Source organism: Erwinia endophytica, from assembly GCF_009295515.1.
GTDB classification, from domain to species: Bacteria; Pseudomonadota; Gammaproteobacteria; order Enterobacterales; family Enterobacteriaceae; genus Erwinia; species Erwinia endophytica.
Map to the genome: position 1 here is coordinate 1 of NZ_RQVV01000011.1, position 57,671 is coordinate 57,671.

A 57,671-nucleotide genomic window follows, 5' to 3' on the forward strand; every position below is an offset into this window, starting at 1 on the left:
TGTTGCATAAGTCCCTCTGCTTGCTATGAATATTGATTCTATGAGTATTTTACAAGCAGTACACGCAAGAGCAATAGGGGTTTAAAGCCCAATGGAACGGAAACGTACGTTAAGAATGTAACCATATGATTTTACTTCTATAAAATCGTGGCGTTGTCGGTCAGGTTTACATTGATTTGATTACCGGGTTTATTAACACTGGAAACGCCGAAAACCGCATGCTACTGGCATCAACAGAAAAAATAAACAAAACCCTCGTTTTCTTTACTCGCTAAATCTGCTCAAAAAATGCACTTAGCGTACGATCTCGTACGGTTGGGCTTCAAACCCCTCCCAGTGCATCCCCCACTGAATGCGGAACCAGGTTGTTTTTTGAGTAAGCCGCGTTCCGTTCCACAGATCGATATGATCGCCGCTGCGATTCCCAAATGATTCGCCGGGCCTGCGCCAGTAGTCTTTAAAGAAAATAATGCCGGTTTCATTCCTGAGCGTTTTTTCAAAATTATCAGTGGTCACCCTTATCATTACAGCCATGCCTTCAAACGGGGCTATACGCAGTGCGTTGGCTAGTTCTTCCGCCCGCAATATGTGGCCCTCTTTTTTAGGATGTTGCCAGCAGAACGTCGCTTTCAGTCGGGTGACGTCACAACCGCAGCGCGCCAGCGCAGTGCCAACACTGATAGCGCACTGGTCATCAAATGCTTTTAAACCATTGGATAATCGGCAGGGGGCGTTTTCGCCCTTCACGGTAGGGTGGGCATTCCATAAAGATTCAAACGATAAAGCCATAACGCAACTCCTGTAACGTTAGTGTCAGAATCGTTTTAGTAGCATAAAGTGGCGAGAAAAGAAAAGCCTCCCTGTGAGAGAGGCTTGTTTTAGGTGGATGTAAAGTAGATGAGATTGCAATTAAATCCTTTTAATTCAATCTTTTATTTCGTTATCAAAGCCCGCTATTGCGGGCTTTTTTACTTATTGGCTGGGGTGCAGGGATTCGAACCCCGGAATGCTGGTATCAGAAACCAGAGCCTTACCGCTTGGCGACACCCCAATAATCAATGTTGCGATTTGTAAAAAATCGTCTTTTGTCTGTATGGCTGGGGTGCAGGGATTCGAACCCCGGAATGCTGGTATCAGAAACCAGAGCCTTACCACTTGGCGACACCCCAATAAATTGGTGGCTACTACGGGAATCGAACCTGTGACCCCAGCATTATGAGTGCTGTGCTCTAACCGGCTGAGCTAAGTAGCCTGACTTCACTGGACGTACTTTACTACATTTCTCCCGGAGAAGAAAAATGGCTGGGGTACCTGGATTCGAACCAGGGAATGCCGGTATCAAAAACCGGTGCCTTACCGCTTGGCGATACCCCATCCGGACAAGCCGTTCATGGAAATGGTGCGGGAGGCGAGACTTGAACTCGCACACCTTGCGGCGCCAGAACCTAAATCTGGTGCGTCTACCAATTTCGCCACTCCCGCAAAAAAGATGGTGGCTACGACGGGAATCGAACCTGTGACCCCAGCATTATGAGTGCTGTGCTCTAACCAGCTGAGCTACGTAGCCATCTTTTTTCGCGTTACCTTCATCGGCGTTGCGGGGCGCATTATGCTGAGTTGACCTAAAAGCGTCAACAAATTTTTTCCCGTTTTTTACCAGAATTGATTTGTTTGACTGGCTTATAACCAGCCTGGCGATTAAATCAACAAATATTGAAGGTGAACCGCATATTACTGCGAAAAACGAGCCTGCCATGGCTCGTTATCGCTGATAAGCCACAGATTATTTGTAGGCATCCTGATGGACACCGACTGCACGACCGGAAGGATCGTCCATGGCTTTGAACGTTTCGTCCCATTCAATGGCCTTCGCTGATGAACAGGCAACGGATGGACCGCCAGGCACGCACTCTGCTGCGCTGGGCAGTGGGAACAGTTCTTCAAAGATTTCGCGGTACAGGTAGCCTTCTTTCGAGGTTGGCGTGTTGTACGGGAAGCGGAAATGCGCGGTCTGCAACTGCTGATCGCTCACTTGCTTAGCCGCGACTTCTTTCAGGGTATCGATCCAACTGTAGCCGACGCCATCAGAGAACTGCTCTTTCTGACGCCAGGCGACGCTTTCCGGCAGGTAAGAGGAGAAGCACTCACGCAGGATGTGTTTTTCCATTTTGCCGTTAGAACCACACATTTTGTCTGTCGGATTGATGCGCATCGCCACATCGAGAAATTTCTTGTCCAGGAATGGTACGCGCGCTTCCACGCCCCAGGCGGACATCGCCTTGTTGGCCCGGGCACAGTCAAACATATGCAGTGCCAACAGTTTACGCACGTTCTCCTCGTGGAACTCTTTGGCATTTGGCGCTTTATGGAAGTACAGGTAGCCTCCGAACACTTCATCAGCCCCTTCGCCGGAGAGGACCATTTTGATGCCCATTGCTTTGATTTTACGCGACATCAGGTACATTGGTGTGGAGGCGCGGATGGTGGTCACATCATAAGTTTCAATGTGATAGATAACATCGCGGATCGCATCCAGACCTTCCTGTACGGTGAAGTGGATCTCATGATGCACGGTGCCAAGATGATCGGCGACGGATTTGGCGGCTTTCAGGTCCGGAGATCCCTCCAACCCAACGGCGAAGGAGTGCAGCTGTGGCCACCAGGCTTCGCTTTGACCATGATCTTCAATACGTTTGGCGGCAAACTTTTTAGTTATCGCCGAAATAATCGAAGAATCCAGTCCGCCGGAGAGCAGTACGCCGTATGGTACGTCTGACATCAGATGACTTTTTACTGACTCTTCCAGCGCGTCTTTCAGCGCATCCGCGTCAGTTTTATTGTGCTTAACCGCCTCATAACTGAACCAGTCACGCTGCCAGTAACGACGAATCTCACCATCGGTGCTGGACAAGTAGCTGCCTGGTGGGAATTCTTTCAGCGTTTTACACACTGGCACCAGCGCTTTCATTTCTGACGCGACAAACAGGTTGCCGTGCTCATCGTTGCCGATATACAGCGGGATAATACCAATGTGGTCACGACCAATCAGGTAAGTGTTTTTCACGCTGTCATAGAGAATAAAGGCAAACATGCCCTGAAGATCGTCGAGGAAGTCGACACCTTTTTCCTGGTACAGCGCCAGGATGACTTCACAGTCGGATTCGGTCTGAAATTGATAGCGATCGCTCAATTCGGCACGCAGCGCCTGATGGTTGTAGATTTCACCGTTCACTGCCAGAACATGGGTATGCGCTGCGTTGTACAGCGGCTGAGCACCGTTGTTCACGTCAACGATAGACAGACGCTCGTGAGCCAGAACGGCGTGGTTATCGGCATAAATACCGGACCAGTCCGGGCCACGGTGGCGCATCAGACGCGAAAGCTCAAGGGCTTTCTTACGCAGTTCGGCAGGATCGCTCTTGAGATCCAATACTCCAAAGATAGAACACATAACTTACTCCCTAACGACATCTCTTAACGGTGATAATGGTGATAACGTCAATGTGGTTGGCAACCCGCTTGCCGGATAGATAAGAAAATGCGCTATCTCGCTATGTTGATGCAAGTAATTTAGCGTTTTTTTGAAAAATAGTCTGTTGGCGTGGCGTTAAAATTATTCATTCATCAATAAATGGCCGATAAAATTGATTAAACCACAATTTTTTTGTTGAATGGTTCATAAAATGAACAGCGGGAGGGTAAAAAAAGCCCGGCGGGTTGGCCAGGCTGATGATTAAAGGATATCGATGTCGGCAACAGAGGGGAAAACCCAACTGGGACGAAAAGGCATGGCATCGACATCGCTCAGTGTTGAAACGCCTGACAGCACCAGGATCGTTTCCAGACCGGCCTGGAAACCAGCCAGAATATCCGTACGCAAATTATCGCCCACAATGACTGTCTCTTCCGAGTGAGCCTGCATTTTATTCAATGCTGCACGGATGATCCACGGGCTGGGTTTACCCACGTAGAAAGGTTGGCGACCAGAGATTTTTTCGATCCCGGCACAAAGCGCCCCACAGCCCGGTACAAAGCCGCGAGCATGGGTATCGGGATTGGTGGCAATAAAACGCGCGCCATTGGCAACAAAAAAGGCCGCTTTATGCATCATTTCCCAGTTATAGGAGCGGGTTTCGCCGACAATCACAAAATCCGGATTGATATCAGTGATGGTGAATCCCGCTTTATACAGTTCGTGGATTAGTGCGCCTTCACCGACGACGTAGGCTTTCTTGCCTTCCTGACGACGCAGAAAATCAGCTGTCGCCATGGCGGAGGTATAAAAGATGCTGTCTGGCAACTCGATACCGGCAGAAGCAAAACGATTGGAAAGATCGAGAGCGGTCTGTGAAGGGTAGTTGGTCAGCACGACCAACGGCATCCCTTTTTCCAGAATACGTTGCAGGAACTCATTTGCACCCGGCACCGCAGTATTGTCATGCATCAGCACGCCGTCGATATCACAAATCACGTTTTTGATGGTCATTTTTTCACTGTCTTTCAGAGTCAGGGCGCTCATTAACCTTCCAGTAAATGTTGTAATAAAATGCCGTTAAGCATGGCACGTTTCGCCAGAGCAAAGGCACCAATTGCTGAACGATGATCGATTTCTGAACGCACCACCGGCAGATTTTTGCGGAAGGCTTTCAGGACCTGAGTGTTGATACAGCCTTCAATGGCTGGCAGTAGAACGTTATCTGCTTCAGTTATTTCTCCGGCAATCACCACTTTCTGCGGATTAAACAGGTTGATGGCGATGGCGATGGCTTTGCCCAGATAGCGGCCCACGTGTTCAATCACTTCTGTCGCCAGCGTATCGCCACGGTTGGCTGCTTTGCAAATTTGCGGTATTTGGCAGTCTTCCAGAGTCAGTGAACTGGGATAGCCCCGCGTCAGCAAATGACGCACACGATTTTCAATAGCCGTGTTAGCGGCAATCGTCTCCAGACAACCAAAGTTGCCGCAGTGGCAGCGTTCACCCAGCGGATCGACCTGGATGTGACCGATCTCACCCACGTTACCATTGCTGCCGAGGAAGATATGACCATTAGCAATGATACCGGCTCCGGTACCGCGGTGTACACGCACCAGGATAGAGTCGGCGCAATCGCGGGATGCACCAAAATAGTGCTCTGCCAGCGCCAGACTGCGGATATCATGCCCCACAAAACTGGTAACATTAAAGCGCTGCTGTAGATTGGCAACCAGCGGCCAGTGATGCACGTTGATATGCGGCATATAGCGGATCACGCCGTTATTCGGGTCAACCAGGCCGGGCAGGATCACCGAAATGGCAATCAACTCGCGCAGCTTGCGCTGATATTGTGTACAGAAGTCTGTAATAGCGTTGAAAAGGGCGCTTTCGAGGGTTTCCTGCGTTCGCTCTGGCAATGAATAGTCTTCCTGTACCAGAGACTTACCACTGAGATCGAACAGGGTGAGGGTCGCATCGTTGCGACCAAGACGGACGCCAATCGTATTGAAGCCGCGGGTTTCAGTAACAATGGAGATCGCGCGTCGGCCTCCGGTGGAGGCCTGCTGATCCACTTCTTTGATCAGCCCGCGTTCAATCAACTGACGAGTAATTTTGGTCACACTGGCGGGGGCGAGCTGGCTGTGCTCGGCAATCTGAATACGTGAAATCGGCCCCTGCTGGTCGATTAGCCGGTAAACGGCTGCGCTGTTGAGCTGCTTAACTAAATCTACATTTCCTATTTGAGTCTGGCCGCCAGTGGTCATGCAATATCTACTCGCTTTAGACCTCGTCACCATTAACGATGGTCTGGATTATTTTATAGTCACGGGTGAAAACCGTCAGGTTTGCGACTTTTCCTGCTTCGACAGAACCTAATTTGTCCTCGATACCCATCGCACGGGCTGGATACAGCGTTGCCATGCGCAGTGTTTCATCCAGGGAAATCCCCACATGTTCGACGCAATTCGCTACTGCTTCAATCATGGTTAAGGCAGAACCACTGAGAGTACCGTTTTCATCGACGCAGAGTCCGTTACGGTAGTATATTGTTTTTCCTGCAAAAATGAACTGGTCAATCGCGGCACCTGTTGGCGCGGTCGCATCAGTGACCAGAACCAGCTTATCGCCTTTGATGCGTTTGGCATTGCGGATATTCGCGTAGTGAACGTGTAAACCGTCGGCGATAATACCGCACCAGACGTCAGGTGAGTCAAACAGGGCGCCGATCAGGCCGGGTTCACGCCCGGTGATGGTCGGCATCGCGTTATATAGATGTGTGGCGAAGCTGACGCCTGCAGAAATGCCGCGACGCGCTTCTTCATTAGTGGCATGTGAGTGTCCGGCAGAAATGATAATTCCGGCGGCGCTCAACTGGCGGATAATCGTACTGTCGACCTGCTCAGGCGCCAGGGTGATTTTGCTTATCACGTCGGCATTTTCACAGAGGAAATCGACTAACTCTTTGGTCGGCTTACGAATTAGCTCTGGATTATGCGTTCCCGGTTTACGTGGGCTTAGCCACGGGCCTTCCAGATGCAGGCCGAGAGCTTTGTTGGCATTTTGCGCCAGATAAGCCCGCATGACTTCAACCGCACGCGTCATCATCTCGTCGGTGCTGGTGATAAGTGTCGGCAGGAAACTGGTACAGCCAGATTGCTCATTGGTTTTTTGCATGATGTTCAGGGTGTCAACACTGATTGCCTGCAAATCATCATTGAACTGTACCCCGCCACAGCCATTGAGCTGTAAATCGATAAAGCCGGGAGCAATCAGTGCGCCATTAACATTGCGCGTTGCTACCTCGGCAGGAAGTTCATCCTTAGCACATACGCGCTCAATCAGGCCGTTAGCAATCACCACAGCATGATTATCAAGTATTTCGTGGCCGGTATAGATGCGGCCATTTGTCAATGCGTACATAAATTTTCTCCCGACATTTTCCAGCCAGTCAGGCTGGTTAACGGTATGCTGATAACTTACAGATCTTTGATATTTTCCGCTTCCATCTCGCGGAAATACTGCACAGTTTTAACTTTTAGTTCCATGGTGGCGGGTTCGTCACAAACTACCACCGATTTTGCATGCAATTGCAGGCAACTGATGGTCCACATATGGTTCACGTTGCCTTCAACGGCAGCTTGCAGCGCCTGGGCTTTCATATATCCGGTGACCAGAATCATGACTTCCTCAGCATCCAGTAATGTGCCAACGCCCACGGTTAACGCATACTTCGGTACCAGGTCTACATTGCCATCGAAGAAGCGAGAGTTAACGATGCGGGTATCGTGAGTCAAGGTCTTGATGCGGGTACGGGATGCTAGCGATGAGGCCGGTTCGTTAAACGCGATATGACCATCGTTGCCCACGCCGCCCATGAACAGATGAATTTTGCCGTAGGAGCGGATTTTTTCTTCATACTGGCGACATTCTGCGTCAATATCCGGAGCATTACCATTAAGAAGGTTGATATTTTCGCTTTTAATATCAACGTGATTGAAAAAATTACGGTACATAAAGCTGTGATAGCTTTCCGGATGCTCCTTAGGCAGGCCAACATATTCATCCATGTTGAATGTTACTACATGTTCAAAGCTGACCTGGCCTGCTTTATGCATATCAATTAAATGTTTGTAGGCTTCCAGTGGAGTGCCGCCGGTTGGCAGACCCAGAACGAAAGGACGTTCAGCCGTGGGGTTGAACGCGTTGATGCGGTTCACAATATGGCGGGCAGCCCATTTACCGACCTGGGTCGGGGTTGCCAAAGGAATCAGTCTCATGTATCACCTCATTATCAGCAGAATTTGAAAGGAGTTCGACGGAGCCATGTTGCTGCTCGTTAGCGTAACGCGTCATGACTGCTATCCGCGAGGGATAAATCCGTCTTAATTTTTTTCATCATAAAATAAGTTGGCTCGGTTAGCCATGATAAGACGATAAAAAGAGGCTGTTTTGGTGATATAAATCACGTAAACAGGGGTTTTAATTTGTGTAGCGAATTAATTTTTTTTACACTCCATCACGAGGCTTTGTCGGTGATTCCAAAATCAACCAGCGTGATAAGAATATAAAACAGTTACAGATGCCTTAATGGGGCTCATAGGGGGAAGGGAAAGATGCTGAGTTATTTGCAGAAAGTAGGTCGGGCGCTAATGGTGCCGGTAGCTACGCTACCCGCGGCCGCCATCCTGATGGGGGTAGGCTATTGGATCGATCCTGAGGCCTGGGGCGCTGGCAATGCTTTCGCCGCGTTGCTTATCAAGTCCGGCTCGGCCATTATTGACAATATGTCTGTACTGTTTGCTATTGGCGTGGCATATGGGATGTCGAAAGACAAAGACGGTGCGGCGGCGCTGACCGGCTATGTTGGCTTCCTGGTGGTCACCACGCTCTGTTCCCCTGCGGCAGTCGCCATGATTCAGAAAATACCTGTCGCGCAGGTGCCTGCGGCTTTCGGTAAAATCGAAAACCAGTTTGTGGGTATTATGGTGGGGATTGTCTCTGCGGAGATGTATAACCGCTTCAGTCACGTTGAATTGCCTAAAGCGCTCTCGTTTTTTAGCGGACGTCGTCTGGTGCCGATTCTGGTCTCCTTTCTGATGATCCTGATAGCTTTTATCCTGATGTATGTCTGGCCAGCCATTTTTGGCGCACTGGTCAGCTTTGGCGAACATATTCAGAAACTGGGTTCTGTTGGCGCAGGCATTTACGCTTTCTTTAACCGCTTACTGATCCCAGTTGGTCTGCATCATGCGTTGAATTCCGTATTTTGGTTTGATGTTGCGGGTATTAATGATATTCCTAATTTCCTGGGCGGCGCACAGTCGTTGGAAAACGGTAAGGCAGTGCTCGGTATTACTGGCCGTTATCAGGCTGGCTTCTTCCCCATCATGATGTTTGGCCTGCCGGGGGCCGCCCTGGCGATTTATCAGTGCTCACGTCCGGAAAACCGCGCTAAAGTTGGCGGGATTATGCTGGCTGCGGCGTTTGCCGCCTTCTTTACCGGCATCACCGAGCCACTGGAGTTCTCATTTATGTTCGTGGCGCCGGTACTGTATTTTATCCATGCGGTGCTGACCGGTATTTCTGTCTTTATTGCTGCGAGCATGCACTGGATCGCGGGTTTTGGCTTCAGCGCAGGGTTAGTGGATATGGTATTGTCATCCCGTAACCCGCTGGCAACGCACTGGTATATGCTGATCCCGCAAGGGCTGGTATTTTTTGTTATCTACTATGTGGTCTTCCGCTTTACCATCACAAAATTCAACCTGCTAACACCGGGCCGCGAGCTGGCTGTTGAGGGGGATGAAAGTGATGGTTACGACGTTAGCGTCGACAGCACGGGTAGCAAAGAGTCTGAAACGGAGTCCCTGGCGCGCCACTACATTGCTGCGGTCGGTGGCTCGGACAACCTGACGGCTATCGACGCCTGTATTACTCGCCTGCGCCTGAATGTGAAGGACAGCAGCGAAGTTAACGACGCGGTGGCTAAACGTCTGGGAGCCTCTGGCATCATCCGTCTGAACAAAGAAAGTGTACAAATCATTGTTGGTTCCCGGGCGGAAACCATCGCCTCAGCGATGAAAATCGTTCTGAGTCGCGGTCCGGTTAGCATGGCAATGCCGGGGGGTGTGCCAGCTGTTCCTCAGGCTATCCCTAATGCGGCCAAAGGGATTATTGCGACCCTGGTTGCGCCGGTAAGCGGTGACGTCGTCGCGCTGGAAATGGTTCCGGATGAAGCGTTTGCCAGTAAAGCTGTGGGGGAAGGGCTGGCGATTAAACCTACCAGTAGCACTGTCGTGGCGCCGGCGAATGGCACCATTGTGAAAATCTTTAATACTAATCACGCTTTTTGTCTGGAAACGGATAAAGGCATCGAAGTCGTGGTGCACATGGGACTGGATACCGTGACGTTGGAAGGTAAAGGTTTTGAGCGTTTGGTGGAAGAAGGAGCCCAGGTCACGGTTGGTCAACCGGTGTTGGAGATGGACCTGGACTTCCTGAATGCTCACGCCCGTTCGATGATTAGCCCGGTAGTGGTCAGCAATATTGATGATTTTAGCGGTATCACGCTGCTGGCAGGTAAGAAGGTCATCGCTGGCGAAAGTCGGTTATATGAAATTAACGGCTAGCAGCAGGGAATGATGAACATGAAGGGTGGGAAGCAATTCCCGCCCTTTTTTACTGGATTACGCTAACAAACGGTTGTTTCCCTTCTCCGCTTTGTGGATCATACTCCGTTATTTCATGCACTATATACCCTAACTAATTCAAGTTGCAGGGAGGCGGCAAGGGCAGGGATCCCGCTGAACTTACGCAGGTAAACGCCAACCAACGCACTTGCGACTTGAAGTATGGCTGGGATATTTACGCTAAGTATTACTGAGGAACTTAAGATGAGTGAGGCTGAAGCCCGCCCAACTAACTTTATTCGTCAGATCATTGAAGAAGATCTGGCGACAGGCAAGCATGACCACGTGCATACTCGTTTTCCACCGGAACCGAATGGTTATCTGCACATTGGCCATGCCAAGTCTATCTGCCTCAACTTTGGTATCGCGCAAGATTATCAAGGGCTGTGTAACCTGCGTTTTGATGACACCAACCCAGTGAAAGAAGACCTGGAATATGTTGAGTCAATCAAGCATGACGTACAGTGGCTGGGATTCGAATGGGCAGGCAATGTTCGTTATTCCTCTGACTATTTCGACCAGCTGTACCATTACGCCATTGAATTAATCAACAAGGGACTGGCCTACGTTGATCAACTGACCCCGGAACAAATCCGTGAATATCGCGGCACGCTGACGTCCCCAGGTAAACCCAGCCCTTACCGGGATCGTAGTGTGGCGGAGAACCTTGCGCTGTTTGAGAAAATGCGTAATGGCGAGTTCGCTGAAGGGGCGGCCTGCCTGCGTGCCAAAATCGACATGGCGTCCAACTTTATTGTGATGCGTGATCCGATACTGTACCGCATCAAATTTGCTGAGCATCACCAGACGGGCAACAAGTGGTGTATCTATCCGATGTACGATTTTACCCACTGTATTTCCGATGCGCTGGAAGGGATAACCCATTCACTTTGCACGCTGGAGTTCCAGGATAATCGCCGACTGTATGACTGGGTGCTGGACAATATCACGATCCCGAATCACCCGCGTCAGTATGAGTTCTCACGACTCAATCTTGAATACGCCGTCATGTCCAAGCGTAAGTTGAATCAGTTGGTGACGGAGAAGATAGTGGAAGGTTGGGATGACCCGCGTATGCTTACTGTTTCCGGGCTGCGTCGTCGGGGCTATTCAGCGGCGTCAATTCGGGAGTTTTGTCGCCGTATTGGCGTGACCAGGCAAGACAACATTGTAGAGATGGCGTCTCTGGAAGCCTGTATTCGTGATGACCTGAATGAAAACGCGCCGCGGGCGATGGCGGTTCTTGATCCGGTTAAACTGGTGATAGAAAACTTGCCTGCGGATCATCAGGCAATAATCACTATGCCAAAACATCCAAACAAACCAGAGATGGGAACGCGTCAGGTACCGTTTAGCCGTGAGATCTATATTGACCGTGCTGATTTTCGTGAAGAAGCCAACAAGCAGTATAAGCGTCTGGTATTGGGTAAAGAGGTTCGTCTGCGTAATGCCTATGTCATTAAAGCCGAGCGTGTGGAGAAGGATGACGCAGGGAATATTACCTGCCTGTTTTGCACTTGCGATGTCGACACGTTAGGCAAAGATCCTGCTGATGGGCGTAAAGTGAAGGGCGTCATCCATTGGGTATCCGCTAAACATGCGCTACCCGCGGAATTCCGCCTGTATGATCGCCTGTTCAGTGTACCAAATCCAGGTGCGGCGGAGGATTTCCTGTCGACGATTAATCCCGAGTCACTGGTTATCCGCCAGGGCTTTGTTGAGCCGGGATTACAGCAGGCTGAAGCGTCAAGTCCGTATCAGTTTGAACGTGAAGGTTATTTCTGCACTGACAGCCATTATTCTACGCCAGACAAGCTGGTATTTAACCGCACAGTGGGCCTGCGTGATAGCTGGGCAAAGGCTGGAGAATAAGGCTTTACACGCGTTGAGTTCGTTATCAATCTGACGCAGCTTTCGGGCTGCGTTTTTTTTTGCCTTTTACCTGGTCATCACGACGTCTTAATTTTATTTTCAATCGCAGGTATGTCGCTGCCTTATTCTGTCAGGTGCTGCGCGAGTGTGGTTCAAAAATACTTTTAGCATTTTATCGTGCAACTCGAATTATTTCGAGTAGATCAATGATTACCTTTAGCGTTATTTGTCTTGTTGTTAATTTTTTTCTTTACGCTGTAATATAGGGTTTCAAATTACCGAGGTGTCCTTAACATTTTAATTACACATTCTTATTTATGTGGCGAGAGTCAAGATTTTGCAGCATAAAATGCATAATAGATTGATAATTCGCGCCGCGAAAAATATCATTATCTACAGATAAAAATAACTGTATTGTTGATGATGCTCTGGGTGCTGATTTTTATTCAGTATATTATTATAAGTTGGGGATATATGGATGCCTCCTTTTCTATTTAAAGCAAAAACGATCACTATTGCAGCTACGTGTTTTTCTACTCTCAGTGGTGTATTTTATTTACCCCAAGTGATCGCTGCTGGTTTTTTTGACGATGCGTCATTGACTGGTGGCCTTTATTACTGGCAACGTCATCGTGAAAGAAAAGATCTTGACCCCGATAGCGATAAATACGGTCAATATCAACAAAATCTTCATCACTCCACGTTTAATGGCAACCTCGATTTTTCATCAGGCTACGCGGCAGATTTCATCGGTCTGGACCTGGCGGCGTTTGCTGCCGTTGAACTGTCCAGCAAAGGCCCGGCAGCGCCTAACGAAATCGGTTTTAGTGAGGCAAAAACACGTTGGGATGAACAATGGGCTGGCGACAAAAACGGTACGAGTATTTATAAAGCCGCAGTGAAAATTAAGCAACAGAATTACTGGTTTTATGGTGGTTATTTACAACCAAAGGGACAAACGTTATTAGCGCCGCACTGGAGTTTCTTACCGGGAACTTATCGAGGGATAGAAGCGGGAACTGTTTATGATTTTTCTGAGGCAGGGGAATTATCATTTTCCTGGATGTGGGCGGATAAATATAAAGCGCCATGGTACCGGAACATGTATCACTTCCGTAAAGCGGATGGTGTCACTGGGATCAACTATTTGCATTCGTTTGGCGCGAAATACGACTTTAAAAATAATCTCGTACTGGAAGGGGCTTTTGGTCAGGCCGCTGGCTATATGGATCAGTACTTTAGTAAAGTTTCTTATGCCGTTCCTGTTGACGGAAATAATTTAAAAACCAGTTGGCAGTTCTACGGGGCAAAAGATAAAGAAAGCGGTGGCGCTGCCAATATCAACAATGTCTATGATGGACTCGCCTGGTTGCAGGCTATCACGCTGGGTTACAGTGCGGGTCCGTTCGATCTGCGTCTGGAAGGGACCTGGGTTAAAGCTGAAGGGAATCAAGGTTTCTTTTTGCAACGTATGACACCGGGCTATGCCACTTCTAATGGTCGGCTGGATGTCTGGTGGGATTCTCGTTCAGACTTTAACGCCAACGGTGAAAAGTCGCTGTTTGCGGGGGTGATGTATGACCTGAAAAACTGGCAGTTGCCGGGGTGGGCGGTTGGAACCTCGTATGCCTATGGATGGGATGCCAAACCCTCGACTAACCCGATTTATGACCAGACCCGCCGCCTGAAAGAGTCGGCATGGAACCTGGATCTGCTCTACACCGTGCAGCAGGGACCCGTAAAAGGAACCTTATTCAAGTTGCACTACACCCGCTACCACAATCACTCCGATATCCCAAGTTGGAGCGGTGGCTACGGCAATATTTTCCAGGATGAGAAAGATGTGAAGTTTATCGTAATGGCGCCTTTCACTATTTTTTCATCAGGTAAATAAGCCCACAGGCCGGAAAGAGGAGAACGGGAAATGAACGCTATTTTGGCGGTTATCACTATGCTGCTGCTCAGTGGTTGTACCACACAAAGCACCGGACTATCGCAGGAACCGATCCCCAGTCGGGATTACCAGCGCTGTCTGGACGCCGAAAAAATGGGGGCCAGCGAAGGTATAGAGGCCCGCTGTGGCAAGCTTCAGCAGGAAATTGAATAATTATACAAGGAATACGGATGAACAAGTTCAGAGCCAGTCTTGTTGCAGTTGCGTTGATGTCAGCATTGGGCAGCGGTGTCGCCAGCGCGGATCAGAAAATCGTAGATCAGATTAGCCAGTTCGGTGTGAAGTACAAGGTTATCGATAACCATGCCGCGCAGAATGGGGTTGACTGTGCGGCGCTGGGGGCTGACGGGGCCTCCTGTAACCGGGCAACCATTACCTTAACCAATCCTGGCCCGGCAATCGACAGCAAAGACTGGGCGATTTATATGTCCAACGTCCATGAAACGCTGAAGGTTGAAAGCGATCAGTTTCGCATGGTACATATCGTCGGTGATTTAACCCGGCTGGAACCCACAGAGAAGTTCAAAGGTTTCGGCGCTGGCGAGACGATAGAAATCTCAATCATTAATGAATACTGGCAGTTGTTTATCACTGATGTGATGCCGCGCTGGTATGTGACTTCAGGCGATGCTAAGCCAAAAATCATCACCAGTACTGATTCGGAAGATCTGACGACGTTTGTTGAACCTTTCGGTGAACACTGGAAGCGGATCCCGGATGATAAAAATGTGCTGATGGTCGCTGGCAGCCGTTTTGATAAGAACAGTGATGTGGCTCAGTTGCCGTCTTCAGCACTGAGAGGGCAGATTGTCCCCACGCCGATGCAGGTTGATATCCGGGCTGAGGATGCTGATCTGTCAAAAGGCGTGAAGCTGGATCTTGCCAGCCTGTCGGCGGATAAAGCGCAGGCGGTGAAGCAGCGTTTTCAGTTACTGGGGCTGAAAGAGCAACCTGCTGGCTATGAAATTTCCACGCGTGTTGACGGCAAGGCACTGAATAAAGAGCAGGCTGTTGCCGGGGGTTATCAACTGGTCATCGGCAAAGAGAAAGCCGAAGTGGTTGGTTACGATCAGAGCGGTGTGTTCTATGGCCTGCAGTCGATCCTTTCCCTGCTGCCTGCCGATGGTAGCGCGAAAATCGCCACCCTCAGCGCCAGTGATGCGCCACGCTTCGCCTATCGCGGCGTCTTTCTTGACGTGGCCCGTAATTTCCACAGCAAAGCGGCGGTGATGCGGATGCTGGATCAGTTGGGTGCCTGGAAAATCAATGTCTTCCACTTCCATCTCAGCGATGATGAAGGCTGGAGAATTGAGATCCCGGGTCTGCCGGAGTTAACGGATGTGGGCGCTAAACGCTGCCACGATCTTAGCGAGCAGCGCTGTCTGCTGCCGCAGCTGGGCTCGGGACCCGAAAGTGACAACAATGGGAGCGGCCATTTCAGCCGCCAGGACTATATCGAGATTGTGAAATATGCCGCAGCTCGCGGGATTGAAGTGATTCCTGAGATTGATATGCCGGCTCATGCCCGTGCTGCCGTGATCTCGATGGAAGCTCGTTACAATCGCCTGATGAAAGAGGGCAAAACGGCGGAAGCCTCAGAATACCGTCTGGTCGATCCTACGGATGATTCTAATACCACTTCGGTGCAGCTCTATGACCGTACCAGCTATCTGAATCCCTGCCTGCCGTCTTCCCTGCGCTTCACCGATAAAATCATCAGTGAAATTCAGGCCATGCATCGCGAGGCCGGCCAGCCGATTAAGACCTGGCACTTTGGCGGCGACGAGGCCAAAAATATTCGTCTCGGCTCGGGATATTCCGATATCAACCAGCCGGTTGCCGGCACCGGCCTGCTCGATATGAGCAAAGAGGATAAGCCATGGGCGAAATCGCAAGTTTGCCAGGCCATGGTCAAACAGGGCAAGGTGAAGGATCTGGAACATCTGCCGAGCTATTTTGCGCTGCAGGTCAGCCAGCAGGTTAAACAGCACGGTATTGGTAGAATGCAGGCGTGGCAGGATGGTCTGAAAGATGCCGAAAATGCCAAAGCATTTGCCACTGAGCGCGTGGCTGTTAACTTCTGGGATACGCTCTACTGGGGCGGCTTTGACTCTGCTAACGACTGGGCGAAAAAAGGCTATGAGGTCATTATCTCCAACCCGGACTATGTCTATATGGACTTCCCGTATGAAGTGAATCCGTTGGAACGCGGGTACTACTGGGGAACCCGCTTCAGCGATGAGCGTAAAATGTTCAGTTTCGCGCCGGATAATCTGCCGCAGAATGCCGAAACCTCGGTGGATCGCGATGGCAACAGCTTTAGCGCTAAATCGGACAAAGCCTGGCCTGGCGCTTTCGGCTTATCGGCGCAGCTATGGAGCGAAACGGTGCGTACTGATGAACAAATGGAATATATGATCTTCCCGCGTATGTTTTCAGTGGTGGAGCGTGCCTGGCACCGGGCAGCATGGGAACAGGATTACCAGGCGGGAAGGGAGTATATCGGTGGAAAAACAGAGTATATTGACCATCAGGAGCAGCTCAACGACTGGCAGCGATTTGCCAACGTGCTGGGACAACGTGAGCTGGCAAAACTGGACAAATGGGGTATTCACTATCGTCTGCCAGTACCCGGCGCACGTATTGTCGCCGGGAAACTGCACGCCAATATTGCACTGCCGGGGCTGACCATTGAATTTAGCACAGATGAAGGGAAAACCTGGCGGCGTTATGATGCCAGTGTGCAACCAGCGGTGGCAGGTAAGGTGATGGTTCGTTCGGTCAGTCCGGATGGAAAACGTTTTAGTCGTACTGAGACTCTTTGAGATAAGCGGCCCGTGTATGTGGGCCGTTCGCTGATGCTGGCTATAAAAAAACCGTTGAGAGGTTCAGCGGTTTTTTATGAATAGAATAGACTACTCGTCATGCAGTGTTTCATCTTCGCGACAATCGCCAGCTGAGCAGTGACCATAAAGGTACAGGCTGTGGTTACTGAGCTTGATGCCGTGACGTTCAGCGATATCCCGCTGGCGGGATTCGATTGATTCATCACTGAATTCAATCACTTTTCCGCAATCCAGACAGATCAGGTGATCGTGATGATGCTGTTGTGTCAGTTCGAAGACAGATTTACCGCCCTCGAAGTTATGACGGGTAACGATCCCTGCGTCATCAAATTGGTTCAGAACACGGTAAACCGTCGCCAGGCCAATCTCTTCGCCCATGTCGATCAGGCGTTTATATAAGTCTTCCGCACTGACGTGGTGGCCTTCTGGTTCCTGAAGTACTTCCAGAATTTTCAGTCGAGGAAGTGTGACTTTCAGGCCGGCCTTCTTTAATGCGGTATTATTGTCAGTCATGCGGATATTATCCTGTTACTTTGCTAGTCACTAAGTGGCTGAAAAGCCCTGAACATCGGTCGGATCGAAAGCTGAGCATCCCAGTATAGAACTGATGCATCGAAATGGAAACCACAGTAAAGGTGCGGAGCATTCATGCGAGGTTAACATTTCACTCTGTCTCCTTTTCGCCGTCAGGGTAAAAGACGCTGAAAAAGCGGTGCAGACCGATGGCGATATTGTACGATTCTACCGATGAAAGCGATAAAAATATGCCTATCACTTCTATAGGAACAACCACCAGCCTGATGTGAGATATCTCCCATATCAGAACCCCGGCTTAAGCTTCGAGAATTTCCTTAAGGTGTAGTTCATCATAAATCTGTTTAACCCACTTTTCAGTTCGTTCGGCAGTCAGCTCTGGTTGGCGATCTTCATCAATGGCCAGACCGAGGAAGTGAGAATCATCCGCCAGTCCTTTTGAGGCTTCGAAATGATAGCCTTCAGTGGGCCAGTGCCCGACAATCGTCGCACCGTTAGGTTCGATGATATCGCGAATGGTACCCATGGCGTCACAGAAGTACTCGGCATAATCTTCCTGATCGCCACAACCAAACAGTGCAACTAATTTTCCGTTGAAGTCGATTTCTTCTAATGTCGGAAAAAAATCATCCCAGTCGCACTGTGCTTCGCCATAGTACCAGGTTGGGATACCCAGCAGCAGAATATCAAAGGCTTCAAGGTCTTCTTTGCTGCTTTTAGCGATATCATGAACTTCCGCCACCTCTTTACCGAGCTGCTTCTGGATCATTTTTGCAATGTTTTCTGTATTGCCCGTATCGCTGCCAAAGAAAATGCCTATGATTGCCATGAGTTTAATAACCTCTTGAAACTTAAATTATATGAGACGGTTAGCCTAAAAGTGTTAACAGCAATGATAGCAGACCGCATCGGGGGGATAAACGTGAAATCCTCTTGCTTTTGTCGCTTTGTGCTTTGTCGCTATGGATTTATCAGGTCTGTCGGGGGCCTGTTTAGTACTGTCGTTCGGCTAACTGAGCCAGCAACATTTCTTCAATCAACTCGCTGCGGCTCATATTTCGCTGTTCGGCCAGTTGGTTCAGAGCATCGACCGCATCGCTGTTCATTTTTAGCTCCACGCGTTTGAGTCCACGCACTTTATCTCGTTTGAGTTGGTTGCGTTTGTTGATACGCAGTTGTTCATCACGCGTTAGTGGATTGGTTTTCGGTCGTCCCGGACGACGCTCGTCTGCGAAAAGATCGAGAGTGGTGCGGTCTGTGTTTTCTTTTGCCATAGAATCGTGATATTGAAAGGCTGAGGTGCTGATAGAGTGAGCCGTAAAACGGGCTGAAATTCGACCGTCGACAAAATTTTAGCGCGCCATCATACCCCAGTGAAAGTCATGACGACAATGCTTTAGCTTGTTCAGGAACTATTTGTTTTTACAGCGCAAAAAAACGACAAATTGCGCGCAACACCGCATCAGGTTTTTCCGCATGCACCCAGTGGCCCGCACCGGCGATCACGTGCGCCCGAGCCAGTGGAAATTGTGCCAACAGGACATCACGATAGTCGTCAGCAAGATAGGGTGAACGTTCCCCCCGGATAAAAAGTGTCGGATGTCGCCAGGCGGGAACCGGTTGCCAGCCAATAATATTATCATAGCATTGCCAGAGCACCGGGACATTAAAACGCCATTCCCCCTGATGAAAGGACTTCAGCAGAAACTGTATTACCCCTTCATCTTCTATTAACGGGTGCATTATGACCGCGGCTTCACTGCGTAGTTTCACACCGGCCTCGCTGACCGCGTTGAGTGCAGTGAAGACAGTATCATGATGACGTTCAGGGTAGGCGACAGGCGCCATATCAATCACCACCAGGTGTTTAACTCGCTCTGGCACCAGTGCGGTCAGCGTCATGGCGATTTTTCCGCCCATGGAGTGACCAATAACGGCAAACTGGTCAATTCCAAGGTTATCAAGCGTTTCCAGTACGTCCTGCGCCATCAGGAGATAGTTCATCTCAGTCGCATGCGGGGATAATCCGTGGTTGCGAACATCAATTTGTACTATTGGGTGGTTATCTTTCAGCCCCCGGGCCAGTACCGCAAGGTTGTCCAGGCTGCCAAAAAGACCGTGGATCAGTACCACCGGAGAGCCAGAAATGGCTGATTGTTCAGATTGCAAGCGGACATTCAATTTCATGGCAAAGTTCTTACAGTTGAAACGAGGGGTTAGGGTATCATGGATTTATGGCTTCCTGCCGGAGTGGGTGGTCAGATCTTTTGCGGCATTATCTGACTTTTGCTGGCATTCAGGGCTGGCGCTACACCCTGGCGGGATTTAACTTTATAATCCTCGTGTTAGAGCTGGAATTTCAGCGTCTGTGCCTTGTTCACTAGCCTGAAGGACGACGCTATCTGGTTCTATAAGCAACAATTGTACTGGATCAAGATGAAAACTATTGAAGTCGACGAAGAACTCTACCGTTATATCGCCAGCCATACTCAGCATATTGGTGAAAGCGCCTCTGACATTTTACGCCGGATGCTTAAATTTTCAGCAGGGCAAAATCAGACTGTAGCTCCTGCAGCTACAGCGACGAGGGCCATGGAGGCAACAGGAACAACTCAGGCCAGAGAAGGGGAGCGTCCTCAGGATCGTGTGCGCGCTATCCGTGAGTTGCTGTTGTCCGATGAATACGCTGAACAGAAGAAAGCGGTTAACCGGTTTATGCTGATTCTGTCGATCTTATACCGTCTGGATCCCAGGGCATTCGCCGCGGCGACGGAGTCTCTTCTGGGCCGTACGCGCGTCTACTTTGCAGGGAATCAGCAAACCCTGGTACAAAATGGCACCCATACTAAGCCGCAACATATTCCTGGCACGCCGTATTGGGTAATAACCAACACCAACACAGGTCGCAAACGTAGCATGATCGAACATATCATGTCGTCAATGCAGTTCCCGGCAGAACTGACTGACAAAGTTTGCGGCACCCTCTAACTGATAAATAAACGTCAGGGAGAAGCGCCAATGGCCAATCACCCCCGTGCCGGGCAGCCAGCCCAGCAGAGCGATTTGATTAACGTTGCACAATTAACTGCGCAGTATTATGTCCTGCAACCAGAGCCAGGTAATGCGGAACATGCGGTGAAATTCGGCACATCCGGCCATCGCGGTAGCGCAGGGCGTCACAGTTTCAACGAGACGCACATTCTGGCGATTGCTCAGGCGATTGCCGAAGAGCGTAAAAAGAATGGTATTACCGGTCCTTGCTATGTGGGGAAAGATACTCACGCGTTGTCTGAACCTGCAATTATCTCCGTACTGGAAGTGTTGGCGGCAAACGGTGTTGATGTGATAGTGCAACAGGATAATGGTTATACGCCAACGCCTGCTATTTCGAACGCTATCCTTGAACACAACAAAGCGGGTGGAGCACAGGCTGATGGCATCGTCATCACCCCTTCGCATAATCCACCGGAAGATGGCGGCATCAAATACAATCCCCCTAATGGCGGGCCGGCGGATACCAATGTCACCAAAGTGGTGGAAGATCGTGCTAATGCGCTGATCAACGGTGGGCTGAAAGAGGTGAAGCGTATTGCGCTGGATAAAGCCTGGGCGAGTGGTCATCTGCAGGAAAAAGACCTGATCCAGCCTTATGTTGAAGGCCTGTCTCAAATCATTGATATTCCGGCGATTCAGAAAGCCGGTCTGAAAATCGGCGTTGATCCTTTAGGCGGCTCCGGTATTGCCTACTGGCAGCGTATTGCAGAATTCTACCATCTGGATTTGACCATCGTTAATGATTCGGTCGATCAGACGTTCCGCTTTATGCATCTGGATAAAGATGGTGTGATCCGCATGGACTGCTCTTCCGAGAGCGCGATGGCGGGGCTGTTGGCGCTACGTGATAAATTTGATCTGGCCTTTGCTAACGATCCGGATTATGACCGCCATGGTATCGTGACGCCTGCGGGGCTGATGAACCCGAACCACTATCTGGCGGTCGCGATCAACTACCTGTTCCAGCATCGTCCTCAGTGGGGTAAAGAGGTCGCTGTCGGTAAGACGCTGGTTTCCAGCGCGATGATTGACCGCGTGGTGAACGACATCGACCGTAAGCTGGTGGAAGTTCCGGTCGGTTTCAAATGGTTTGTTGATGGCCTGTTTGATGGCAGCTTCGGCTTTGGTGGCGAAGAGAGTGCGGGAGCTTCTTTCCTGCGCTTTGACGGTACGCCGTGGTCAACCGATAAAGATGGGATCATCATGTGTCTGCTGGCGGCAGAGATCACTGCCGTGACCGGTAAGAATCCGCAGCAACATTACGATGAGCTGGCTGAGCGTTTTGGTGCGCCGAGCTATAACCGTTTACAAGCTTCCGCCACTTCGGCCCAGAAAGCCGCGTTGTCTAAACTGTCACCAGAAATGGTCAGCGCCGACACGTTGGCAGGCGATCCGATCACTGCCCGTCTGACTGCTGCTCCGGGTAACGGCGCGTCGATTGGCGGTCTGAAAGTGATGACGGAGAACGGCTGGTTCGCCGCACGTCCGTCCGGCACGGAAGATGCTTATAAAATCTACTGTGAGAGCTTTTTAGGCGCAGAACACCGCCTGAAGATCGAGAAAGAAGCAGTAGAGATCGTTAGCGAAGTATTAAAAAACGCCTGACGATAAAGTGTGACAGCAAAGGCGTGGTTTCCTGCGCCTTTGCTGCTGATAGGCTCACCGTTTTTTATCCGCGTGTATTATGTGTAGCCCGTCTGTATTCACACGTTGATTTCAGCGCTGTTATACCCGCCATATTTCAGGTCTCAGCGGCGTTAGCTGCTTCTTCCACTCCTTGTTACCCGGTTTATCGGTGCGCCTGATGGCAGTCGGCGTTGCTACTTTCATCCCACTTGACCTCTTCAGCGAATCGGTAATGAATCGTAGAATTTCGATGTTGAATTAAGGTTAATTATTTACAGTTTATTTAACTTTTATGTAGCAAAATGACAGGAATGGCGAGCAAAAGCGATTTTTTCAGCAAACAGGTGGTCGGATGAGTAGTAAAATTACCTTTGTGGCGCTATTCTTTTAAGCTAATGACAATCGTCAAAAGAGGAGTGCTTATGGTCCTTTATCAACCGTACCCGTTACATCAGATAATCCTGCGTCGCGCTATGGTGGTGGTGGTGGGCACGTTGGTTTTGCCAGTGATGCTGTTACGCAGTGATCGGGCTAAGTTTTACAGTTATCTGCACCGAATCTGGTGTAAAACCAGTACCCAGCCGGTTTGGTTGGCGCAGTCAGAATCCGTCGGTGGCGACATCTGGTAAGCAGGCTCCTCGCATTTTTGCCTGGCTCTCACTTTTTCAGCGGATAAACAGTTCCACACTGTCTTCCTGGCGGCAAAAAATCTTTATGCGAGATGAGTAGTGGTACCGTCACACCCTGAATATTCAAGTTCCAGGAAGATGGCAAGTAAAGACGTGACGATGTGCTTTGGCGGGTGTGATTCGACTGCCCGAACACTGCCAGAGTCCCTGCCGTATACAGCATAACGGGTATCTACCTGTACCTGATGAAATAACGTTTCAGCAGCCTGCTTATTCCTCCCCCATTCTCATCATTTATCTCGTCTGTTATTGTTGCCTGATTACCCTTTGGTGAACCCCTTGTCGGTCTGAGCCGACCATGGGCATTTTCAGGAAATATCATGCGAAATACTGAGCTCGAACATATTGTTAACCAGCAACTGAACACGGCTGCTTTCAGTGACTATGCGCCAAATGGGCTGCAAGTCGAAGGTCGTTGCGAGGTGGCCCGGATTGTGACGGGCGTGACGGCCTGCCAGGCGCTACTGGATGAAGCCGTGCGTCTGGAAGCGGATGCCGTGCTGGTCCATCACGGTTATTTCTGGAAAAACGAACCACAGGTCATTAAAGGTATGAAGCGTAACCGGCTGAAAACACTGCTGGTTAATGATATCAATCTGTATGGCTGGCATCTGCCGTTGGATGCGCACCCGCAGCTTGGCAACAACGCGCAACTGGCGAAAGCGCTGGGCATTGAGGTGCAGGGTGACGTCATGTCACTGGTGCCGTGGGGGGAATTGCAGGAACAACTGACCGGAGATCTACTGGCTAAAAGAATCGCCAGGGTTCTGGGGCGTGAGCCGTTGCACTGTGGTGATAATGCACCGCACCTGATCCGTCGTGTTGCCTGGTGTTCGGGCGGAGGGCAGGACTTCATTGATGCGGCGGCGGCGTTTGGCGTTGATGCCTTCATTAGCGGTGAAGTTTCTGAACAGACCATCCACAGTGCCCGCGAACAGGGGGTACACTTTTTTGCGGCCGGTCATCATGCCACCGAACGAGGCGGTATTCGGGCGCTGGGAGAGTGGCTGGCGGAAAGCTATGGTCTGGAGGTGACCTTTGTCGATATAGACAATCCAGCCTGAACCTGTCGGGCAGTTTAGTTTACCGCTCACACATTAAGTTGACATATCTTACGTCGCCACACAGTGAATTCACTGGTTTGAAAAACCAGTCAGGAGGAGTGTTTTGCAACGAACACGTTGTTACCTGTTAGGTGAACGCGCGGTCGTGCTTGAGTTGGAACCCCCCGTTTCTCTCAGCAGTCAGCAACGTATCTGGGGATTGTCAGCACAACTGACGGCTTGCCCGGAAGTGATTGAGGTCGTCCCAGGGATGAACAATATTACTGTCATGTTGCGTGACCCGCAGCAAACCGCGTCTGGCGCCATCGAATGGCTGCAATCCAGGTGGGAAAAAAGTGAGGCGCTGGAGATGGACGCGCGCACGGTTGACATCCCCGTGATGTACGGCGGAGCGGCTGGCCCGGACCTCGAGGTGGTGGCTCACCACAGCGGGCTGACCCCGCAACAGGTGGTTGCCGCGCACGCAGCCGCAGACTATGTGGTTTATTTTATTGGTTTCCAGCCTGGTTTTCCCTACATGGCTGGCCTGGATGAACGGCTGCACACGCCGCGTCGTGCCGAGCCGCGCGTACAGGTACCTGCCGGTTCAGTCGGTATCGGCGGAAGTCAGACCGGGGTTTATCCGCTCGCCGCACCCGGTGGCTGGCAACTCATCGGTCAGACCGACATTATCCTGTTTAACCCGCAGTCTCAGCCGCCCACCTTTTTAAGACCCGGTGACAGTGTGCGTTTTGTGCCGCAAAAGGGGGGGGTATGTTGAAGATCATTCGTGCGGGCATGAGTACCACATTACAGGATGCAGGGCGTATCGGCTGGCGTCAGTATGGCGTCGGCGTTGGCGGAGTGTTGGATGCTCCGGCAATGGAAACGGCCAATCTGCTGGTTGGTAATCCCCGAACCAGCGCGGTGCTGGAAATAACGTTGGGGCAATTTTGCGCTGAATTTACCCGTGACGGATGGATAGCCCTGACCGGGGCCGGATGTCACGCTGCGCTGGATAATCAGCCTGTCTGGACCGGCTGGCGTACCGCCGTTAAAAAAGGCCAGCGGCTGACATTAAAAATGCCCGGACGCGGCATGCGTAGTTATCTGGCGCTGGATGGTGGATTTGCCGCGACAGCTATGCTGGGTTCATTGAGTACCGATGTGAAAGCCGGTTTCGGTGGTTTTGCTGGTCGTCGGATTGAGGATGGCGATAACCTGCCGCTGGGGGAAGCGCAACAGACGTTTAGCAAGCCTGTGGGCGTGCGTCAGTTGCTGTTTGGCAACCGTGTTCGGGCCATGATTGGGCCGGAATACCACCAGTTTAGCCCTGAGAGCCGGGAAATATTCTGGCGTACCGCCTGGCAGATTAATCCACAAAGCAACCGCATGGGGTATCGTTTACAGGGAAGACCGCTCACACGGGTAAATCAGCGTGATATGCTGTCACACGGGTTGCTGCCGGGCGTTGTCCAGGTTCCGCCCAATGGTCAGCCGATCGTCCTGATGGCGGATGCCCAGACTACCGGCGGCTACCCACGGATCGCCTGTGTTATCGAGGCCGATCTTTATCATCTGGCGCAGATCCGGCTCGGTGAGCCTGTTCATTTTGTTCACTGTACATTGGAAGACGCGCTACGGGCGAAGCGTGTTCAGCAACGTGCACTGGATCTGATGGCATGGGGATTAAAACATGAAAGTTGATCTTAACGCCGATCTTGGCGAAGGCTGTGGGAATGATCGTGCATTACTGCAACTGGTCTCATCGGCGAATATTGCCTGTGGTTTTCATGCCGGAGATGCTCAGACTATGCGGCAAAGCGTGCTTTGGGCGCTGGAATTTGGTGTGGCAATCGGCGCGCATCCCAGTTTTCCCGATCGCGAGAATTTTGGCCGTACGCGGATGACGCTGCCAGCGGAAACTGTCTTTGCTCAGATGGTTTATCAGATAGGCGCCCTGCAGGCTATCGCACATAGCGCAGGGGGACGACTGGCGCACGTTAAGCCTCACGGCATGCTCTATAACCAGTCCGCGCAGGAGCCAGAGTTGGCTGACGTCATCGCCCGTGCAGTAAAGGCGGTGGATCCCACGCTGATTCTGGTCGGGTTGGCTAACAGTGAATCGATTAGAGCGGCACAGGCGCTGGGGCTTGCCACCCGGCAGGAGTTTTTTGCCGATCGTGGTTATCAGGATGATGGTTCGCTGGTGCCGCGCTCACAGCCGGGAGCGTTGGTGGAAAGTGACCTGCAGGCCATTGAACAGACGCTGAGTATGCTCCAGCAGGGACACATCAGGAGCATCAGCGGTAAATGGGTTAAGGTAAAAGCGGAGACCGTTTGTCTGCATGGCGATGGGGCTCATGCGCTGGCTTTTGCCCGTCAACTGCGTACCGCCCTGGCGCAACAGAAAATCAGTGTGACCAACAGTATGTAGCGGATTGCTGCATGAAACGCAAAAAAGCGTGTTATCTATTTCCCTGGTTTTGCCAGGGCATTTTTTATTGAGACCGGGAGGAAAAATGGAAAACGCAGTAAATTTGTGGCCTCTGGCAGGGATTGCCGCCATCATTATCGGCTTTTTATTACGGTTTAATCCGGTGCTGGTGGTGATTGTCTCTGGCCTGATTACCGGGCTGGCGGCACATATGCCGGTAAGTGATATTCTGGATAAACTGGGATCTGGTTTTCTCAACACCCGCAATCTGGCGCTGATCCTGCTGTTGCCGCTGCCGGTCATCGGTTTGCTGGAGCGTTACGGTCTGAAGGAACGAGCGCAGGCCTGGATAGCCCAGATCAAGAGCGCGACCGCAGGCCGCCTGCTGATCGTTTATCTCTTTGTGCGTGAAATTACCGCCGCGATGGGGCTGACCAGCTTGGGGGGACATCCGCAAATGGTGCGTCCTCTGCTGGCTCCGATGGCTGAAGGTGCAACGGAAAACCGTTATGGCGAATTGACGCCGGAGGTTCGTCACCGGTTGCGTGCGATGTCAGCCGCGACGGATAACGTTGGGCTGTTCTTCGGCGAGGATATTTTTGTGGCCTTCGGCGCGATTATGTTTATGCATAACTTTATGCAGGAGTCTGCGGGGATCCAAACCGAGCCGCTGCATATTGCGGTATGGGGCATTCCGACGGCTATTTGCGCTTTTCTGATCCATGCGGCGCGCCTGCGCAGACTGGATAAAAAGATTGCTGCTGAACTGTCTGCCCTCAATGCCGATGCGCTGAAAGCCAAAGGAGGCCGCTAATGTTCCAGCAACAATATCTGTTCTGGCTGGCCGGTTTGATCCTGCTGGTGGTGGCGGTAATGTCCTGGCGGGATAAAGCCAACCCGCGTCGCCTGACCACGGGATTGTTCTGGGCGCTGTATGGCCTGGCCTTCCTGGTTGGCGACTGGACCATTAATCTGCTCGGCAGCCATTCTGTGCATATGGTGGTTGGCGCCATGGTGGTGGTGATGGCGTTGATTGCTGGTTTAGGTGGCGTCAGGTTGGGATCGTATCATCAGCGCCGACCAGAGCAACGTGTGGAGAGTGCAACGCGGCTGCGTAACCGTTTGTTCCTGCCGGCGTTGGTTATTCCGCTGGTTACCGTGGTGGGCGTGTTGGCCTTTAACCATATTCCCAGGTTGCAAGACGCGGTGTTTGGCGCAGGAAATCATGCCACGCTAATCACGTTGTTTTCAATGGCGACAGGCTGTGTGGTTGGCTGGTTGATTGCGCTCAAAATGACCCGGGAAGGGCCAGCGCAGTCGGTACAGGAGGCGCGTCGTCTGCTCGATGCTATCGGCTGGGCCTTTATTCTGCCGCAAATTCTTGCCACTCTCGGCTTGTTATTTACCAGTGCGGGCGTTGGCACGGCTATTTCTCATCTCACCGAAACTTATCTGGCGGTGGATAACCGGTTTATCGCTGTCGCGACCTACGCAATCGGCATGGCGTTACTGACGATGGTGATGGGCAATGCCTTTGCCGCGTTCCCCATTGTGACGGCGGGTGTCGGTATTCCGATTCTGGTATTGCAGCATCATGGCAACCCGGCGGTCATGGCGGCAATCGGCATGTTTTCCGGTTACTGCGGTACACTGATGACCCCGATGGCGGCGAACTTTAATCTGGTCCCGGCGGCATTGTTGGAACTGCCGGATCGCAATGCGGTGATCAAAGCTCAGGTTCCGACCGGGGTGCTATTGCTGATAGTCAATATCTTCCTGCTCTATTTTATGATGTTTTTGTAAGGTGACGATGAAAACGGTTCTGATTACTGGGTTTGAACCTTTTGAGGGCGAACGGGTGAACTCATCCTGGGAGGTGGTCAGCCATTTGCATGGACATCAGGTGGGCGGCGCGAAGGTTATCGCTAAGCAGCTACCCTGTGTGTTTGGTGACTCGCTGACGGCTCTGTATGCCGCTGTTGATGAGTTGCAGCCTGAAATAGTGATCGCCATCGGGCAGGCTAATGGTCGTCCCGATATTACTGTCGAACGAGTGGCGATTAACGTGGACGATGCTCGCATCCCGGATAATGCAGGCCAGCAACCCATCGATGTCCCGATTATCGTCAATGGACCAGCTGCCTGTTTTTCCATGTTGCCGATTAAAGCGATGGTTCAAGGGATGCGAGAGGCCGGTATTCCCGCCTCGGTTTCACAGACAGCGGGCACTTTTGTCTGCAATCATGTGATGTATGGTTTGTTGCATTATCTGGCACAGCACCATAGTAAGACCCGCGGTGGTTGTATGCATCTTCCCTACTTGCCGGAGCAGGCGGTTAATCATCCTGGTAGCGCCAGTATGCCCGTGCAGACGATGGTGCAGGCACTGGAAATTGCGTTGAGTATCGCGCTGATTGTGCGCCAGGATATCCGGCGGGAGGGCGGTGCAACACAGTAATCAGTGAACGATTGTCTGGGGGAATGGGCAAAAGCGCCACAGCCGATTGTGGCGCCTTAATGCACGAGATCCAGTCAAGTTACTTGTTGATGGCGGACTTGAAATCACGCTGGTCGTAACCGGTATACAACTGACGTGGACGGGCAATTTTGATGCCGTCGTCGTGCATTTCTTTCCAGTGGGCAATCCAGCCAACGGTGCGCGCCATCGCGAAGATTACCGTAAACATTGAGGTAGGGATCCCCATTGCTTTGAGGATCAGGCCAGAGTAGAAATCAACGTTAGGATAGAGTTTGCGCTCAATGAAGTAGGGGTCGTTCAGTGCAATGTGTTCCAGCTCCATCGCCACTTCCAGCAGATCATCTTTCATCCCCAACTCTTTCAGCACTTCATGACAGGTTTCCCGCATCACTGTGGCACGGGGATCATAATTTTTATACACGCGGTGACCAAAGCCCATTAAGCGGAATGAATCATTTTTGTCTTTCGCGCGACGCAGAAAATCAGGGATATGATCAACGTTGTGAATTTCTTCCAGCATGCGCAGGCAGGCTTCGTTCGCGCCGCCGTGTGCGGGTCCCCACAGGGAAGCGATACCTGCAGCGATACAGGCAAACGGATTAGCGCCGGAAGAACCAGCGGTACGCACGGTCGACGTTGAGGCGTTTTGTTCATGGTCGGCATGCAGGATCAGAATACGATCCATCGCGCGCTCAAGCACTGGGTTCACCACGTATTCTTCACAAGGCGTGGAGAACATCATATTGAGGAAGTTACCCGCGTAGGAAAGGTCGTTACGTGGATAAACAAACGGCTGGCCGATAGAATATTTGTAACACATCGCGGCGACGGTCGGCATTTTTGACAACAAACGGAACGCCGCGATTTCACGGTGACGTTCGATGTTGACGTCCATTGCATCGTGATAAAATGCCGCGAGCGCTCCGGTCACGCCACACATTACCGCCATTGGGTGCGAGTCGCGACGGAAGCCGCGAAACAGATGATGGATCTGTTCATGGACCATGGTGTGGCGGGTCACGATGGTGCTGAATTCTTCATACTGCTCTTTGGTTGGCGCTTCGCCATTCAGCAGGATGTAGCAGACTTCCAGGTAGTTGGAATGTAACGCCAGTTGATCGATAGGGAAACCACGGTGAAGCAGAATGCCTTTTTCACCGTCGATATAGGTTATTTTGGATTCGCAGGACGCAGTAGAAGTGAACCCCGGATCAAACGTGAAGTAACCTTTTGAGCCGAGAATACGGACATCAATCTCTTCTAGGCCTAGCGTACCGCTTAGCATATCAAGTTCAATATCAGCTTCGCCGGGTAGAGTTAGCGTTGCTTTTTTATCAGCCATTTATCGTCTCCTTAGCGCCTTATTTATGAATCTTCGACACTTTAAAAGCCAGTCTGTCCGCGGCTGACTGGAGCACATATTCAACTCTGCGGCATCTTATCACGTGCAGGGTACAGAGTGAGGGGCGCATACAGCCGGGGGCGTATTTGACTTTATTTCACAGTTGTTAAAGATTCGCTCAGGTCGTAACTTATTGGTAACCGCCACCAGATACTTTATGTGTCTATATCACCAATGTTACATAACTTATGCTTAGGTGAAAGTGTATCCCCATAACTTTTGTGCATCATAGGATTTTTAGCACCTAACTTGTAAAGGTAATGTTTAAATTTTGTCAAATCAAATAATTAAATTTAGAATAATTGTGAAAATCGTGAGGGTGATCACTGTTCCGCTTAAATGTTCCCAAGATGTTTGTAGGGGAATTGTAATAAGAATGTGAACCACCTATACTTCCGCCAGGTCTCCGGAATACCCTGCAGTAGGAGCCACCCAGCGTTTTACCCGCGTCGTTTTGACACTGGAGGTTGTAGTTTTAGTGACTGGCGCAGTGCTTTATTGTTAACGCTGTCTGACCCGCCCTCAGGACCGGAGGAAGCAAAATAAGAAAGGCTGTGTGGGCAAAACCGTGAAAAAACAAAGACCTGTCAACTTGGATCTCTCTACGATCCGGTTTCCCGTTACTGCAATAGCGTCTATTCTTCATCGCGTGTCCGGCGTCATTACGTTTGTGGCTGTTGGCATACTGCTGTGGGTATTGGGCCTGTCACTTTCCTCACCCGAAGGCTTCCAGCAGGCATCTGCCGTTATGGACAGCTTTATTGTTAAATTCATCTTCTGGGGAATCCTCACCGCACTGGCGTACCACATTGTCGGTGGGATTCGTCATATGTTGATGGATTTTGGCTTTCTGGGGGAAACACTGGAAACGGGTATGCGATCTGCGCAAATTTCTTTTGGTATCACTGTCGTGCTTTCAATTCTGGCTGGAGCCCTCGTATGGTAAGCAACGCTTCCGCACTGGGTCGCAATGGCATCCATGACTGGTTGCTGCTGCGCGCTGCTGCGATGATAATCACCCTGTACGTGCTGTATATCCTCAGTTTTGTCGTGATATCGGACCACCTGACTTACGATATCTGGCGCGGATTTTTTTCCTCCCCTTTTACTAAAGTTTTCACCCTGTTGACGCTGTTCTCTATTTTGGTGCATGGCTGGATAGGAATGTGGCAGGTATTAACGGATTACATCAAACCGCTGGCGATGCGTCTGTTGTTGCAGTTAGTCGTGGTGGTGGTGCTGTTGGTGTATGCAATTTATGGCACTGTCGTTGTGTGGGGAGCGTAAGAAATGAAGTTGCCAGTCAGAGAATTTGACGCCGTCGTTGTCGGCGCGGGGGGGGCAGGTATGCGTGCTGCGCTGCAAATCTCCCAATCGGGCCAAACTTGCGCCCTGTTATCGAAAGTTTTCCCAACCCGTTCTCATACCGTGTCGGCCCAGGGGGGGATCACCGTGGCGCTGGGCAATACCCATGAAGATAACTGGGAATGGCATATGTACGACACGGTAAAAGGTTCCGACTATATCGGGGACCAGGACGCCATTGAATATATGTGCAAAACCGGTCCGGAAGCGGTGCTGGAGTTGGAGCATATGGGGCTGCCGTTCTCCCGACTGGACGATGGCCGTATCTATCAGCGTCCGTTCGGCGGTCAGTCGAAAAACTTCGGCGGCGAGCAGGCGGCGCGTACTGCGGCCGCGGCTGACCGTACCGGTCATGCATTATTGCATACGCTTTATCAGCAGAATCTGAAAAACAAAACCACCATCTTCTCCGAGTGGTATGCGCTGGATCTGGTTAAAAACGCGGATGGCGCGATCGTCGGCTGTACCGCATTGAATATTGAAGATGGCGAAGTGGTGTATTTCAAAGCTCGCGCTACGGTACTGGCGACCGGCGGTGCAGGCCGAATCTATCAGTCCACCACTAATGCGCATATTAATACCGGTGATGGCGTGGGGATGGCGCTGCGTGCCGGGGTGCCGGTGCAGGATATGGAAATGTGGCAATTCCATCCGACCGGTATCGCTGGCGCTGGAGTTCTGGTCACCGAAGGATGTCGTGGTGAAGGAGGATACCTGCTGAATAAGCACGGTGAACGTTTTATGGAACGTTATGCACCAAACGCCAAAGATCTGGCGGGGCGTGATGTTGTCGCCCGTTCGATGATGATTGAAATCCGTGAGGGACGCGGCTGTGACGGTCCGTGGGGGCCCCATATCAAACTGAAGCTGGATCATCTAGGCCATGAAGTGCTGGAAGCGCGTCTGCCGGGCATCCTTGAGCTGTCCCGTACCTTTGCCCATGTCGATCCGGTGAAAGAGCCCATTCCGGTTATCCCAACTTGCCACTACATGATGGGCGGCATTCCGACCAAAGTGACGGGGCAGGCGATAACACTCAATGAACAGGGTGAAGATGTCGTCGTACCTGGGCTGTTCGCCGTTGGTGAGATTGCCTGTGTTTCTGTCCACGGTTCTAACCGATTGGGGGGCAACTCATTGCTGGACCTGGTGGTGTTTGGCCGGGCAGCAGGCCTGCATCTACAGGAGTCTATTCAGGAACAGGGGGAGTTGTTGGAGGCGACTGAGGACGAAATTGACGCTTCACTGGCGCGTCTGAACCGCTGGAATAATAACACCACGGGGGAAGATCCCGTTGAACTGCGTAAAGCCCTGCAGACCTGTATGCAGCATAACTTTTCAGTATTCCGTGAAGGCGAGGCGATGGCGAAAGGTCTGGAAGAGCTAAAAGTGTTACGTGAACGGCTGAAAAATGCCCGTCTGGATGATCGCTCGTCAGATTTCAATACCCAACGTATTGAGTGCCTGGAACTGGATAATTTGATGGAAACCGCTTATGCCACGGCGGTTGCCGCTAACTTCCGTACCGAAAGTCGTGGAGCGCACAGTCGTTTCGACTATCCTGAACGTGATGATGCAAACTGGTTGTGTCACAGCGTGTATCTGCCGCAAACCGAAAGCATGACCCGCCGGGCGGTGAACATGCAGCCGAAACTGCGTGCGGCCTTCCCGCCGAAAGTGCGTACCTACTAGTTTGCGGAGCAATGAGACCATGAGACTCGAATTTTCTATTTATCGTTACAACCCGGATGTGGACGACGCGCCACGGATGCAGGAATACAGTCTGGAGTCGGAAGAAGGGCGCGACATGATGATGCTGGATGCCTTACTCCGACTGAAAGAGAAAGATCCGACCCTGGCCTTTCGTCGTTCCTGCCGGGAAGGTGTGTGTGGTTCCGACGGCATTAACATGAACGGCAAAAATGGTCTGGCGTGTATCACGCCGGTTTCCACTCTCGGCGGCGGTAAACGTAAAATTGTTATCCGCCCTTTGCCAGGGTTGCCAGTGATCCGCGATTTGGTGGTGGACATGGGACAATTCTACACTCAGTATGAGAAGATTAAGCCTTACCTGTTGAATAATGGAGAAAATCCCCCCGCTCGTGAGTACTTACAACAGCCCGAACAGCGGGAGAAACTGGATGGCCTGTATGAATGTATTCTCTGCGCGTGTTGTTCAACGTCGTGTCCGTCATTCTGGTGGAATCCGGATAAATTTATCGGGCCGGCAGGGCTGCTGGCAGCTTATCGCTTCCTGATTGATGATCGCGATACGGAAACCGATGCGCGTCTGGATAATCTAAACGATGCTTTCAGTGTTTTCCGTTGTCACAGTATTATGAACTGTGTGAACGTTTGTCCTAAGGGACTGAATCCGACGCGTGCTATTGGCCATATTAAGTCGATGCTGCTGCAGCGGGGGGCATAAGCGTCAGCCAGCCGGGAGCCTCAGGGTTCCCGGCTGCTTTACCAGGAAATCCTGGCAAGAAAATCTTGCGCGCGGCTATAAGGTTTCTTGCCAGGGTTCCCTTACGGGCCAGGGCGCCAGTAATTGCGCACATCGCTCGTATCGATGAACTTTCAGGCTGCATTCTGCTCTGATATGAGCGGAAAACGGCCGAGGGCAAGCCGCTTTGGCGGCGCGGGACAGTGCATGTTCCATTAAATAACCACGGCGAAAAGCACAAAATGCTTAAGGGATCACAATGCAGAACAGCGCGATGAAACCCTGGTTGGACTCCTCCTGGCTGGCCGGCGCGAATCAGACCTACATAGAGCAGCTCTATGAGGACTATTTAACCGATCCTGACTCTGTTGATGAAGTCTGGAAAGAGCGCTTTCAGCAGCTCCCAGGACAAGGGACCAGACCTGAACAACTCCATTCGACAACCCGCGAGTACTTCAAGCGTCTGGCAAAAGATGCCTCACGCTATACCTCTTCTGTCAGCGATCCTGACACGAATGCTAAACAGGTCAAGGTTCTCCAACTGATTAACGCTTTCCGTTTTCGCGGTCATCAGCTTGCGAACCTTGACCCACTAGGATTGTGGCAGCAGGAGCCGGTGCCGGATCTGGATCCGGCGTTTCACGATCTGACAGATGCCGATTTTCAGGAAACCTTTAATGTGGGTTCTTTTGCTTTCGGCAAAGAGACGATGAAGCTGGCGGATTTGTTCTCCCTGCTGAAACAGACTTATTGCGGTTCGATCGGTGCGGAATATATGCACATCACCAACACTGAAGAGAAACGTTGGATTCAGCAACGCATCGAATCAGTGGCCGGTCAGGCTGCTTTCTCTCTTGAGGAGAAAAAAGGTTTTCTCAAGCAACTGACCGCCGCGGAAGGCCTTGAACGTTACCTTGGCGCGAAGTTTCCAGGCGCAAAACGTTTTTCGCTGGAAGGGGGGGATGCGCTGATCCCGATGCTGAACGAGATGATCCGCCATGCCGGTAAAAGCGGTACCCGTGAAGTGGTGCTGGGGATGGCCCACCGTGGGCGGCTTAATGTGCTGATCAACGTGTTAGGTAAAAAGCCGCAGGATCTGTTTGACGAGTTTTCCGGTAAACACAAAGAGCATCTGGGTACCGGTGACGTGAAATATCATATGGGCTTTTCATCCGATGTGGAAACGGAAGGTGGCATGGTGCACCTGGCACTGGCATTTAACCCGTCGCATCTTGAGATAGTCAGCCCGGTGGTGATGGGATCGGTTCGCGCTCGTCTGGATCGTCTGGACGAACCCGGCAGCAACAAAGTACTGCCCATTACTATCCACGGCGATGCCGCGGTTACCGGCCAGGGCGTGGTGCAGGAAACGCTGAACATGTCTCAGGCCCGTGGCTATGAAGTGGGCGGTACGGTCCGCATCGTTATTAACAATCAGATTGGTTTCACTACTTCCAATCCGAAAGATGCCCGTTCGACCCAATACTGTACCGATATCGGTAAAATGGTGCTGGCCCCGATTTTCCACGTTAATGCTGACGATCCGGAAGCGGTCGCTTTTGTGACTCGTTTGGCGTTGGATTTCCGTAACACCTTTAAACGCGACGTGTTTATCGATCTGGTGTGTTATCGCCGTCACGGCCATAACGAAGCCGATGAGCCCAGTGCGACTCAGCCGGTGATGTACCAGAAAATCAAGAAACACCCAACGCCGCGTAAGATCTATGCTGACCGGCTGGAACGCGAAAAAGTCGTCAGCCTGGAAGATGCCACGGAAATGGTTAACTTGTATCGTGACGCGCTGGATGCGGGCGAATGTGTGGTGCCGGAATGGCGCCCGATGAGCCTGCATTCCTTCACCTGGTCGCCGTATCTGAACCATGACTGGGATGAAAATTATCCTTCTACTGTCGATCTGAAACGCTTGCAGGAACTGGCTAAACGTATCAGCACGGTGCCGGAATCGATCCAGATGCAGTCCCGTGTTGCCAAGATTTATCATGATCGCGCGGAAATGGCGGCGGGCAATAAAAAGTTTGACTGGGGAGCGGCAGAAAACCTGTCTTACGCCACGCTGGTAGATGAAGGGATCTCCTGTCGCCTTTCTGGGGAAGATACCGGACGGGGAACCTTTTTCCACCGCCATGCGGTGATTCATAATCAGACCAACGGTTCGACTTACACGCCATTGCAACACGTGCATAACGCGCAGGGCACTTTCAACGTCTGGGATTCTGTGTTGTCGGAAGAAGCGGTGCTGGCCTTTGAATACGGTTATGCCACCGCGGAACCGCGGACGCTGACCATTTGGGAAGCGCAGTTTGGTGATTTTGCCAACGGCGCTCAGGTGGTTATCGACCAGTTTATTAGTTCTGGCGAGCAGAAGTGGGGGCGGATGTGTGGGCTGGTCATGTTGTTGCCACACGGCTATGAAGGGCAGGGGCCGGAACACTCTTCGGCGCGCCTGGAGCGGTATTTGCAGCTCTGTGCCGAGCAGAATATGCAGGTTTGCGTACCTTCTACGCCAGCGCAGGTTTACCACATGCTACGTCGGCAGGCATTGCGCGGTATGCGCCGTCCACTGGTGGTGATGTCACCGAAATCGCTGTTGCGCCACCCGCTGGCGACCTCTTCTTTAGAGGAACTGGCGACGGGCAGCTTCCAACCCGCCATTGGTGAGATAGACCCCCTTGACCCGCAAGGGGTGAAGCGTGTGGTCCTCTGTTCCGGCAAAGTGTATTACGACTTGTTGGAAAAACGCCGAAAAAATGAGCAGACCGATGTGGCCATCATGCGTGTCGAACAGCTTTATCCCTTCCCGCATAAAGCGCTGCAGGATAAATTGCAGCCTTATTCGCATGTACAGGATTTTGTCTGGTGCCAGGAAGAGCCGCTCAATCAGGGGGCCTGGTACTGTAGTCAGCATCATTTACGTGAAGTTTTGCCTGCTGGAGCTTCATTACGTTACGCCGGTCGCCCTGCTTCGGCCTCACCGGCAGTGGGGTATTTGTCCGTTCACCAGCGGCAGCAGCAAGATCTGGTCAATGACGCGCTGAACGTTAATTAATTAAAGGAAAAATAATGAGTAGCGTAGATATCCTCGTTCCCGACCTGCCTGAATCCGTTGCCGATGCCACCGTGGCGACCTGGCACAAGAAACCGGGCGATAGCGTCCAGCGCGATGAAGTGCTGGTTGAGATCGAAACCGATAAAGTGGTGCTGGAAGTACCCGCGTCTTCCGATGGCGTGCTGGATGCCATTCTGGAAGATGAAGGCGCGACAGTGACCTCACGTCAGGCGCTGGGACGTCTGACAGAAGGGAACAGCAGCGGTAAAGAAAGCGCGGCCAGGGTCGAGTCGAAAGAGTCCACACCGGCTCAGCGTCAGAATGCGTCACTGGAAGAGGAAAATAACGATGCGCTCAGTCCGGCAATCCGCCGTCTGATTGCTGAGCACAGCCTGGATCCCGCCGCCATTAAAGGTACCGGCGTGGGTGGCCGTCTGACGCGTGAAGATATTGAAAAGCATCTGGCGAAACAATCCACAGCTAAACCGGTTGAGTCAAACACGCCGGAAGCGGTTCCAGCACCGTCTCTGACGGGTCGTAGCGAGAAGCGGGTGCCGATGACCCGTTTACGTAAGCGTGTGGCCGAACGTTTGCTGGAAGCGAAAAACAGTACCGCGATGCTGACCACTTTCAACGAAGTGAACATGCAGCCGATCATGAATCTGCGTAAGCAGTACGGTGAAGCGTTCGAAAAACGTCACGGTATCCGCCTGGGCTTTATGTCCTTCTATCTGAAAGCGGTCGTTGAAGCGTTGAAGCGCTTCCCGGAAGTGAACGCCTCCATTGATGGCGATGATGTGGTCTACCACAACTATTTTGACGTCAGTATCGCGGTGTCCACGCCTCGTGGGCTGGTGACGCCAGTGCTGAAAGATGTTGATGCGTTGGGTATGGCTGACATTGAGAAAAAAATCAAAGAGCTGGCGGTGAAAGGCCGTGACGGTAAGTTGACCGTTGAGGAACTGACGGGCGGTAACTTTACCATCACCAATGGCGGGGTGTTTGGCTCGCTGATGTCGACGCCAATCATCAACCCACCACAGAGCGCCATTCTGGGGATGCATGCGATCAAGGACCGCCCGATGGCGGTGAATGGTCAGGTGACCATTCTGCCAATGATGTATCTGGCGTTGTCCTATGACCATCGTCTGATTGACGGCAAAGAGTCTGTCAGTTTCCTGGTGGCTATCAAAGAACTGCTGGAAGATCCGTCCCGCCTGCTGCTGGACGTTTAATCCTTGTCGGGTGCGGTGTTGGACCGCACCTAACCCTACGTATGGCCGACCATCACACGTTTTTGGCTTCGGCTCAGTCTTTTCCGACCTGAATGGATAGAACATCATGAACTTACACGAATATCAGGCAAAACAATTGTTTGCACGGTATGGTCTACCGGCGCCTATCGGTTATGCCTGCACCACTCCACGTGAAGCTGAAGAAGCCGCCTCCAAGATTGGCGCGGGTCCGTGGGTAGTGAAATGTCAGGTTCATGCCGGAGGCCGCGGTAAAGCGGGCGGCGTGAAAGTGGTCAAAAGCAAAGAAGATATTCGGGCTTTTGCTGAGCAGTGGTTGGGCAAACGCCTGACCACTTATCAGACGGATGCCAACGGTCAGCCGGTTAACCAGGTCCTGGTTGAGGCCGCTACCGACATCGGTCAGGAGCTGTACCTGGGTGCGGTGGTGGATCGTGGTTCCCGTCGAGTGGTGTTTATGGCATCGACCGAAGGCGGCGTGGAAATCGAAAAAGTCGCGGAAGAAACGCCGCACTTGATCCACAAAGTGGCACTGGATCCATTAACCGGTCCTCAGCCGTATCAGGGCCGTGAGCTGGCGTTCAAACTGGGACTGACCGGCAAACAAGTGAGTCAGTTCACCAAGATCTTTATGGGACTGGCGACGATGTTCCTGGAGCGTGACCTGGCGCTGGTTGAGATCAATCCGCTGGTTATCACTAAGCAGGGCGATCTGATTTGCCTGGATGGCAAACTGGGCGCCGATGGTAATGCGTTGTTCCGCCAGCCGGAGTTGCGTGAGATGCGCGATCCAAGCCAGGAAGACCCGCGTGAGGCGCATGCCGCGCAGTGGGAACTGAACTATGTGGCATTGGAAGGGAACATCGGCTGTATGGTGAACGGCGCCGGTCTGGCGATGGGAACGATGGATATCGTTAAACTGCATGGCGGTCAGCCAGCCAACTTCCTTGACGTTGGCGGTGGTGCGACGAAAGAACGAGTGACCGAAGCCTTCAAAATCATCCTGTCCGATGAAGCAGTCACCGCGGTGTTTGTGAACATCTTTGGCGGCATTGTGCGCTGCGATCTGATTGCCGATGGCATCATCGGCGCGGTGGCGGAAGTGGGGGTTAACGTACCCGTCGTGGTACGTCTGGAAGGAAACAATGCCGAGCTGGGCGCCAAAAAACTGGCTGACAGTGGTCTGAATATTATTGCAGCAACCAGCCTGAGTGACGCGGCGCAGCGCGTTGTTGCCGCAGCGGAGGGGAAATAATGTCCATTTTGATCGATAAAAACACGAAGGTAATCTGCCAGGGGTTCACCGGCGGCCAGGGAACATTTCACTCTGAGCAGGCGCTGGCTTACGGCACGCAACTGGTTGGTGGCGTGACGCCAGGTAAAGGTGGCACCGAGCATCTGGGGCTGCCCGTGTTCAATACCGTGCGTGAAGCCGTGGAATCTACCGGCGCAACGGCTTCTGTTATCTACGTCCCGGCTCCGTTCTGCAAGGACGGTATCCTGGAGGCTATCGATGCGGGCATCAAACTGATAATTACTATCACTGAGGGTATCCCGACGCTGGATATGCTCACCGTGAAGGTGAAGCTGGATGAAGCCGGCGTCAGGATGATTGGCCCGAACTGTCCTGGCGTCATTACCCCAGGCGAATGCAAAATCGGCATCATGCCGGGCCACATTCACCGACCTGGTCGTGTGGGGATCGTGTCCCGTTCTGGTACCCTGACCTATGAAGCCGTTAAGCAGACGACTGACATTGGTTATGGTCAGTCTACCTGTGTTGGTATTGGTGGCGACCCCATCCCCGGCTCTAATTTTATCGATATCCTGAAACTATTTCAGCAAGACCCACAGACTGAAGCGATTGTGATGATTGGTGAAATTGGCGGGAGTGCGGAAGAAGAAGCGGCTGCTTTTATTAAAGAGCATGTCACCAAGCCAGTGGTAGGTTATATCGCGGGGGTGACCGCGCCGAAAGGGAAGCGAATGGGCCATGCCGGGGCGATTATTTCGGGTGGCAAAGGGACAGCAGATGAGAAGTTTGCTGCGCTGGAAGCCGCTGGGGTAAAAACGGTTCGTAGTCTTGCTGAGATTGGCGATGCCGTAAAAGCAGTACTGCCGCCGAAATAATGTGACTCGGAATTATCCTGGTTCATCTGCGCAGTTAATGCCGATGATTTAAAGAATAACTGGGTTACAGTTTAGCGTAACAAGGGTTCATGTTCAGCATGAATCCTTGTTGAATGACTCCAGCCAATGCCCCTCAGTCGACAAGTCTTCATACTGCCGCTAACCGCGAGCATAGCCACAACAGGTTGGTCATCCGTTCCCTCGCCACGGGTAAGGCTTCGCTTCTGGTAGCCGCTAACCGCCGATATTGTTATCTCCAAAGGGTAAAATTTTTCTTTAACTTGCTATCCAGTAAGCAAACCTGAAAAAACTGACTAGAATTATTGATACGTTACCCAGGTACCCCCACGGGGAAGGGAATGCCGTCACTCTGACGGATTAACGTGAAGTTATCAGGTTAAAATTCCCTGGTAATTATTATTTAATTCACTCATTTCTTTAATTAATAAATACAATAAATTAACAACCAGGGATCCCTGGCATATTTACCCACCATGAGACCTTAATCTCGATCAAGAAAGTGCGATCTAAATCAATTGGTATTACTGGATCAAAAAACTGTTTTTCGATTAAATTGTCTTGCGTCAAAAAACTCGATCTCAGTGAAAAATAATAAATTGATATGGATGATTAAAGTAATTCCTCTGTCACAATTCATGACTAATCAAGGATGTATAACTGCGTAGGATTTCGCTGGGATCGTGAGTCCAATTTATTACTTTATTTGTTAAATTTTGGCGATTGAAACGATATTTATTATCGTTTCATTAACGCTATGACAGGATTTTTCTTTCAGAATTTACTGGCATGACCGGTGTTTTGCCTAGGGGCGGAGCACTGTGTTAACACCCTCGAGTGAGGAGCAAGGAGTCAAGATGTTTGATATTGTCGAACTGTCGCGCTTACAGTTTGCTCTGACGGCTATGTACCATTTTCTGTTTGTCCCGTTAACGCTGGGTATGGCGTTCTTACTGGCCATCATGGAAACGGTGTATGTGCTGTCCGGCAAACAAATCTATAAAGATATGACTAAATTCTGGGGCAAGTTATTCGGTATTAACTTTGCGCTGGGGGTGGCAACTGGCTTGACCATGGAATTCCAGTTCGGCACCAACTGGTCATATTATTCGCACTACGTTGGTGATATTTTCGGGGCGCCGTTGGCGATTGAAGGACTGATGGCCTTCTTCCTGGAGTCCACCTTTGTGGGATTGTTCTTTTTTGGCTGGGATCGCCTGGGGAAAGTACAGCACATGGCGGTTACCTGGCTGGTTGCGCTTGGCTCTAACCTCTCTGCTTTGTGGATCCTCGTGGCCAATGGCTGGATGCAGAATCCGGTCGCGTCCGAATTTAATTTTGAAACCATGCGTATGGAAATGGTCAGCTTCTCCGAGCTGATTTTCAACCCAGTAGCGCAGGTTAAATTCGTCCATACCGTGGCTGCCGGTTATACCACTGGCGCGATGTTTATTCTGGGGATCAGTGCTTATTATCTGCTGCGCAGGCGCGATGTGGCTTTTGCCAAACGTTCTTTTGCTATTGCAGCCAGTTTCGGCATGGCGGCAGTGTTGTCCGTCATCGTGCTGGGTGATGAGTCGGGTTACGAAATTGGTGACGTACAGAAAACCAAGCTGGCGGCGATTGAAGCTGAATGGGAAACGCAGCCGGCCCCGGCGGCCTTTACCCTGTTCGGTATTCCGGATCAGGACGCGCAGAAAAACCATTATGCTGTGCAGATCCCATGGGCGCTGGGTTTGATTGCCACCCGCTCGGTTGATAAACAGGTCACCGGCCTGAAAGAGCTGCTGGAACAACATGAAGTGCGGATTCGTAACGGCATGAAAGCCTATCATCTGCTGGAGCAATTGCGCTCCGGCAATGACGATCCGTTAGTGCGTTCCGCCTTCAATGACGCGAAGAAAGATCTGGGGTATGGCTTGCTGTTGAAACGCTATACGCCGAACGTGACTGATGCCAGCGAGGCACAGATCCAGCAGGCGACGAAAGATTCCATTCCACGTGTCGCGCCATTGTATTTCTCCTTCCGTATTATGGTTGCTGCCGGCGTGTTGATATTGCTGATTATCGGCTGTTCTTTCTGGACGGTTATCCGCAACCGCATTGGCAAAAATCGTTTCCTGTTGAAATGTGCGCTGTACGGCATCCCGTTACCCTGGATTGCTGTAGAGGCCGGTTGGTTTGTTGCCGAGTATGGTCGCCAGCCATGGGCGATTGGTGAAGTGCTGCCAACAGCAGTGGCGAACTCCTCGCTGACCACCGGGGATCTGTTGTTCTCTATGGGGCTGATATGTGGGCTGTACACGCTGTTCCTGATCGCTGAAATGTACCTGATGTTTAAGTTTGCGCGTCTGGGGCCAAGTAGCCTGAAAACAGGTCGCTATCACTATGAACAATCTGACATTGCCGCCCAACCGGTACGCTAAAACAGGAGCTGTGAAATGATAACTTATGAACTGTTGCGTTTCGTCTGGTGGGTGCTGATTGGTGTCCTGCTGATTGGTTTCGCTGTCGCTGATGGTTTTGATATGGGCGTAGGCATGCTGAGCCGCATTCTCGGACGGACTGATACCGAACGCCGTATTATGATTAACAGCATAGCCCCTCACTGGGACGGCAACCAGGTCTGGCTGATTACCGCCGGTGGGGCATTGTTTGCTGCCTGGCCAATGGTCTATGCCGCCGCGTTTTCTGGATTTTATGTGGCAATGATCCTGGTGCTGGCTTCTTTATTCTTCCGTCCGGTGGGTTTTGATTACCGTTCGAAGATTGCCGATATGCGCTGGCGTGGCATGTGGGACTGGGGGATCTTTATCGGTAGCTTCGTGCCGCCGCTGGTGATTGGCGTAGCGTTCGGTAATTTGCTGCAAGGTGTGCCGTTCCATACCGACCAGTATCTGCGTCTGTTTTACACCGGTAATTTCTTCCAACTCCTGAACCCGTTTGCACTGTTGGCAGGGATTGTCAGTCTGACCATGATCCTGGCGCAGGGGGCGACTTACCTGCAAATGCGTACCGTGGGAGAACTGCATGTCCGTTCTCGTACCGCTGCACAGATTGCTGCCCTGGTGATGTTGGTGTGCTTCGTGCTGGCGGGAGGGTGGGTGCTGTATGGCCTCGATGGTTATGCGCTGACCTCCACATTGGATCATAACGCGGCTTCTAATCCGCTGACCAAACAAGTGGTGCGAGAAGCCGGTGCCTGGTTGGTGAATTTCAATAATACGCCAGTGTTATGGGCGATCCCTGCGCTGGGATGTGTGTTCCCGCTGCTGACCATTTTATGTTCGCGTCTGGAGAAAGGAGCATGGGCGTTTGTGTTTTCTTCCCTGACTCTGGCCTGCGTTATCTTGACCGCAGGGGGGGCGATGTTCCCGTTCATTATGCCTTCCAGCACTGAGCCGAACGTTAGTCTGACCATGTGGGACGCTACTTCCAGCTTCCTGACGCTGAAAATTATGACCGTGGCGGCCATCATCTTCGTGCCAATTATCCTGGCGTATACAACCTGGTGTTATTACAAAATGTTCGGTCGTTTGACCAAAGAACAGATTGAAACCAACACCCATTCTCTTTATTGATTGAGGAGCTGAATTATGTGGTATTTTGCCTGGATCCTCGGCACGCTGTTGGCGTGTGCCTTCGGCATCATCACTGCGCTGGCTATTGAACATATCGAAGACAGCGAAGGTAAAGAAAAAGCGTAATGGGGCCAGTCATTATTGCTCGTCTCTATAAGCTGATGGATAAGAACCCGCTCAGGGTTCTTTCCCTGATCATGGCTTTGCTGCTGGCAGGCTGTATGTTCTGGGACCCGACGCGTTTTGCCGCGAACAGTAGTTCACTGGAAGTCTGGCATGGATTGCTGATGATGTGGGCTGTTTGTACTGGGGTTATCCATGGCGTGGGGTTCCGTCAGCACCGTCTGTGCTGGCAGGCATTTTTCTCCCCATTGCTGGCCTGGTGCGTGTTGGTGTCTGGTCTGCTTTTCTTCTTCTTTTAATAACGGTTGATTGTCCGGGCAGGTCGTTCATTGACTGTCCGGCCTTTTCCGACATTATCCCCTGCATATTGCTACGTTGCGGCTACGTGTGTTGTTCGCGCCGCCTGCTGCTTCCCTGAGTCAATCCCGTGGACAGGCTGGTTGATTGCGTTGTCGCAGTTTGCATTATTTTTTGAGGTATACCTTTTTCTGGCCTTATTTTTGTCAAGTCTTGTCTAAGAATCCTCCCGAAATTCGCTAAGTTGTTTCTAAACGATAATTATTTTCTCTACCTTCTGGCAATCCATTCCAAAGGTGTATGCTCTTGCGTATAGTAACAACGTTTAAAAGCATTACCGGGATGTAGAGTGAGTATAACGCTATTTCGATGGCCGGTGCGGGTCTACTTCGAAGACACTGATGCCGGAGGTGTGGTTTACCACGCCAGCTATGTTGCTTTTTATGAACGGGCACGAACTGAGATGTTGCGCCAGCGCCATTTCAATCAACAGGCGTTGCTGGAACAGCAGGTCGCGTTTGTTGTGCGTCGTATGACGGTGGATTATCTCGCCGCCGCGCGCCTTGACGATCTTCTCGAGGTGCAAAGCGAGGTGATAAAGATGACCAGAACGACCATGACTTTTGCTCAACGTATTGTTAATGCAGAAGGTCGGACGCTGAACGAAGCGGAAGTCCTGATCGCCTGCATCAATCCACATCTGATGAAGCCTGTTGCGCTTCCCAAGTCTATTGTCGCGGAGTTCAAGCAGTGACTGACATGAACATTCTTGATTTGTTCCTGAAGGCCAGCCTTCTGGTTAAACTTATCATGTTGATTTTGATTTGTTTTTCTATCGTCTCCTGGGCAATCATTATTCAGCGCACGCGTATTTTGAACGCGGCCGGGCGTGAGGCTGATGCCTTTGAAGATAAATTCTGGTCGGGGATTGAATTGTCTCGTTTATACCAGGAGAGCCAGTCTCGCCGCGACGAACTGGGCGGGACCGAACAAATATTTTACGCGGGCTTTAAAGAATTTGCCCGCCTGCATCGCGCGAATAGCCATGTACCGGAAGCCGTGGTAGAAGGGGCGACGCGGGCCATGCGTATTTCGCTGAATCGTGAACTGGAAACACTGGAAACCCATATTCCATTCCTTGGCACTGTAGGATCAATCAGCCCATATATCGGCCTGTTCGGTACGGTGTGGGGGATTATGCATGCCTTTATCGCCCTGGGCGCGGTGAAACAGGCCACTTTACAGATGGTGGCGCCAGGGATTGCTGAAGCGCTGATCGCCACCGCTATCGGGTTGTTTGCCGCCATCCCGGCTGTCATGGCGTACAACCGTCTGAACCAGCGGGTGAACAGTCTTGAGCAGAATTACGATAACTTTATGGAAGAATTTACCGCTATTCTCCATCGTCAGGCATTCTCCAGCGAGAACAGCAAGTAAGCACAGGGGGTAGCATGGCCAGAACACGACGTGGTCGCCATCGCCGCGATCTGAAGTCAGAGATCAATATTGTTCCGCTGCTGGATGTGTTGTTAGTGCTGTTGCTGATTTTTATGGCGACAGCGCCGATCATCACCCAAAGCGTAGAAGTCGATTTGCCGGACGCGACGGATTCGAAAACCGTTGCCAGTGACGACAATCCGCCGGTGATTGTTGAAGTTGCGGGGGTGGGGCAGTACAGCCTGGTGGTCGATCACGATCGGATGGAGCAGTTGCCGCCTGAGCAGGTCGTTGCTGAAGCGCAGCGCCGTATTGAGGCTAACCCGAAAACGGTGTTCCTGATCGGTGGTGCGAAGGACGTGCCTTACAATGAGATCATTAAAGCGCTGAACTTGCTGCATCAGGCCGGTGTGAAATCTGTCGGCTTAATGACGCAGCCGATTTAAATCATTCGAACCGTTTTTGGGAATCGAGAGTGTCGAAGGTAGCCGAGCAAAACGACAAGTTAAAGCGTGCCATCATCATTTCAGTGATATTGCATATCATTTTGATTGCATTACTGATTTGGAGCTCGTTTGACGAACATATCGACGCCAGTAGCGGCGGTGGCGGTGGCGATATTGCTGCCGTAATGGTTGATCCCGGTGCGGTGGTCGAGCAGTACAATCGACAGCAGAGTCAACAGAGTGCCAGTCAGCGTGCCGCTCAGCAGCGACAGAAGCAGGCGCAACAGCAGGCTGAAGAACAGCAACAGAAACAGGCTGAAGAACAGCGTTTGCAGGCGCAGCAGGCGGCGGAACAGGCCGCTCAGCAAAAGCAGGTGCAGGAACAGCAAAAGCAGGCTGAAGCCGCTGCGGCTAAAGCGAAAGCCGATGCTAAAGCTCAGGTGGATGCTCAGGCGAAAGCCGCTGCGGAGGCGAAGAAACAAGCTGAAGCTGCCGCGAAAAAAGCGGCAGCAGACGCGAAGAAACAAGCGGAGGCTGAGGCGAAACAGGCCGCAGCCGAAGCAGCGAAAGTGAAAGCCGCTCAGGAGGCGAAAGCCGAAGCTGTCGCGAAAGCCAAAGCGGACGCCGAAGCCAAAGCTAAAGCAGATGCCGAAGCGAAAGCTAAAGCCAAAGCAGAGGCGGCAGCGAAGGCGAAGGCAGCCGCTGCGGCCAAAGCGAAAGCCGCCGCAGAGGCGGAGAAAGAAAGCCAGGATGTTAACGATCTGCTGGGCGGTCTTGCTTCCGGCAAGAACGCGCCGAAACAGGGGAAAGTGGGGGGCGCCGCGGCAGGACAAGGCAATCAGAAGAAATCGGGCGCGTCAGGCGCCGCGATTGACAGCTATCTGGGACAGGTCCAGGGCGCTATCCAGAGTAAATTTTATGATGCGGATACCTTCAAAGGCCGTACCTGTGATGTGCGGATCAAACTGGCTCCAGAGGGTTTGTTGATTTCCGCTACGGCCGCGGGTGGGGATGCCGCTCTGTGTCAGGCCGCGATTAACGCCGCTCATATGGCGAGGATCCCTAAGCCGCCGAGCGCTGAAGTTTATCAGGCAGTAAAAGAGGCAACATTAGAATTCAAGCCACAATAATTCGGTAACAACCCGCGTGTTGAATTAAGGTCAACATGCCGTACTCTATAGAGGCATTATTGGTTCGTTGAAACACTGCTAATTATCGTGGACGTTGCGTTCAGATAAGGGAGAAAAGATGAAGCAGGCATTTCGTGTAGCACTGAGTTTCCTACTGCTGTTTGTGGCGGTAGCGCATGCAGAAGTCCGTATCGAAATCACCCAGGGGGTGAACACTGCGCGGCCGATTGGCGTGGTGCCTTTTAAATGGAATGGTCCGGGTGCGGCGCCGGAAGATATCGGCGGTATTATCGCTGCTGATTTACGTAACAGTGGTAAATTTAACCCGCTGGACAGGGCGCGTTTACCGCAGCAGCCGACCACGGCGGCAGAAGTTCAGTCAACTGCATGGACTGCATTGGGTATTGATGCCGTGGTGGTCGGTCAGGTACAGCCTGGTGCCGATGGCAGCTATCTGGTCTCTTATCAGTTAGTTGATACCTCTGGTAATCCGGGAGCAATCCTGGCGCAGAACCAGTATAAGGTGACTAAACAGTGGTTGCGCTATGCTGCGCATACTGCCAGTGATGAGACCTTTGAGAAGCTGACCGGGATTAAAGGCGCGTTCCGTACCCGTATTGCTTACGTTGTACAGACCAATGGCGGCCAGTTCCCGTATGAGTTGCGGGTGTCTGATTACGATGGCTACAACCAGTTTACCGTGCACCGTTCACCAGAACCGCTGATGTCTCCAGCCTGGTCGAAAGATGGCAGTAAACTGGCTTACGTCACTTTTGAAAGCGGTAAATCCGCCCTGGTGGTACAGACGCTGGCTACTGGTGCGATTAAGCAGGTGGCTGCTTTCCCACGCCACAATGGCGCGCCAGCGTTCTCGCCTGACGGGACGAAACTGGCTTTCGCCTTGTCGAAAACCGGCAGCCTGAACCTGTACGTGATGGACCTGGCTTCCGGCCAGATAACCCAGCTAACCGATGGTCGCTATAACAGCACCGAACCCACCTGGTTCCCTGACAGTCAGAGTTTGGCCTATACCTCGGATCAGGCAGGGCGCCCACAAATCTATAAAATCAGTGTTAATGGCGGTACGCCACAGCGTCTGACCTGGGAAGGTTCTCAGAATCAGGATGCTGATGTTAGTTCTGATGGCAAATCAATGGTGATGATCAGCACCAATGGCGGTGTACAACACGTCGCCAGACAGGATCTGGAAACGGGAGCCGTGCAACAGTTAACGGACTCGTTCCTGGATGAAACGCCAAGCCTCGCACCAAACGGTACCATGGTAATCTACAGTTCTACCCAGGGTATGGGGTCTGTTTTACAACTGGTGTCGACGGATGGGCGTTTCAAAGCGCGTCTTCCGGCAACTGATGGACAGGTCAAATTCCCTGCCTGGTCGCCGTATCTGTGATGCATGTGTAAATATGTATGGCAAACAATAATAGGATTGTAGAGATGCAACTGAACAAAGTGCTGAAAGGCTTAATGCTGGCACTGCCAGTAATCGCAGTGGCTGCATGTAGCTCACACAAAAACAATGATAACGGCCAGACCAGTGGTATGGGGGGGGATGGCTCTGCAAACGGCGGCATGAATAGCGGTAATATGTCTTCTGATGAGCAGGCTCGTCTGCAGATGCAAGAATTGCAGAAAAACAACATCGTTTACTTTGGTCTGGATAAGTACGATATTCAGTCTGATTTTGCTCAGATGCTGGACGCACATGCGACCTTCCTGCGTAACAACCCATCATACAAAGTGACCATTGAAGGTCATGCGGATGAGCGCGGTACGCCAGAGTACAACATCGCCCTGGGCGAACGTCGTGCTAATGCGGTTAAAATGTATCTGCAGGGTAAAGGGGTTGCCGCAGACCAGATGTCTATCGTTTCTTACGGTAAAGAGAAGCCTGCTGTACTGGGTCACGACGAAGCGGCTTATGCCAAGAACCGTCGTGCCGTACTGGTATATTAAGAGAATCACATGATTAGTAACTTCAGACTTCACCTGTTGGGTCTGTCGTTACTGGTTGGCGTAGCGGCCTCCTGGGCCGCTAATGCCCAGGCGTCAATCAGTAACGCGGGATCAGGCTCGGTCGAGGACCGTGTCACCACTCTTGAGCGTATTTCTAATGCTCAGGGGCAACTTCTTCAGCAACTTCAGCAGCAGCTTTCTGACACGCAGCGCGATATTGATTCTCTCCGTGGACAGATTCAGGAAAATCAATATCAGTTGAATCAGGTCACCGAGCGACAGAAAGCTATTTTTCAGCAACTTGATACGCTCAGCAGTGGCAGTAATAACAGCACTCAGGTACCAGCTGCAGGCGGAAATAATGCCCCTGCTGGAGCGGCAGATAACTCAGCGGCAGCCAGTAATGATGCTGTGGTGCAGAGTGGTGACGCGAACACTGATTACAATGCGGCAGTGGCTCTGGTGCTGGAGAAAAAGCAGAATGAGCAGGCTATTGCGGCTTTCCAGGCTTTTGTTAAGAAATATCCCAATTCCACGTATCAGCCGAATGCTAATTATTGGCTGGGACAGTTGAATTATAACAAAGGTAAAAAAGACGATGCGGCCTATTATTTTGCCACAGTAGTCAAGAATTATCCTAAGTCACCAAAGAGTCCGGATGCGTTGTATAAGGTTGGGGTTATCATGCAGGAGAAGGGTGACAGCGCGAAAGCGAAAGCCGTCTTCCTGCAGGTGATCAAACAGTACCCCAACACCGATGCGGCAAAACAAGCGAAAAAGCGTGCTGCGGCGTTGTAACTGACAGACTTTGAGCAACTATCGGATGATTTCCGCCCTGTTCGGGTGAAAGTCAGGCAGTTGAACGAGTTATCTGAAAATAGTGGTTGCGCTACCACGTCAAATCAGTAATATATGCCGCCGTTGCCGGGGCATATATTAAAAGGTTCCAGGCGCGGAAAAGTGGGTCGTTAGCTCAGTTGGTAGAGCAGTTGACTTTTAATCAATTGGTCGCAGGTTCGAATCCTGCACGACCCACCACTTTAAAGATTGTATTGGGCGGTATTAAGTGTAAAGGATTTGAACCTGTAGCAGGTTCGAGTTAAGCGAAGCGAAACAACGTTGCCAGCGGCAACGGGCCGTAAGGCCGAGGCGTAGCCGAGTCATCCTGCACGACCCACCACTTTAAAGGTAAATCAACATCCGGTAGTACACCGCATCGCGGGTCGTTAGCTCAGTTGGTAGAGCAGTTGACTTTTAATCAATTGGTCGCAGGTTCGAATCCTGCACGACCCACCAGTGTAGAAAGGCGCCCTAAAGGCGCCTTTTTGCTATTGTAATTCGACAGGGTTCGAACTTGCAGCAGGTCGAGTCTCACGTAGTGAGGCAACGTTGTTTGTTGCGTCAGGCTGTGGAACCTTACGGATACATGGTGCATTAATGCCGATTCATTAGGGAAAATGCCCATCATTTTGTCAATCTCGCGAATCACCTTATTATAAAAAAGAGAGCGCCAGGAGAAACAGCGAGGGGTTTAATTGTATTACCATTCAATTTTATAGGGAATATTGAATGGTTTTCTTGATGCCATTGCCGTTAGTGGGCAAGGTATTTTGATATCTCAATTCTCTACAAGCGAACACACCACGCCTGTTCATTCAAATTACTGTATGTCTTGTGGATTTGAACTCAGGTACGAGCACAATCCGTTCGGTTGTTTTTTGGGAGTCAAGCAGGCTTTTCAAACTGTGCCTATCACTTCACCTATTTGGATTATTTGATGGCGGTCCGTGGATATCAGTGCAAAACTCAATTTATCAGCAATACCTGGCATATATACCACTACTGGCCTGTTTCGATGGATAGAACGATATTCACACAAGGGCGTCGCCTGTGGATAGTGCGAAAGCGATGCGCTACGCATTCTATGCGTATTAGTATGGCATTTCATTCCGGTTGTTGCCCGACTGGGGCAGCATCAAATGGACAATTTTCAATTTCTATTTTAGTCGAACAGCTTAAAGCAAAAAAGAGATGCGACATCTTTCCAGGCCGACAATATGTCAGTTTGCGTGGTCAGGATGTCTGGCTTGCCTGTTTTACCTGTTACTGTATCGCGGTTATTCAATTGATAATGGGGGCGCGGTATTGGTAGCGCGGTATAGCTGGCCTTTATTGATTGTCGGATTGACTCTGTTGCTGTTTAGAGAGCGCCTCCGCCCCGACGGTATGGGGGACTGGCTTCATCGCTGTCGTGGTGACCCTGACGCAGGGGCGTATCACTCGAATTTCGGTAGAACATCCACAAGCATCGATGCGGGTGTTTACCGGCGCGTTGTGTTTTGCATTGCATTGCTCTCAGTCCTTTCCAGGCGATTTTCCGTCGATTCTCATGGGGGAATTTTTGGCTTTTCTTGTTCTCAACGCGGGTCTCAATGGTGCTTTTAGTGTCATTTAGCCATTTTCTGTGGCCGGACAGATCAGGTGGTGTTACGCCGATAGAAAAGGAGAGCACGGCCAGTGAGACGGAGGCAGATTGACCTTCCTCTTAAAGGGATCCCGATTGGGAAATGAAATCGATGCTCTCTTCCTGAGAAACGCTCAACATTTTTCAGTAAATAAGCACTATATATGAAGATTGCCGCTGTAATTTTGTAGTGCGTTAATTCATGAGACTGATTTTACTATTTGCGGAGAATGCCTGAATACGTTCTCCGACAGCGTTAACCGCGATATTACCCTGCGATATTTCATGGCAATCAGTCGGTATTTTAAATGCATTTATTTGTTCTAAAATATTATTTTTCCCGAATAGATACTGACCCAGTAAAGCAGCATATTTTTCGATCACCTCATCCCCTTATTTTACTTCTCTTTAACTGGTGTCAGATTTTTCCAGATATGCATTACTGCGTAGCTGCGCCATGGTCGCCATGCCTGTGACATCACTTCAGCCTGTTTTGCCGTCACGCCACCCAGATTCTTCCTTACCACCACATCTTCTTTCGGAAACGCATCAGGCCAGCGCAGAGCACGCATCGCGATGTAATGCGCGGTCCATGCACCGATACCCGGTAGCTCAATCAGCCGCGCTATCATCTCTTGTGGGTGCACGGCAGCCTCAAGTTGTAACGCTCCCGTCGTACAGGCTTTTGCTACAGCCAGCAGTGTTCCTGCGCGGGTACTGACGATGCCAAGGCTGGCAATGTCGTCCAGCGTCGCGGTAGCCACTTTGCTGGGCAGAGGGGTGATATGGCTAAGTTCAGGAAAGGGGGTGGCGACGGTTTCCCCGAAAGCTGCGGCGAATCGTCCTGTGAGGGTGGTGGCCGCCTTCACCGTGATTTGCTGACCAAGAATGGCCCTGACTGTCATCTCAAAACCATCAAATGCGCCAGGGACACGCAATCCTGGATTGCGCGACACGCTTTCCTGCAGTAACGGCATCTGTTGCAGATGCCTGGCAATCAACGTCGGATGCGCCGTCAAATCGAACAGATTTCTCAGTCGTCGCAGTAACGCTGGCAACACCGGCGTCAACGAATGCGTAAATTCAATCTTCAGGGCTGACTGATGGCTGGCCTGTACCACTCGAATCCATCCTTTATGCTTGCCCAGTTGCACTGTCCGGGCATAACTTTGCGTATCCACGTGCTCGATGCCTTTAATGGCGCGCTTGTGCAGAAAGTCCAGCATCGCCTTCCAGTCATATGGCGGTCGATAGCTTAACAGTAATGTGGATGTCTCTTGGGGGGGAAGCCGGTCTGGACTCTGGCCAGCATTTTTGCGCAAGCGGCTGGGTGGCATACGGTAGCTGTTGCTGAATGCCGCGTTAAAACGTCGGAGGCTGGCAAAACCGCTGGCATAGGCTATTTCGGTAATAGGCAGCGTGGTTTCGGTTAATAACTGTTTGGCCAGCAGTAAACGTCGGGTTTGTTTTAACTCCATCGGCGACACACCCAGTTCTTTTTGCACTATCCGTCGCAATTGGCGGGAACTCAGTGAGAACTGTGTGGCGATGTCTTCCAGACTGGCGCCGTTCTCGATCAATCCCTCTTCAATTTTTTGCAGCAGCAGGTCAGTTACCCGGCGGCTACTGTCTACCGGTGCGTTGCCCGGGGCCAGTTCAGGGCGACAACGTAGACAGGGACGGAAAGCCGCTTTTTCTGCTGCTTCCGCACTGGAAAAAAAACGGCAGTTTTTTTCCCGGGGCGGTTTTGCCGGGCATACTGGTCGGCAGTAAATTCCGGTTGAGGTCACGCCAACATAAAAGAGGCCGTCAAACCGGGCATCACGAGAGATTAATGCCTGGTATACTATTTTTCCATCGATCATTATCGGTTCCTGTATGCTGGTTTTGCAGGCAGGTTAGGCGCTTTTTATCCTCTGTGCCAGCCGTTTTCGGACAGCTAACGGCTTTATTTTGCTGTCCGAAAATGGCTAGCGCAAATAGCATGATGACGGATAATAGACTGTATTCAGATGATCAGTATGAGTCAGGGGAAGATTATGAGCTACTGCTATAAAATGATGCCATCCCCGGTGGGAGAACTGAAACTGGTTGCCAGCCCGCGGGGCTTAGCCGCCGTCCTTTGGGAAAACGAAGATCCCTGGCGTGTCCGGCTATTGGCCCCTCAGGAGGAGCCCCAACATGAAGTGTTGCTGGAGACTGAAAAACAGTTGAGAGAATATTTTGCCGGTGAGCGTCAATGCTTTACCGTGACGCTGGATTTTCAAGGTACCGAGTTTCAGAAAAAAGTCTGGCAGGCGTTGATGGACATCCCATTTGGCGAAACCCGCAGCTACAGTGAAATTGCGCATGCAATCGGCCATCCGGGTGCCGTCAGGGCGGTGGGAGCAGCCAATGGCCGAAATCCGCTCTCAATTATTGCGCCTTGTCACCGGGTTATTGGTGCGAATGGGAAACTGACCGGTTATGCGGGCGGGCTGACGGTGAAAGCCTTTCTGCTCAATATTGAGGCCCGCCATTCTACTGAATTATCCCTTTGTTGACGGCTGGCAAATTCGTCAGCCAGGGTGAAAAATTGAGGCGACAGCGGTGATTATTTCGGCTATCTTGTTTAGCATATAAAACAAACCTGGCATTATGCCGCAGTGGGAGCGCTAATAGTCGATGGTTTGTTAAGTTAAAAAAACGAGAGCCACGCTATGAGCCTGATGTTTGATCCTGAAACCACCGTTTATCCGTTCCCGCCTAAACCAGCACGTCTTTCCCTGGATGAAAAGCAATTTTATCGGAAAGAGATCAAGCGTTTACTGAAAGAACGCAATGCGGTGATGGTGGCGCATTACTATACTGACCCGGAGATTCAGGCTCTGGCGGAAGAAACCGGCGGTTGTGTGGCCGATTCACTGGAAATGGCCCGTTTTGGCAGCCAGCACCCGGCCTCAACGCTGTTGGTGGCGGGCGTTCGTTTTATGGGCGAAACCGCCAAAATCCTCAGCCCGGAAAAAACCATTTTGATGCCAACGCTGCAGGCTGAGTGCTCGCTCGATTTGGGATGCCCCATTGATGAATTCAGTCGCTTTTGTGACCAGCATCCGGATCGTACCGTGGTGGTGTATGCCAATACCTCTGCCGCCGTCAAAGCGCGGGCAGACTGGGTTGTCACTTCCAGTATTGCGGTCGAGCTGATCGAACATCTTGACCGTCAGGGAGAGAAAATTATTTGGGCGCCAGACCGCCATTTGGGGCGCTATGTTACTCGTCAGACCGGCGCTGATGTTCTTTGTTGGCAGGGCGCCTGTATTGTGCACGATGAATTTAAAACCCAGGCATTACAGCGTATGAAGGCGCTTTATCCTGCTGCTGCGGTGCTGGTTCACCCGGAATCGCCACAGGCGATTGTCGATCTTGCTGATGCGGTGGGGTCAACCAGCCAGCTGATCCAGGCGGCCAAAACGTTGCCGCATCGGCAGATGATTGTGGCAACGGATCGCGGGATTTTTTACAAAATGCAGCAGGCCTGCCCGGATAAAGAATTGCTGGAAGCGCCGACCGCAGGTGAGGGGGCATCATGTCGTACTTGCGCGCACTGCCCGTGGATGGCGATGAATGGCCTGAAAGCGATTGCCGATGGACTGACTCAGCATGGCCGCGAGCATGAAATTCATGTGGATGCCGCGCTACGTGAAGGTGCATTGATACCGCTGAATCGTATGCTAACCTTTGCGGCAGGTTTAAAAGGGTAACGCCTGGCCCCTTACTGCTCAGGACTGAGATGGCAATATGGATTTTTTTAGCACGCATAACATTTTACTTCACCTTCCACTGGGAAAGGGAGGTTACGATCTCTCATGGATTGAAGCCATTGGCACAGTGGCTGGTTTACTGTGTATCTGGCTCGCCAGCCTGGAAAAAATCAGCAATTATGCCTTTGGACTCGTCAACGTCACGCTGTTTGCGATGATTTTCTTCCAGATCCAACTTTACGCCAGCCTGCTGTTACAGGTGTTCTTCTTTGTCGCCAATATCTATGGCTGGTATGCCTGGAGCAGGCAGACGGCAGAAAATCAGAACCTGCTGCACATCCGCTGGATGACCCTGCCGAAAGCGCTGGGGTGGGCGGGGAGTTGTGTGGTGGCGATTGGGTTGATGACATTGTACATTAACCCGGTCTTTGCCTGGCTGACCCACGTGGCGGTATCGTTGATGCAGGGGCTGGGACTGTCGGTCGCAATGCCAGCATTGCAGCCGGACGCCTTCCCATTCTGGGATTCCTGCCTGATGGTATTGTCGATTGCGGCGATGATTTTGATGACGCGGAAATACGTCGAAAACTGGCTGCTTTGGGTAATAATCAACATAATTAGCGTGATGCTCTTTGCCCGTCAGGGCGTTTATGCGATGTCACTGGAGTATGCCATTCTCACCCTGATTGCGCTAAATGGTTGCTGGCTGTGGATTAAAAGCGCCCGCGAACAAGGTTCACGCGCGCTATCTTAACCTCAGTGATGCGCGTGGGTAGGGTGTTGGTGCTCAGCGTTGCTCTGGCCTAACGCGCAGTCGCTATTATCACAATGCTGGTACTCCATCTGCACTGTGGCGTGTGCAATCTGATAATGTTGATGCAGATAATCATGGATACGGTGTAGCAACGCATCGTGATCATAAGGCGGGATAACCTGCACATGCAGCGTCATTACCGGTTTTTCGCCGACCTGCCACAGATGAATATGGTGAACGTTACGTACTTCAGGAATGCCACGTGTTAACGCCAGCTTCAGCTTTTCCACATCCACCGAGGTTGGCGCGCCTTCCAGCAGCTCATGAATACTCTCTTTCATTAATCCCCAGGCGCTGCGCAGTACCAGCAAAGAAACCAGGACCGACAGAATGGGATCGACGGGAGTCCAGCCGGTTAACATAATGATCACCGCCGCGATAATGGCGCCGACCGAGCCCAGCAGATCGCCCAGCACATGCAGCGCTGCGGCGCGAACATTGAGATTCTTCTCTTCGCTACCGCGGTGTAACAGCCAGAAAGAGAGGATATTGGCCAGCAGGCCGCCAATGGCGATAATCAGCATAAAGCCACCTGCAACCGGCTCCGGATGCATAAAGCGGCGAACCGCTTCCCAGACGATCAGTATAGTGATGACCAGCAGCGCAATCGCATTAACAAAAGCAGCGAGCGTGGTCAGCCGCAACAGACCAAAAGTGTGTTGAGCATTGGGTTTACGGCGGGCAAATTGCACTGCCAGTAGCGCCATCAACAGGGCCGCGGTATCGGTTAGCATATGTCCGGCATCGGCCAGTAACGCCAGTGAGCCGGAAATCAGTCCGCCGGCGACTTCCGCGACCATAAAAACAACCGTCACCAGAAAAGCCATCAACAGACGAGTACGGTTGTCGTTAGATTCAGAGTGAGTATGCGCCATAAATATCCAGTTTTTTGAGTAAATATCTTGTTAATTGTATCAATAAATTCAATTCAGCAGGAGATGTTCGATGCGCTCCGCTCTGCAATTTTCTGAGGAAATCAGTGTGTTCAAGAATAGCGTAAACGGATGATGGCATAACAAATAAGGGAGACTCATGACGAAAAAAGTGAACACAGTTGCCTGGATTTAGCATTGCTGACAGTAAATGGTGGCTAAACTTATTCATCATTATTCTTATGCTTACTCCTGGCATACTTATCACCCGGAACGGATAAAAAAATCGTGTGAACCACTACCTCCGGATTTTAAATAACATGCGGTATCATCTTCATTTAAGGTTCGGTGGGTAATCTGGACTGTTTTTTAACGATTGAACCAGACGTCTCGGCAGAAGACGTAAAATAG

General features: G+C 51.4%; 51 protein-coding genes, 8 tRNA genes and 1 other RNA gene. 40 read left to right on the top strand and 20 right to left on the bottom strand.

Going from position 1 to position 57,671, the window contains the following annotated elements; all coding sequences use genetic code 11:
• Nucleotides 1-294: 294 nt before the first annotated feature.
• The 12 genes from EH228_RS02325 to nagB form a co-directional block, all read right to left on the bottom strand.
• Complete coding sequence (locus EH228_RS02325; RefSeq protein WP_152320090.1) at nucleotides 295-789, bottom strand: T6SS effector amidase Tae4 family protein; 495 nt, start codon at nucleotides 787-789, stop codon at nucleotides 295-297.
• Nucleotides 790-976: 187 nt separating this feature from the next.
• Nucleotides 977-1,051, bottom strand: a tRNA-Gln gene (locus tag EH228_RS02330).
• A gap of 43 nt (nucleotides 1,052-1,094) precedes the next feature.
• Nucleotides 1,095-1,169 (bottom strand) — tRNA-Gln (locus tag EH228_RS02335).
• 6 nt (nucleotides 1,170-1,175) lie between these two features.
• Nucleotides 1,176-1,252: transfer RNA gene (locus tag EH228_RS02340), tRNA-Met, on the bottom strand.
• A gap of 47 nt (nucleotides 1,253-1,299) precedes the next feature.
• Nucleotides 1,300-1,374: transfer RNA gene (locus EH228_RS02345), tRNA-Gln, on the bottom strand.
• Between the two features lie 23 nt (nucleotides 1,375-1,397).
• Nucleotides 1,398-1,482 (bottom strand) — tRNA-Leu (locus tag EH228_RS02350).
• Nucleotides 1,483-1,490: 8 nt separating this feature from the next.
• Nucleotides 1,491-1,567, bottom strand: a tRNA-Met gene (locus tag EH228_RS02355).
• Nucleotides 1,568-1,783: 216 nt separating this feature from the next.
• Nucleotides 1,784-3,451: an asparagine synthase B gene (gene asnB / locus EH228_RS02360; protein ID WP_152320091.1), complete on the bottom strand. Its 1,668-nt coding sequence runs from the start codon at nucleotides 3,449-3,451 to the stop codon at nucleotides 1,784-1,786.
• 282 nt (nucleotides 3,452-3,733) lie between these two features.
• Nucleotides 3,734-4,486, bottom strand: a complete 753-nt coding sequence (locus tag EH228_RS02365; protein WP_152320436.1) for an HAD-IIA family hydrolase — start codon at nucleotides 4,484-4,486, stop codon at nucleotides 3,734-3,736.
• 32 nt (nucleotides 4,487-4,518) lie between these two features.
• Nucleotides 4,519-5,739 carry a DNA-binding transcriptional regulator NagC gene (nagC, locus tag EH228_RS02370; RefSeq protein ID WP_152320092.1) on the bottom strand — a complete coding sequence of 407 codons (1,221 nt, stop codon included), beginning with the start codon at nucleotides 5,737-5,739 and terminating at the stop codon, nucleotides 4,519-4,521.
• Nucleotides 5,740-5,755: 16 nt separating this feature from the next.
• Nucleotides 5,756-6,895, bottom strand: coding sequence for an N-acetylglucosamine-6-phosphate deacetylase (nagA, locus tag EH228_RS02375; protein WP_152320093.1), 1,140 nt, complete (start codon nucleotides 6,893-6,895; stop codon nucleotides 5,756-5,758).
• A 56-nt stretch (nucleotides 6,896-6,951) separates the two neighbouring features.
• Complete coding sequence (gene nagB / locus EH228_RS02380) at nucleotides 6,952-7,752, bottom strand: glucosamine-6-phosphate deaminase (RefSeq protein ID WP_152320094.1); 801 nt, start codon at nucleotides 7,750-7,752, stop codon at nucleotides 6,952-6,954.
• Between the two features lie 336 nt (nucleotides 7,753-8,088).
• On the opposite strand from nagB, the gene nagE reads away from it, so the two are divergent.
• From nagE to EH228_RS02405, 5 genes are all read left to right on the top strand, one after another.
• Entirely contained in the window at nucleotides 8,089-10,104 is a 2,016-nt protein-coding gene (gene nagE / locus EH228_RS02385) for an N-acetylglucosamine-specific PTS transporter subunit IIBC (RefSeq protein WP_152320095.1), read from the top strand.
• Nucleotides 10,105-10,368: 264 nt separating this feature from the next.
• Nucleotides 10,369-12,036: a glutamine--tRNA ligase gene (glnS, locus tag EH228_RS02390; protein WP_152320096.1), complete on the top strand. Its 1,668-nt coding sequence runs from the start codon at nucleotides 10,369-10,371 to the stop codon at nucleotides 12,034-12,036.
• A 478-nt stretch (nucleotides 12,037-12,514) separates the two neighbouring features.
• Entirely contained in the window at nucleotides 12,515-13,930 is a 1,416-nt protein-coding gene (gene chiP, locus EH228_RS02395) for a chitoporin ChiP (RefSeq protein WP_152320097.1), read from the top strand.
• 30 nt (nucleotides 13,931-13,960) lie between these two features.
• The gene (gene chiQ / locus EH228_RS02400) at nucleotides 13,961-14,143 is read left to right on the top strand and encodes a ChiQ/YbfN family lipoprotein (protein ID WP_152320098.1); all 183 of its coding nucleotides are present in this window, start codon (nucleotides 13,961-13,963) and stop codon (nucleotides 14,141-14,143) included.
• Between the two features lie 17 nt (nucleotides 14,144-14,160).
• Entirely contained in the window at nucleotides 14,161-16,815 is a 2,655-nt protein-coding gene (locus tag EH228_RS02405; protein ID WP_152320099.1) for a beta-N-acetylhexosaminidase, read from the top strand.
• A gap of 90 nt (nucleotides 16,816-16,905) precedes the next feature.
• Here EH228_RS02405 and fur read toward each other — a convergent pair whose 3' ends face one another.
• The 4 genes from fur to ybfF form a co-directional block, all read right to left on the bottom strand.
• Entirely contained in the window at nucleotides 16,906-17,349 is a 444-nt protein-coding gene (fur, locus tag EH228_RS02410) for a ferric iron uptake transcriptional regulator (protein ID WP_152320100.1), read from the bottom strand.
• 319 nt (nucleotides 17,350-17,668) lie between these two features.
• On the bottom strand, nucleotides 17,669-18,199 hold the full coding sequence (gene fldA, locus EH228_RS02415) for a flavodoxin FldA (protein ID WP_152320101.1): 531 nt from the start codon (nucleotides 18,197-18,199) through the stop codon (nucleotides 17,669-17,671).
• 163 nt (nucleotides 18,200-18,362) lie between these two features.
• Nucleotides 18,363-18,644, bottom strand: a complete 282-nt coding sequence (gene ybfE, locus EH228_RS02420) for a LexA regulated protein (RefSeq protein ID WP_152320102.1) — start codon at nucleotides 18,642-18,644, stop codon at nucleotides 18,363-18,365.
• Nucleotides 18,645-18,792: 148 nt separating this feature from the next.
• Nucleotides 18,793-19,557: an esterase gene (gene ybfF, locus EH228_RS02425; protein WP_152320103.1), complete on the bottom strand. Its 765-nt coding sequence runs from the start codon at nucleotides 19,555-19,557 to the stop codon at nucleotides 18,793-18,795.
• Between the two features lie 249 nt (nucleotides 19,558-19,806).
• Between ybfF and seqA the strand changes: the two genes are divergently transcribed.
• The 10 genes from seqA to pcp all read left to right on the top strand — a co-directional run bounded on the left by seqA (nucleotide 19,807) and on the right by pcp (nucleotide 28,677).
• Nucleotides 19,807-20,358, top strand: a complete 552-nt coding sequence (gene seqA / locus EH228_RS02430; protein ID WP_152320104.1) for a replication initiation negative regulator SeqA — start codon at nucleotides 19,807-19,809, stop codon at nucleotides 20,356-20,358.
• 30 nt (nucleotides 20,359-20,388) lie between these two features.
• On the top strand, nucleotides 20,389-22,029 hold the full coding sequence (gene pgm, locus EH228_RS02435; RefSeq protein ID WP_152320105.1) for a phosphoglucomutase (alpha-D-glucose-1,6-bisphosphate-dependent): 1,641 nt from the start codon (nucleotides 20,389-20,391) through the stop codon (nucleotides 22,027-22,029).
• A gap of 443 nt (nucleotides 22,030-22,472) precedes the next feature.
• Nucleotides 22,473-22,679 (top strand): YbfA family protein, encoded by a 207-nt coding sequence (locus EH228_RS02440; RefSeq protein WP_152320106.1) that lies wholly within the window; start codon nucleotides 22,473-22,475, stop codon nucleotides 22,677-22,679.
• A gap of 380 nt (nucleotides 22,680-23,059) precedes the next feature.
• Nucleotides 23,060-23,803 (top strand): type 2 GTP cyclohydrolase I, encoded by a 744-nt coding sequence (locus EH228_RS02445; protein ID WP_152320107.1) that lies wholly within the window; start codon nucleotides 23,060-23,062, stop codon nucleotides 23,801-23,803.
• A 103-nt stretch (nucleotides 23,804-23,906) separates the two neighbouring features.
• Nucleotides 23,907-24,563, top strand: a complete 657-nt coding sequence (gene pxpB, locus EH228_RS02450; protein ID WP_152320108.1) for a 5-oxoprolinase subunit PxpB — start codon at nucleotides 23,907-23,909, stop codon at nucleotides 24,561-24,563.
• Nucleotides 24,557-25,489 (top strand): 5-oxoprolinase subunit PxpC, encoded by a 933-nt coding sequence (pxpC, locus tag EH228_RS02455; RefSeq protein ID WP_152320109.1) that lies wholly within the window; start codon nucleotides 24,557-24,559, stop codon nucleotides 25,487-25,489. Before pxpB ends, pxpC begins: the two co-directional genes overlap by 7 nt.
• A complete protein-coding gene (gene pxpA, locus EH228_RS02460) occupies nucleotides 25,479-26,219 on the top strand; it encodes a 5-oxoprolinase subunit PxpA (RefSeq protein ID WP_152320110.1) in 741 nt (246 codons plus the stop codon). Before pxpC ends, pxpA begins: the two co-directional genes overlap by 11 nt.
• Before the next feature lie 85 nt (nucleotides 26,220-26,304).
• The gene (locus EH228_RS02465; RefSeq protein WP_152320111.1) at nucleotides 26,305-27,033 is read left to right on the top strand and encodes a DUF969 domain-containing protein; all 729 of its coding nucleotides are present in this window, start codon (nucleotides 26,305-26,307) and stop codon (nucleotides 27,031-27,033) included.
• Nucleotides 27,033-28,022 (top strand): DUF979 domain-containing protein, encoded by a 990-nt coding sequence (locus EH228_RS02470; protein ID WP_152320112.1) that lies wholly within the window; start codon nucleotides 27,033-27,035, stop codon nucleotides 28,020-28,022. The genes EH228_RS02465 and EH228_RS02470 overlap by 1 nt, the downstream gene beginning before the upstream one ends.
• 7 nt (nucleotides 28,023-28,029) lie before the next feature.
• Nucleotides 28,030-28,677 carry a pyroglutamyl-peptidase I gene (gene pcp / locus EH228_RS02475; RefSeq protein ID WP_152320113.1) on the top strand — a complete coding sequence of 216 codons (648 nt, stop codon included), beginning with the start codon at nucleotides 28,030-28,032 and terminating at the stop codon, nucleotides 28,675-28,677.
• A 79-nt stretch (nucleotides 28,678-28,756) separates the two neighbouring features.
• Here pcp and EH228_RS02480 read toward each other — a convergent pair whose 3' ends face one another.
• The gene (locus tag EH228_RS02480; RefSeq protein WP_152320114.1) at nucleotides 28,757-30,040 is read right to left on the bottom strand and encodes a citrate synthase; all 1,284 of its coding nucleotides are present in this window, start codon (nucleotides 30,038-30,040) and stop codon (nucleotides 28,757-28,759) included.
• 616 nt (nucleotides 30,041-30,656) lie between these two features.
• On the opposite strand from EH228_RS02480, the gene sdhC reads away from it, so the two are divergent.
• The 22 genes from sdhC to EH228_RS02590 all read left to right on the top strand — a co-directional run bounded on the left by sdhC (nucleotide 30,657) and on the right by EH228_RS02590 (nucleotide 50,663).
• A complete protein-coding gene (gene sdhC / locus EH228_RS02485; protein WP_152320115.1) occupies nucleotides 30,657-31,046 on the top strand; it encodes a succinate dehydrogenase cytochrome b556 subunit in 390 nt (129 codons plus the stop codon).
• Complete coding sequence (sdhD, locus tag EH228_RS02490) at nucleotides 31,040-31,387, top strand: succinate dehydrogenase membrane anchor subunit (protein ID WP_152320116.1); 348 nt, start codon at nucleotides 31,040-31,042, stop codon at nucleotides 31,385-31,387. Before sdhC ends, sdhD begins: the two co-directional genes overlap by 7 nt.
• A 3-nt stretch (nucleotides 31,388-31,390) precedes the next feature.
• Nucleotides 31,391-33,157 carry a succinate dehydrogenase flavoprotein subunit gene (gene sdhA / locus EH228_RS02495; RefSeq protein ID WP_152320117.1) on the top strand — a complete coding sequence of 589 codons (1,767 nt, stop codon included), beginning with the start codon at nucleotides 31,391-31,393 and terminating at the stop codon, nucleotides 33,155-33,157.
• Nucleotides 33,158-33,176: 19 nt separating this feature from the next.
• Complete coding sequence (locus tag EH228_RS02500; RefSeq protein ID WP_152320118.1) at nucleotides 33,177-33,893, top strand: succinate dehydrogenase iron-sulfur subunit; 717 nt, start codon at nucleotides 33,177-33,179, stop codon at nucleotides 33,891-33,893.
• Nucleotides 33,894-34,170: 277 nt separating this feature from the next.
• On the top strand, nucleotides 34,171-36,978 hold the full coding sequence (gene sucA, locus EH228_RS02505; protein ID WP_152320119.1) for a 2-oxoglutarate dehydrogenase E1 component: 2,808 nt from the start codon (nucleotides 34,171-34,173) through the stop codon (nucleotides 36,976-36,978).
• A 14-nt stretch (nucleotides 36,979-36,992) separates the two neighbouring features.
• A complete protein-coding gene (odhB, locus tag EH228_RS02510) occupies nucleotides 36,993-38,213 on the top strand; it encodes a 2-oxoglutarate dehydrogenase complex dihydrolipoyllysine-residue succinyltransferase (RefSeq protein WP_152320120.1) in 1,221 nt (406 codons plus the stop codon).
• A 106-nt stretch (nucleotides 38,214-38,319) separates the two neighbouring features.
• A complete protein-coding gene (gene sucC / locus EH228_RS02515) occupies nucleotides 38,320-39,486 on the top strand; it encodes an ADP-forming succinate--CoA ligase subunit beta (RefSeq protein ID WP_152320121.1) in 1,167 nt (388 codons plus the stop codon).
• On the top strand, nucleotides 39,486-40,361 hold the full coding sequence (gene sucD / locus EH228_RS02520; RefSeq protein ID WP_152320122.1) for a succinate--CoA ligase subunit alpha: 876 nt from the start codon (nucleotides 39,486-39,488) through the stop codon (nucleotides 40,359-40,361). Before sucC ends, sucD begins: the two co-directional genes overlap by 1 nt.
• Before the next feature lie 875 nt (nucleotides 40,362-41,236).
• Nucleotides 41,237-42,805, top strand: coding sequence for a cytochrome ubiquinol oxidase subunit I (cydA, locus tag EH228_RS02525; protein ID WP_152320123.1), 1,569 nt, complete (start codon nucleotides 41,237-41,239; stop codon nucleotides 42,803-42,805).
• Nucleotides 42,806-42,820: 15 nt separating this feature from the next.
• On the top strand, nucleotides 42,821-43,960 hold the full coding sequence (cydB, locus tag EH228_RS02530) for a cytochrome d ubiquinol oxidase subunit II (RefSeq protein ID WP_152320124.1): 1,140 nt from the start codon (nucleotides 42,821-42,823) through the stop codon (nucleotides 43,958-43,960).
• A 15-nt stretch (nucleotides 43,961-43,975) separates the two neighbouring features.
• Nucleotides 43,976-44,086, top strand: a complete 111-nt coding sequence (gene cydX / locus EH228_RS02535; RefSeq protein ID WP_152320125.1) for a cytochrome bd-I oxidase subunit CydX — start codon at nucleotides 43,976-43,978, stop codon at nucleotides 44,084-44,086.
• On the top strand, nucleotides 44,086-44,382 hold the full coding sequence (gene ybgE / locus EH228_RS02540; RefSeq protein ID WP_152320126.1) for a cyd operon protein YbgE: 297 nt from the start codon (nucleotides 44,086-44,088) through the stop codon (nucleotides 44,380-44,382). Before cydX ends, ybgE begins: the two co-directional genes overlap by 1 nt.
• 347 nt (nucleotides 44,383-44,729) lie before the next feature.
• The gene (gene ybgC / locus EH228_RS02545) at nucleotides 44,730-45,134 is read left to right on the top strand and encodes a tol-pal system-associated acyl-CoA thioesterase (RefSeq protein WP_152320127.1); all 405 of its coding nucleotides are present in this window, start codon (nucleotides 44,730-44,732) and stop codon (nucleotides 45,132-45,134) included.
• Nucleotides 45,131-45,817, top strand: a complete 687-nt coding sequence (gene tolQ / locus EH228_RS02550) for a Tol-Pal system protein TolQ (protein WP_152320128.1) — start codon at nucleotides 45,131-45,133, stop codon at nucleotides 45,815-45,817. The genes ybgC and tolQ overlap by 4 nt, the downstream gene beginning before the upstream one ends.
• Nucleotides 45,818-45,831: 14 nt before the next feature.
• On the top strand, nucleotides 45,832-46,263 hold the full coding sequence (gene tolR / locus EH228_RS02555; protein ID WP_152320129.1) for a colicin uptake protein TolR: 432 nt from the start codon (nucleotides 45,832-45,834) through the stop codon (nucleotides 46,261-46,263).
• A 29-nt stretch (nucleotides 46,264-46,292) separates the two neighbouring features.
• Complete coding sequence (gene tolA / locus EH228_RS02560; protein WP_152320130.1) at nucleotides 46,293-47,393, top strand: cell envelope integrity protein TolA; 1,101 nt, start codon at nucleotides 46,293-46,295, stop codon at nucleotides 47,391-47,393.
• Between the two features lie 118 nt (nucleotides 47,394-47,511).
• Nucleotides 47,512-48,804: a Tol-Pal system beta propeller repeat protein TolB gene (gene tolB, locus EH228_RS02565; protein WP_152320131.1), complete on the top strand. Its 1,293-nt coding sequence runs from the start codon at nucleotides 47,512-47,514 to the stop codon at nucleotides 48,802-48,804.
• A gap of 44 nt (nucleotides 48,805-48,848) precedes the next feature.
• Nucleotides 48,849-49,367, top strand: coding sequence for a peptidoglycan-associated lipoprotein Pal (gene pal, locus EH228_RS02570; protein ID WP_152320132.1), 519 nt, complete (start codon nucleotides 48,849-48,851; stop codon nucleotides 49,365-49,367).
• Nucleotides 49,368-49,376: 9 nt separating this feature from the next.
• Nucleotides 49,377-50,165, top strand: a complete 789-nt coding sequence (gene cpoB, locus EH228_RS02575; RefSeq protein ID WP_152320133.1) for a cell division protein CpoB — start codon at nucleotides 49,377-49,379, stop codon at nucleotides 50,163-50,165.
• Nucleotides 50,166-50,329: 164 nt separating this feature from the next.
• A tRNA-Lys gene (locus tag EH228_RS02580) sits at nucleotides 50,330-50,405 on the top strand.
• A 16-nt stretch (nucleotides 50,406-50,421) separates the two neighbouring features.
• Nucleotides 50,422-50,547: non-coding RNA, RtT sRNA (locus EH228_RS02585), on the top strand.
• Between the two features lie 40 nt (nucleotides 50,548-50,587).
• Nucleotides 50,588-50,663 (top strand) — tRNA-Lys (locus EH228_RS02590).
• 1,363 nt (nucleotides 50,664-52,026) lie between these two features.
• Here EH228_RS02590 and EH228_RS02595 read toward each other — a convergent pair.
• Nucleotides 52,027-52,215 (bottom strand): hypothetical protein, encoded by a 189-nt coding sequence (locus EH228_RS02595; protein ID WP_152320134.1) that lies wholly within the window; start codon nucleotides 52,213-52,215, stop codon nucleotides 52,027-52,029.
• Nucleotides 52,216-52,229: 14 nt separating this feature from the next.
• Nucleotides 52,230-53,696: an AlkA N-terminal domain-containing protein gene (locus EH228_RS02600; protein ID WP_152320135.1), complete on the bottom strand. Its 1,467-nt coding sequence runs from the start codon at nucleotides 53,694-53,696 to the stop codon at nucleotides 52,230-52,232.
• A gap of 174 nt (nucleotides 53,697-53,870) precedes the next feature.
• Here EH228_RS02600 and EH228_RS02605 point away from each other — a divergent pair, with 174 nt between their 5' ends.
• The 3 genes from EH228_RS02605 (at nucleotide 53,871) to pnuC (ending at nucleotide 56,328) form a co-directional block, all read left to right on the top strand.
• Nucleotides 53,871-54,374 carry a methylated-DNA--[protein]-cysteine S-methyltransferase gene (locus tag EH228_RS02605; protein WP_152320136.1) on the top strand — a complete coding sequence of 168 codons (504 nt, stop codon included), beginning with the start codon at nucleotides 53,871-53,873 and terminating at the stop codon, nucleotides 54,372-54,374.
• A 156-nt stretch (nucleotides 54,375-54,530) separates the two neighbouring features.
• Complete coding sequence (gene nadA / locus EH228_RS02610) at nucleotides 54,531-55,574, top strand: quinolinate synthase NadA (RefSeq protein WP_152320137.1); 1,044 nt, start codon at nucleotides 54,531-54,533, stop codon at nucleotides 55,572-55,574.
• Between the two features lie 37 nt (nucleotides 55,575-55,611).
• The gene (gene pnuC, locus EH228_RS02615; RefSeq protein WP_152320138.1) at nucleotides 55,612-56,328 is read left to right on the top strand and encodes a nicotinamide riboside transporter PnuC; all 717 of its coding nucleotides are present in this window, start codon (nucleotides 55,612-55,614) and stop codon (nucleotides 56,326-56,328) included.
• Between the two features lie 2 nt (nucleotides 56,329-56,330).
• On the opposite strand, the gene zitB is transcribed toward pnuC, so the two are convergent.
• Nucleotides 56,331-57,263 (bottom strand): CDF family zinc transporter ZitB, encoded by a 933-nt coding sequence (gene zitB / locus EH228_RS02620; protein WP_152320139.1) that lies wholly within the window; start codon nucleotides 57,261-57,263, stop codon nucleotides 56,331-56,333.
• Between the last annotated feature and the right edge of the window lie 408 nt (nucleotides 57,264-57,671).

Excerpts from the sequence above, each read along its gene's own strand:
- pcp (WP_152320113.1), top strand. The coding sequence starts at position 28,030 with ATGAAAACGGTTCTGATTACTGGGTTTGAACCTTTTGAGGGCGAACGG.
- EH228_RS02365 (WP_152320436.1), bottom strand. The coding sequence starts at position 4,486 with ATGACCATCAAAAACGTGATTTGTGATATCGACGGCGTGCTGATGCAT.
- nagE (WP_152320095.1), top strand. The coding sequence starts at position 8,089 with ATGCTGAGTTATTTGCAGAAAGTAGGTCGGGCGCTAATGGTGCCGGTA.
- fldA (WP_152320101.1), bottom strand. The coding sequence starts at position 18,199 with ATGGCAATCATAGGCATTTTCTTTGGCAGCGATACGGGCAATACAGAA.
- cydA (WP_152320123.1), top strand. The coding sequence starts at position 41,237 with ATGTTTGATATTGTCGAACTGTCGCGCTTACAGTTTGCTCTGACGGCT.
- tolB (WP_152320131.1), top strand. The coding sequence starts at position 47,512 with ATGAAGCAGGCATTTCGTGTAGCACTGAGTTTCCTACTGCTGTTTGTG.
- ybfF (WP_152320103.1), bottom strand. The coding sequence starts at position 19,557 with ATGAAATTGAATGTCCGCTTGCAATCTGAACAATCAGCCATTTCTGGC.
- sucA (WP_152320119.1), top strand. The coding sequence starts at position 34,171 with ATGCAGAACAGCGCGATGAAACCCTGGTTGGACTCCTCCTGGCTGGCC.
- EH228_RS02325 (WP_152320090.1), bottom strand. The coding sequence starts at position 789 with ATGGCTTTATCGTTTGAATCTTTATGGAATGCCCACCCTACCGTGAAG.
- EH228_RS02445 (WP_152320107.1), top strand. The coding sequence starts at position 23,060 with ATGCGAAATACTGAGCTCGAACATATTGTTAACCAGCAACTGAACACG.
- pnuC (WP_152320138.1), top strand. The coding sequence starts at position 55,612 with ATGGATTTTTTTAGCACGCATAACATTTTACTTCACCTTCCACTGGGA.
- zitB (WP_152320139.1), bottom strand. The coding sequence starts at position 57,263 with ATGGCGCATACTCACTCTGAATCTAACGACAACCGTACTCGTCTGTTG.
- EH228_RS02605 (WP_152320136.1), top strand. The coding sequence starts at position 53,871 with ATGAGCTACTGCTATAAAATGATGCCATCCCCGGTGGGAGAACTGAAA.
- pal (WP_152320132.1), top strand. The coding sequence starts at position 48,849 with ATGCAACTGAACAAAGTGCTGAAAGGCTTAATGCTGGCACTGCCAGTA.
- sdhD (WP_152320116.1), top strand. The coding sequence starts at position 31,040 with ATGGTAAGCAACGCTTCCGCACTGGGTCGCAATGGCATCCATGACTGG.
- chiQ (WP_152320098.1), top strand. The coding sequence starts at position 13,961 with ATGAACGCTATTTTGGCGGTTATCACTATGCTGCTGCTCAGTGGTTGT.
- cydX (WP_152320125.1), top strand. The coding sequence starts at position 43,976 with ATGTGGTATTTTGCCTGGATCCTCGGCACGCTGTTGGCGTGTGCCTTC.
- EH228_RS02440 (WP_152320106.1), top strand. The coding sequence starts at position 22,473 with ATGGTCCTTTATCAACCGTACCCGTTACATCAGATAATCCTGCGTCGC.
- ybfE (WP_152320102.1), bottom strand. The coding sequence starts at position 18,644 with ATGGCAAAAGAAAACACAGACCGCACCACTCTCGATCTTTTCGCAGAC.
- pxpC (WP_152320109.1), top strand. The coding sequence starts at position 24,557 with ATGTTGAAGATCATTCGTGCGGGCATGAGTACCACATTACAGGATGCA.
- chiP (WP_152320097.1), top strand. The coding sequence starts at position 12,515 with ATGCCTCCTTTTCTATTTAAAGCAAAAACGATCACTATTGCAGCTACG.
- ybgE (WP_152320126.1), top strand. The coding sequence starts at position 44,086 with ATGGGGCCAGTCATTATTGCTCGTCTCTATAAGCTGATGGATAAGAAC.
- pgm (WP_152320105.1), top strand. The coding sequence starts at position 20,389 with ATGGCCAATCACCCCCGTGCCGGGCAGCCAGCCCAGCAGAGCGATTTG.
- EH228_RS02600 (WP_152320135.1), bottom strand. The coding sequence starts at position 53,696 with ATGATCGATGGAAAAATAGTATACCAGGCATTAATCTCTCGTGATGCC.
- sdhA (WP_152320117.1), top strand. The coding sequence starts at position 31,391 with ATGAAGTTGCCAGTCAGAGAATTTGACGCCGTCGTTGTCGGCGCGGGG.
- EH228_RS02405 (WP_152320099.1), top strand. The coding sequence starts at position 14,161 with ATGAACAAGTTCAGAGCCAGTCTTGTTGCAGTTGCGTTGATGTCAGCA.
- nagB (WP_152320094.1), bottom strand. The coding sequence starts at position 7,752 with ATGAGACTGATTCCTTTGGCAACCCCGACCCAGGTCGGTAAATGGGCT.
- cydB (WP_152320124.1), top strand. The coding sequence starts at position 42,821 with ATGATAACTTATGAACTGTTGCGTTTCGTCTGGTGGGTGCTGATTGGT.
- odhB (WP_152320120.1), top strand. The coding sequence starts at position 36,993 with ATGAGTAGCGTAGATATCCTCGTTCCCGACCTGCCTGAATCCGTTGCC.
- pxpA (WP_152320110.1), top strand. The coding sequence starts at position 25,479 with ATGAAAGTTGATCTTAACGCCGATCTTGGCGAAGGCTGTGGGAATGAT.
- glnS (WP_152320096.1), top strand. The coding sequence starts at position 10,369 with ATGAGTGAGGCTGAAGCCCGCCCAACTAACTTTATTCGTCAGATCATT.
- EH228_RS02465 (WP_152320111.1), top strand. The coding sequence starts at position 26,305 with ATGGAAAACGCAGTAAATTTGTGGCCTCTGGCAGGGATTGCCGCCATC.
- tolR (WP_152320129.1), top strand. The coding sequence starts at position 45,832 with ATGGCCAGAACACGACGTGGTCGCCATCGCCGCGATCTGAAGTCAGAG.
- EH228_RS02480 (WP_152320114.1), bottom strand. The coding sequence starts at position 30,040 with ATGGCTGATAAAAAAGCAACGCTAACTCTACCCGGCGAAGCTGATATT.
- sucD (WP_152320122.1), top strand. The coding sequence starts at position 39,486 with ATGTCCATTTTGATCGATAAAAACACGAAGGTAATCTGCCAGGGGTTC.
- nagC (WP_152320092.1), bottom strand. The coding sequence starts at position 5,739 with ATGACCACTGGCGGCCAGACTCAAATAGGAAATGTAGATTTAGTTAAG.
- EH228_RS02500 (WP_152320118.1), top strand. The coding sequence starts at position 33,177 with ATGAGACTCGAATTTTCTATTTATCGTTACAACCCGGATGTGGACGAC.
- nadA (WP_152320137.1), top strand. The coding sequence starts at position 54,531 with ATGAGCCTGATGTTTGATCCTGAAACCACCGTTTATCCGTTCCCGCCT.
- sucC (WP_152320121.1), top strand. The coding sequence starts at position 38,320 with ATGAACTTACACGAATATCAGGCAAAACAATTGTTTGCACGGTATGGT.
- cpoB (WP_152320133.1), top strand. The coding sequence starts at position 49,377 with ATGATTAGTAACTTCAGACTTCACCTGTTGGGTCTGTCGTTACTGGTT.
- seqA (WP_152320104.1), top strand. The coding sequence starts at position 19,807 with ATGAAAACTATTGAAGTCGACGAAGAACTCTACCGTTATATCGCCAGC.
- EH228_RS02470 (WP_152320112.1), top strand. The coding sequence starts at position 27,033 with ATGTTCCAGCAACAATATCTGTTCTGGCTGGCCGGTTTGATCCTGCTG.
- asnB (WP_152320091.1), bottom strand. The coding sequence starts at position 3,451 with ATGTGTTCTATCTTTGGAGTATTGGATCTCAAGAGCGATCCTGCCGAA.
- nagA (WP_152320093.1), bottom strand. The coding sequence starts at position 6,895 with ATGTACGCATTGACAAATGGCCGCATCTATACCGGCCACGAAATACTT.
- fur (WP_152320100.1), bottom strand. The coding sequence starts at position 17,349 with ATGACTGACAATAATACCGCATTAAAGAAGGCCGGCCTGAAAGTCACA.